The organism is Streptomyces sp. NPDC091271 (genome assembly GCF_044757505.1).
In the GTDB taxonomy this organism is placed as follows: domain Bacteria; phylum Actinomycetota; class Actinomycetes; order Streptomycetales; family Streptomycetaceae; genus Streptomyces.
Map to the genome: position 1 here is coordinate 654451 of NZ_JBIVVD010000003.1, position 56684 is coordinate 711134.

53 protein-coding genes (1 of these 53 running past the window's edge) are annotated in these 56684 nt (G+C 71.3%); 32 read left to right on the plus strand and 21 right to left on the minus strand.

Annotation, left to right across the window (positions count from 1 at the left end):
• Positions 1-232: 232 nt before the first annotated feature.
• Both ACIQM3_RS14710 and hemW read left to right on the plus strand, forming a co-directional pair.
• Entirely contained in the window at positions 233-2188 is a 1956-nt protein-coding gene (locus ACIQM3_RS14710) for a SpoIIE family protein phosphatase (RefSeq protein ID WP_401623707.1), read from the plus strand.
• Between the two features lie 11 nt (positions 2189-2199).
• Positions 2200-3432, plus strand: coding sequence for a radical SAM family heme chaperone HemW (hemW, locus tag ACIQM3_RS14715; protein ID WP_401623709.1), 1233 nt, complete (start codon positions 2200-2202; stop codon positions 3430-3432).
• Positions 3433-3472: 40 nt separating this feature from the next.
• On the opposite strand, the gene ACIQM3_RS14720 is transcribed toward hemW, so the two are convergent.
• From ACIQM3_RS14720 to ACIQM3_RS14730, 3 genes are all read right to left on the minus strand, one after another.
• Positions 3473-6358, minus strand: a complete 2886-nt coding sequence (locus tag ACIQM3_RS14720; protein WP_401623711.1) for an ABC transporter substrate-binding protein — start codon at positions 6356-6358, stop codon at positions 3473-3475.
• 119 nt (positions 6359-6477) lie between these two features.
• Positions 6478-7296 (minus strand): DUF3097 domain-containing protein, encoded by an 819-nt coding sequence (locus ACIQM3_RS14725; RefSeq protein WP_401623713.1) that lies wholly within the window; start codon positions 7294-7296, stop codon positions 6478-6480.
• 25 nt (positions 7297-7321) lie between these two features.
• The gene (locus tag ACIQM3_RS14730) at positions 7322-8044 is read right to left on the minus strand and encodes an MBL fold metallo-hydrolase (RefSeq protein ID WP_401623715.1); all 723 of its coding nucleotides are present in this window, start codon (positions 8042-8044) and stop codon (positions 7322-7324) included.
• A 165-nt stretch (positions 8045-8209) separates the two neighbouring features.
• On the opposite strand from ACIQM3_RS14730, the gene hrcA reads away from it, so the two are divergent.
• The 7 genes from hrcA to ACIQM3_RS14765 all read left to right on the plus strand — a co-directional run bounded on the left by hrcA (position 8210) and on the right by ACIQM3_RS14765 (position 14663).
• Positions 8210-9226 carry a heat-inducible transcriptional repressor HrcA gene (gene hrcA, locus ACIQM3_RS14735; protein WP_104785565.1) on the plus strand — a complete coding sequence of 339 codons (1017 nt, stop codon included), beginning with the start codon at positions 8210-8212 and terminating at the stop codon, positions 9224-9226.
• Complete coding sequence (dnaJ, locus tag ACIQM3_RS14740; RefSeq protein ID WP_393767095.1) at positions 9227-10366, plus strand: molecular chaperone DnaJ; 1140 nt, start codon at positions 9227-9229, stop codon at positions 10364-10366.
• Between the two features lie 121 nt (positions 10367-10487).
• A complete protein-coding gene (locus ACIQM3_RS14745) occupies positions 10488-11561 on the plus strand; it encodes a nitronate monooxygenase (RefSeq protein WP_401623717.1) in 1074 nt (357 codons plus the stop codon).
• On the plus strand, positions 11558-12304 hold the full coding sequence (locus ACIQM3_RS14750; RefSeq protein WP_401623719.1) for a 16S rRNA (uracil(1498)-N(3))-methyltransferase: 747 nt from the start codon (positions 11558-11560) through the stop codon (positions 12302-12304). Before ACIQM3_RS14745 ends, ACIQM3_RS14750 begins: the two co-directional genes overlap by 4 nt.
• A gap of 72 nt (positions 12305-12376) precedes the next feature.
• Positions 12377-12736, plus strand: a complete 360-nt coding sequence (locus ACIQM3_RS14755) for a histidine triad nucleotide-binding protein (RefSeq protein ID WP_401623721.1) — start codon at positions 12377-12379, stop codon at positions 12734-12736.
• A gap of 15 nt (positions 12737-12751) precedes the next feature.
• Positions 12752-13660: a ribonuclease Z gene (locus ACIQM3_RS14760; RefSeq protein ID WP_401623723.1), complete on the plus strand. Its 909-nt coding sequence runs from the start codon at positions 12752-12754 to the stop codon at positions 13658-13660.
• Between the two features lie 10 nt (positions 13661-13670).
• A complete protein-coding gene (locus tag ACIQM3_RS14765; RefSeq protein ID WP_401623725.1) occupies positions 13671-14663 on the plus strand; it encodes an adenosine deaminase in 993 nt (330 codons plus the stop codon).
• Here ACIQM3_RS14765 and ACIQM3_RS14770 read toward each other — a convergent pair.
• Positions 14648-15985 (minus strand): MFS transporter, encoded by a 1338-nt coding sequence (locus tag ACIQM3_RS14770; RefSeq protein ID WP_401623727.1) that lies wholly within the window; start codon positions 15983-15985, stop codon positions 14648-14650. The two genes, ACIQM3_RS14765 and ACIQM3_RS14770, sit on opposite strands and share 16 nt — an antisense overlap.
• Before the next feature lie 405 nt (positions 15986-16390).
• Between ACIQM3_RS14770 and ACIQM3_RS14775 the strand changes: the two genes are divergently transcribed.
• From ACIQM3_RS14775 to ACIQM3_RS14795, 5 genes are all read left to right on the plus strand, one after another.
• Complete coding sequence (locus ACIQM3_RS14775) at positions 16391-17494, plus strand: carbohydrate kinase family protein (RefSeq protein ID WP_401623729.1); 1104 nt, start codon at positions 16391-16393, stop codon at positions 17492-17494.
• 127 nt (positions 17495-17621) lie between these two features.
• Positions 17622-18644: a PhoH family protein gene (locus ACIQM3_RS14780; protein ID WP_401623731.1), complete on the plus strand. Its 1023-nt coding sequence runs from the start codon at positions 17622-17624 to the stop codon at positions 18642-18644.
• Positions 18645-18656: 12 nt separating this feature from the next.
• The gene (gene ybeY, locus ACIQM3_RS14785) at positions 18657-19154 is read left to right on the plus strand and encodes an rRNA maturation RNase YbeY (RefSeq protein WP_277334053.1); all 498 of its coding nucleotides are present in this window, start codon (positions 18657-18659) and stop codon (positions 19152-19154) included.
• Positions 19151-20434 carry a hemolysin family protein gene (locus ACIQM3_RS14790; protein WP_401623733.1) on the plus strand — a complete coding sequence of 428 codons (1284 nt, stop codon included), beginning with the start codon at positions 19151-19153 and terminating at the stop codon, positions 20432-20434. Before ybeY ends, ACIQM3_RS14790 begins: the two co-directional genes overlap by 4 nt.
• Positions 20431-20784, plus strand: coding sequence for an MmcQ/YjbR family DNA-binding protein (locus ACIQM3_RS14795; RefSeq protein ID WP_393761872.1), 354 nt, complete (start codon positions 20431-20433; stop codon positions 20782-20784). Before ACIQM3_RS14790 ends, ACIQM3_RS14795 begins: the two co-directional genes overlap by 4 nt.
• A 22-nt stretch (positions 20785-20806) precedes the next feature.
• On the opposite strand, the gene ACIQM3_RS14800 is transcribed toward ACIQM3_RS14795, so the two are convergent.
• Entirely contained in the window at positions 20807-22219 is a 1413-nt protein-coding gene (locus ACIQM3_RS14800; RefSeq protein ID WP_401623736.1) for an MFS transporter, read from the minus strand.
• 101 nt (positions 22220-22320) lie between these two features.
• Between ACIQM3_RS14800 and ACIQM3_RS14805 the strand changes: the two genes are divergently transcribed.
• From ACIQM3_RS14805 to era, 3 genes are read left to right on the plus strand one after another with little or no spacing between them, the layout of a single operon-like run.
• Positions 22321-23241 carry a helix-turn-helix transcriptional regulator gene (locus ACIQM3_RS14805; protein ID WP_401623738.1) on the plus strand — a complete coding sequence of 307 codons (921 nt, stop codon included), beginning with the start codon at positions 22321-22323 and terminating at the stop codon, positions 23239-23241.
• Positions 23242-23290: 49 nt separating this feature from the next.
• On the plus strand, positions 23291-23644 hold the full coding sequence (locus tag ACIQM3_RS14810; RefSeq protein ID WP_401623740.1) for a cytidine deaminase: 354 nt from the start codon (positions 23291-23293) through the stop codon (positions 23642-23644).
• A 52-nt stretch (positions 23645-23696) separates the two neighbouring features.
• Positions 23697-24671, plus strand: coding sequence for a GTPase Era (gene era, locus ACIQM3_RS14815; RefSeq protein ID WP_401623742.1), 975 nt, complete (start codon positions 23697-23699; stop codon positions 24669-24671).
• Between the two features lie 60 nt (positions 24672-24731).
• Here the strand turns inward: era and ACIQM3_RS14820 are convergent, their stop codons facing one another.
• Both ACIQM3_RS14820 and ACIQM3_RS14825 read right to left on the minus strand, forming a co-directional pair.
• Positions 24732-24998 carry a protealysin inhibitor emfourin gene (locus ACIQM3_RS14820; RefSeq protein ID WP_401623744.1) on the minus strand — a complete coding sequence of 89 codons (267 nt, stop codon included), beginning with the start codon at positions 24996-24998 and terminating at the stop codon, positions 24732-24734.
• Positions 24999-25060: 62 nt separating this feature from the next.
• Entirely contained in the window at positions 25061-26137 is a 1077-nt protein-coding gene (locus ACIQM3_RS14825; protein WP_401623746.1) for a M4 family metallopeptidase, read from the minus strand.
• Between the two features lie 293 nt (positions 26138-26430).
• Here ACIQM3_RS14825 and leuA point away from each other — a divergent pair, with 293 nt between their 5' ends.
• The 4 genes from leuA (at position 26431) to ACIQM3_RS14845 (ending at position 30827) form a co-directional block, all read left to right on the plus strand.
• Positions 26431-28224 carry a 2-isopropylmalate synthase gene (gene leuA / locus ACIQM3_RS14830; protein ID WP_401623748.1) on the plus strand — a complete coding sequence of 598 codons (1794 nt, stop codon included), beginning with the start codon at positions 26431-26433 and terminating at the stop codon, positions 28222-28224.
• A 202-nt stretch (positions 28225-28426) separates the two neighbouring features.
• The gene (locus tag ACIQM3_RS14835) at positions 28427-29128 is read left to right on the plus strand and encodes a TerB family tellurite resistance protein (protein ID WP_401623749.1); all 702 of its coding nucleotides are present in this window, start codon (positions 28427-28429) and stop codon (positions 29126-29128) included.
• A gap of 117 nt (positions 29129-29245) precedes the next feature.
• Entirely contained in the window at positions 29246-29992 is a 747-nt protein-coding gene (recO, locus tag ACIQM3_RS14840; RefSeq protein WP_104785535.1) for a DNA repair protein RecO, read from the plus strand.
• Positions 29993-30014: 22 nt separating this feature from the next.
• Positions 30015-30827 carry an isoprenyl transferase gene (locus ACIQM3_RS14845; RefSeq protein ID WP_401623751.1) on the plus strand — a complete coding sequence of 271 codons (813 nt, stop codon included), beginning with the start codon at positions 30015-30017 and terminating at the stop codon, positions 30825-30827.
• Positions 30828-30891: 64 nt separating this feature from the next.
• On the opposite strand, the gene ACIQM3_RS14850 is transcribed toward ACIQM3_RS14845, so the two are convergent.
• The 4 genes from ACIQM3_RS14850 to ACIQM3_RS14865 form a co-directional block, all read right to left on the minus strand.
• Positions 30892-31326, minus strand: coding sequence for a Fur family transcriptional regulator (locus ACIQM3_RS14850; RefSeq protein WP_104785532.1), 435 nt, complete (start codon positions 31324-31326; stop codon positions 30892-30894).
• A 65-nt stretch (positions 31327-31391) separates the two neighbouring features.
• A complete protein-coding gene (locus ACIQM3_RS14855; RefSeq protein WP_401624357.1) occupies positions 31392-32291 on the minus strand; it encodes a metal ABC transporter permease in 900 nt (299 codons plus the stop codon).
• Positions 32291-33067, minus strand: a complete 777-nt coding sequence (locus ACIQM3_RS14860) for a metal ABC transporter ATP-binding protein (protein WP_401623753.1) — start codon at positions 33065-33067, stop codon at positions 32291-32293. The genes ACIQM3_RS14855 and ACIQM3_RS14860 overlap by 1 nt, the downstream gene beginning before the upstream one ends.
• A gap of 42 nt (positions 33068-33109) precedes the next feature.
• Positions 33110-34087: a metal ABC transporter substrate-binding protein gene (locus tag ACIQM3_RS14865; RefSeq protein ID WP_401623755.1), complete on the minus strand. Its 978-nt coding sequence runs from the start codon at positions 34085-34087 to the stop codon at positions 33110-33112.
• Positions 34088-34346: 259 nt separating this feature from the next.
• On the opposite strand from ACIQM3_RS14865, the gene ACIQM3_RS14870 reads away from it, so the two are divergent.
• The 3 genes from ACIQM3_RS14870 to ACIQM3_RS14880 all read left to right on the plus strand — a co-directional run bounded on the left by ACIQM3_RS14870 (position 34347) and on the right by ACIQM3_RS14880 (position 36413).
• On the plus strand, positions 34347-35729 hold the full coding sequence (locus tag ACIQM3_RS14870) for a glycine--tRNA ligase (RefSeq protein WP_356707657.1): 1383 nt from the start codon (positions 34347-34349) through the stop codon (positions 35727-35729).
• Between the two features lie 94 nt (positions 35730-35823).
• Positions 35824-36027, plus strand: a complete 204-nt coding sequence (locus ACIQM3_RS14875) for a hypothetical protein (protein ID WP_362933032.1) — start codon at positions 35824-35826, stop codon at positions 36025-36027.
• Between the two features lie 185 nt (positions 36028-36212).
• Positions 36213-36413 carry a DUF6243 family protein gene (locus ACIQM3_RS14880; protein WP_401623758.1) on the plus strand — a complete coding sequence of 67 codons (201 nt, stop codon included), beginning with the start codon at positions 36213-36215 and terminating at the stop codon, positions 36411-36413.
• Between the two features lie 67 nt (positions 36414-36480).
• On the opposite strand, the gene ACIQM3_RS14885 is transcribed toward ACIQM3_RS14880, so the two are convergent.
• Positions 36481-37950 (minus strand): MFS transporter, encoded by a 1470-nt coding sequence (locus tag ACIQM3_RS14885; RefSeq protein ID WP_401623760.1) that lies wholly within the window; start codon positions 37948-37950, stop codon positions 36481-36483.
• 101 nt (positions 37951-38051) lie between these two features.
• On the opposite strand from ACIQM3_RS14885, the gene ACIQM3_RS14890 reads away from it, so the two are divergent.
• From ACIQM3_RS14890 to ACIQM3_RS14905, 4 genes are all read left to right on the plus strand, one after another.
• Positions 38052-39011, plus strand: a complete 960-nt coding sequence (locus ACIQM3_RS14890) for a helix-turn-helix transcriptional regulator (RefSeq protein WP_401623764.1) — start codon at positions 38052-38054, stop codon at positions 39009-39011.
• A gap of 46 nt (positions 39012-39057) precedes the next feature.
• Positions 39058-40206, plus strand: coding sequence for a tRNA dihydrouridine synthase DusB (gene dusB, locus ACIQM3_RS14895; protein WP_401623766.1), 1149 nt, complete (start codon positions 39058-39060; stop codon positions 40204-40206).
• A gap of 575 nt (positions 40207-40781) precedes the next feature.
• The gene (gene ppdK, locus ACIQM3_RS14900) at positions 40782-43493 is read left to right on the plus strand and encodes a pyruvate, phosphate dikinase (protein WP_401623768.1); all 2712 of its coding nucleotides are present in this window, start codon (positions 40782-40784) and stop codon (positions 43491-43493) included.
• Between the two features lie 539 nt (positions 43494-44032).
• A complete protein-coding gene (locus ACIQM3_RS14905; RefSeq protein ID WP_401623770.1) occupies positions 44033-45034 on the plus strand; it encodes an ArsR/SmtB family transcription factor in 1002 nt (333 codons plus the stop codon).
• 3 nt (positions 45035-45037) lie between these two features.
• Here the strand turns inward: ACIQM3_RS14905 and ACIQM3_RS14910 are convergent, their stop codons facing one another.
• Entirely contained in the window at positions 45038-45622 is a 585-nt protein-coding gene (locus ACIQM3_RS14910) for a DUF4287 domain-containing protein (RefSeq protein ID WP_401623772.1), read from the minus strand.
• 167 nt (positions 45623-45789) lie between these two features.
• On the opposite strand from ACIQM3_RS14910, the gene ACIQM3_RS14915 reads away from it, so the two are divergent.
• Complete coding sequence (locus tag ACIQM3_RS14915; RefSeq protein ID WP_401623774.1) at positions 45790-46212, plus strand: VOC family protein; 423 nt, start codon at positions 45790-45792, stop codon at positions 46210-46212.
• Between the two features lie 48 nt (positions 46213-46260).
• On the opposite strand, the gene ACIQM3_RS14920 is transcribed toward ACIQM3_RS14915, so the two are convergent.
• From ACIQM3_RS14920 to ACIQM3_RS14935, 4 genes are all read right to left on the minus strand, one after another.
• The gene (locus ACIQM3_RS14920; protein WP_401623776.1) at positions 46261-47427 is read right to left on the minus strand and encodes an alkaline phosphatase PhoX; all 1167 of its coding nucleotides are present in this window, start codon (positions 47425-47427) and stop codon (positions 46261-46263) included.
• Between the two features lie 116 nt (positions 47428-47543).
• Positions 47544-47903: a nitrite reductase small subunit NirD gene (gene nirD, locus ACIQM3_RS14925; protein ID WP_401623777.1), complete on the minus strand. Its 360-nt coding sequence runs from the start codon at positions 47901-47903 to the stop codon at positions 47544-47546.
• Positions 47903-50488, minus strand: a complete 2586-nt coding sequence (gene nirB / locus ACIQM3_RS14930) for a nitrite reductase large subunit NirB (RefSeq protein ID WP_401623779.1) — start codon at positions 50486-50488, stop codon at positions 47903-47905. Before nirB ends, nirD begins: the two co-directional genes overlap by 1 nt.
• The gene (locus ACIQM3_RS14935; protein WP_401623781.1) at positions 50488-51753 is read right to left on the minus strand and encodes an NAD(P)/FAD-dependent oxidoreductase; all 1266 of its coding nucleotides are present in this window, start codon (positions 51751-51753) and stop codon (positions 50488-50490) included. Before ACIQM3_RS14935 ends, nirB begins: the two co-directional genes overlap by 1 nt.
• Before the next feature lie 147 nt (positions 51754-51900).
• Here ACIQM3_RS14935 and ACIQM3_RS14940 point away from each other — a divergent pair, with 147 nt between their 5' ends.
• Entirely contained in the window at positions 51901-52689 is a 789-nt protein-coding gene (locus tag ACIQM3_RS14940) for a sulfite exporter TauE/SafE family protein (protein WP_401623783.1), read from the plus strand.
• 55 nt (positions 52690-52744) lie between these two features.
• Here the strand turns inward: ACIQM3_RS14940 and ACIQM3_RS14945 are convergent, their stop codons facing one another.
• The 4 genes from ACIQM3_RS14945 to ACIQM3_RS14960 form a co-directional block, all read right to left on the minus strand.
• Positions 52745-53377 (minus strand): class F sortase, encoded by a 633-nt coding sequence (locus ACIQM3_RS14945; protein WP_401623785.1) that lies wholly within the window; start codon positions 53375-53377, stop codon positions 52745-52747.
• Between the two features lie 42 nt (positions 53378-53419).
• The gene (locus ACIQM3_RS14950; protein WP_401623787.1) at positions 53420-54103 is read right to left on the minus strand and encodes a hypothetical protein; all 684 of its coding nucleotides are present in this window, start codon (positions 54101-54103) and stop codon (positions 53420-53422) included.
• A 356-nt stretch (positions 54104-54459) separates the two neighbouring features.
• On the minus strand, positions 54460-54936 hold the full coding sequence (locus ACIQM3_RS14955; protein ID WP_401623789.1) for a DUF5990 family protein: 477 nt from the start codon (positions 54934-54936) through the stop codon (positions 54460-54462).
• 28 nt (positions 54937-54964) lie between these two features.
• On the minus strand, positions 54965-55759 hold the full coding sequence (locus ACIQM3_RS14960; RefSeq protein WP_401623791.1) for an aminotransferase class IV: 795 nt from the start codon (positions 55757-55759) through the stop codon (positions 54965-54967).
• 69 nt (positions 55760-55828) lie between these two features.
• On the opposite strand from ACIQM3_RS14960, the gene ACIQM3_RS14965 reads away from it, so the two are divergent.
• Together ACIQM3_RS14965 and cutA are read left to right on the plus strand one after the other, a co-directional pair.
• On the plus strand, positions 55829-56422 hold the full coding sequence (locus tag ACIQM3_RS14965) for an NADPH-dependent FMN reductase (protein ID WP_401623793.1): 594 nt from the start codon (positions 55829-55831) through the stop codon (positions 56420-56422).
• A 54-nt stretch (positions 56423-56476) separates the two neighbouring features.
• Positions 56477-56684 carry the 5' portion of a divalent-cation tolerance protein CutA gene (gene cutA / locus ACIQM3_RS14970; protein WP_401623795.1) on the plus strand. The gene runs 131 nt beyond the window's last position, so only the first 208 of its 339 coding nucleotides appear in the window; its start codon is at positions 56477-56479; its stop codon lies beyond the right edge, outside the window.

A 56684-nucleotide genomic window follows, 5' to 3' on the forward strand; every position in this document is an offset into this window, starting at 1 on the left:
GCCCCCGCCGGGGGCGGGGGCCCGGGGGGCGCCGCGGGGCCCCCCGGGGGGGGGGGCCCCCCGGGGGGGGGGGGGGGGGGGGGGGGGGGGGGGGGGGGCCCCCCCCCCCGGCCCCGGCCCGTTCCTTCCCGGCTCGGGCCACTTCCGTCACTCGGCGCTTATGGGCACGCCCGGTCTGTCACCCTGTCGGGATACGTCAGCGGCGTTTCGCGAGACTGTCAGGAGCCGCACCGTGGGGCCCATTCCCTTGCAGCGGGACATCGTTCAGCGTCCCGGCACCGTCATCGCCGGTCAGAGCGGTGATCCGCGTCCGGTCGCGCGCACGAGCCTGCCCGGAATCCCGCAGGCCTCGGCCGCGGCCCGCAGATTCGTCCGGGCGGCGCTCGCCGAGTGGACGGGTCTCGGCCTGCCCTCCGCCGCCGAGTTCGGCGAACGGCTCACCGACGACGCGCTGACCGTGGCGAGCGAACTGGTCACCAACGCGGTCGTGCACGCCGGTACGACGGTCGAGCTGCTCCTCAGGCTGGAGGACTCCGCGGGGCACGAGCCGGCCGCGCTGGTGCTGGAGGTCACCGACCACCATCCCGCCAGGTCGGTGCGGGACGACCGTGCCGAGCGGCCCGACCCCGCCGAGTACGGCCGGGGACTGCAGCTCGTCGCCACCCTCGCCGAGTCCTGGGGCATCACCTACCGCACCGGCCTCAAGACCGTCTGGGCCCGCCTCCCCGGCGACGACCGCTACGGACTGCCCGACGCCCCGGCCGACGACGCCACCCGCGGGCGGGGCCCGCGCACCGGCCGGATCCTCGCCCCCGCCACCGGGCACGCGGCACGCGACGACGAGGGCTGGGCCGGGCGCGGCGGGCTCTCCTTCCTCGCCGAGGCGTCCGGCCTCCTCGCGGGCCAGCTCGACGAGGACCTGGTGGCATCGACAGCGGGCCGGCTCCTGGTGCCCCGGATCGCCGACTGGTGCGCGATATGGCTGGAGAGCGAGGGCGGAGGACCGGCGGCCGCCCCCAGGCTCGCCGGGGTCTGGCACAGCGACGAGGCGCGGACCGCGCTGCTGCGCCCCGTACTGGAGAAGGACCCGCTGCGCCTGCCCGGCAGCGTCGGTACGGGCCCCGTGCCCATCCCGTGGCCCGGAGGCGCCACGGTGGAGCGCGGGGACGGCACAGGGGGCGCCGCGCTCGCCCACCGCATCATCTCGGGCGGGCGCACGCTCGGCGCCGTCCTGGTGGGCCGCGAGGGCACCGACAGCATCCCCGACGAGGCCGCCGCCCTCCTCGCGGACTTCGTGCGCCGGGTCGGCCTCGCCGTCGGAGCCGCCCGTGCCTACACCCGCCAGGCCACCATCAGCCGCATCCTGCAGCGCGGCCTGCTGCCGAGCAAGGTCGCCGAGATACCCGGGGTCACCAGCGCGCTGGTGTACGAGCCCGGTGACGACGGCGTGGTCGGCGGCGACTTCTACGACCTCTTCCCGTGCCCCGGAGGCCGCTGGTGCTTCGTGCTCGGGGACGTCCAGGGCAGCGGCCCCGAAGCCGCCGTCGTCACCGGTCTCGCACGCCCCTGGCTGCGCCTGCTGTCCCGGGAGGGCTTCCGCGTCGGCGAGGTCCTCGACAGGCTCAACCGGCTCCTCCTGGACGATGCCATGGAGGCGGCCGAGGCCGCCGCCCTCATGGTCGCGGCGGCGGGCGGCCAGCAGATCCAGGGCGGCGAGCAGATCCAGGACGGCTCACAGTCCCGTTTCCTCTCGCTGCTGTACGGCGATCTCGTGCCGCTCCCGGACGGCGGTGTGCGCTGCACCGTGGGGAGCGCCGGTCATCCGCTCCCGCTGCTGCTGCGCCCCGACGGCTCCGTACGCCCGGCCGCCGAGCCCCAGGTGCTGCTCGGCGTCGTCGAGGACGTGGCGTACGAGAGCCAGAGCTTCGTGCTGATGCCCGGCGACAGCCTCCTCTGTGTCACCGACGGAGTCACGGAGCGGCGCTCGGGGCGGCTGATGTTCGACGACGGCGACGGCCTCGCACGGGTCCTGGCCGGCTGCGCGGGGCTTCCGGCCGCCGGGATAGCCGACCGGATCAAGCGGGCCGTCCACACCTTCGCCGAGCGCCCGCCCGACGACGACCTGGCCCTGCTCGTGCTCCAGGTCGACGGATCCGCGGATGTGCGGGGCAGCTCCGCCGGCGAGTGACAATGGACGGTATGCCTTCCGTACTGCCCGATGGTGAGCCCGTGCCCGACGACGGGGCGCTGCCCCGCCATGCCCTGGAAGGCGCCGCCGACCGGCCGCTCGGCTTCTACCTGCACGTGCCCTACTGCGCCACCCGCTGCGGCTACTGCGACTTCAACACGTACACCGCGACCGAGCTGCGCGGCTCCGGCGGCGCCCTGGCCTCCCGGGACAACTACGCGGCCCACCTCGTCGAGGAGGTCCGCCAGGCCCGCAAGGTGCTCGGGGACGACCCCCGTCCGGTCCGCACGGTGTTCGTCGGCGGCGGTACGCCGACGCTGCTGCCGGCCGCCGACCTCGTCCGGATGCTGGCCGCGATCCGTGAGGAGTTCGGGCTGGCGGAGGACGCCGAGATCACGACGGAGGCCAACCCGGAGTCCGTCGACCCGGCGTACCTCGCGGCGCTCCGGGAAGGCGGCTTCAACCGCGTCTCCTTCGGCATGCAGAGCGCCCGGCAGCACGTCCTGAAGGTCCTGGACCGCACCCACACGCCCGGCCGGCCCGAGGCGTGTGTCGCCGAGGCCCGTGCGGCCGGCTTCGAGCACGTCAATCTCGACCTGATCTACGGGACCCCCGGCGAGTCCGACGACGACTGGCGGGCCTCGCTCGACGCGGCGATCGGCGCCGGGCCCGACCACGTGTCGGCGTACGCGCTGATCGTCGAGGAGGGGACCCAGCTCGCCCGGCGTATCCGCCGCGGCGAGGTCCCGATGACGGACGACGACGTCCACGCCGACCGCTATCTGATCGCCGACGAGGCGATGGCGGCCGCGGGCTTCTCCTGGTACGAGGTGTCGAACTGGTCCCGTACGCCCGAGGGCCGCTGCCTGCACAACGAGCTGTACTGGCGCGGGGCCGACTGGTGGGGCGCCGGACCCGGAGCCCACAGCCACGTCGGCGGGGTGCGCTGGTGGAACGTCAAGCACCCCGGGGCCTACGCGCAGGCCCTGGCCGAGGGCCGCTCGCCCGGGGCCGGCCGTGAGGTGCTCGGCGACGAGGACCGCCGGGTCGAGCGCATCCTGCTGGAGCTGCGGCTCGTCGAGGGCTGCCCGCTGTCGCTGCTCGCCCCCGCGGGCCTCGCCGCCGCGGGCCGCGCGGTGAAGGACGGGCTGCTGGAGCCCGGGCCGTACGGCGAGGGCCGCGCGGTCCTCACGCTGCGGGGGCGGCTGCTGGCCGACGCCGTGGTGCGGGACCTGGTCGACTGAGCATCCGCCCGGCCCGTACGAGGCGCTTGACGCGCCGGGCCTAGCCCACCGGACAGTCCGCCCGGGTGAGCGGTGTCCGGTCGCCGGCGGCCCGGCCGCACACGACGCGGCTCTGCGCGTCCGGCCCCAGGCGTGTGACCTCGACGAGGTTCAGGCCGTGCACCTTCTGGTCGGCGTACGGGATCGTCCCGCGGAAGGTGATGGTCCCGGTCGGCATGTCGTGCAGGGCCACCGAGTAGAGCGTCGCCCAGGTCTCCGCCGCGCTCTGCGGGTTGTCGCTGCGGGTCGCGGCGGCGTAGAGGGCGGCCGTGGCCTGGTAGGAGATGACGGTCTGCCCGCTGGCGAACATCATGTCCTCGTACGGGCGCACCTTCGGCAGCGACGGGAGCTGCTGTCCTTCGGGGAGCAGCGATTCCAGGGCCTTGCGGGAGTCCTCGTAGAACGCCCGGCCGCCGCCCTGGCTCATGGGCGCGAGCGCGCCGTAGTAGAGCGTGACCTTGTCCGCGAGCTTCGTCGAGTCGTCGAAGCGTGCCTTTGTCAGGTCGTCGCCGGTGAAGACCGTCATCTTCTTGTCCGAGCAGCCGGCGGTCTGTCCGAGGCCGGACATCAGCGTGTTGACGTCCTCGACCCGGCCGGCGAAGTACAGGGCGTCGGGCACGCGTTCCGCCCCGCAGATCGCGTGCAGGGGCGCGTCGAGATTCGCGGAGCCGCCGTCCTTGGACAAGGAGTACTGGGTATCGGCGGCCACGGTGAAGCCGGATTCCTTCAGCATCTCCAGACCGACCCTGCGCTGCTCGGTGGTGTAGCGGTCCTTGTCCTCGTTGCCCACCTTCCTGGACAGGACGACGGCCTGCGGATCGTCCAGCCGGTCCGCCAGCCGGCCGGCGATCAGCCCGACCGCGTCCGCCTGCTCCTCGTCGGTCGCGGCGAGGCCGAAGTAGTTCGGGTACAGGCGGGCCAGGTCGCTGCCGGAGTTCGTGGTGTCCACCACGGGCAGCCCGGCGCGCTGGAGGAGCCCGGTGGCCGCCGCGCTGTCCGTGGTGTTGCGGCCGAGGCCCACCACGCCGACGACGGACGGGTCCCGCTCGGCGACCTGGATGATCTTCCTGACCGCTGTCGTCTGCCGCAGCATGTCCTGGCCGCCGTTGGCCGTCAGGACCCGGAGCTTGACGGAACGATTCGCCGTGTCGTTGACGAACCGCTGGTGGAGATACACGCCGGTCAGCTCCTCCAGGCCCTTGCGGGTGTCCTCCCGATTCTTGTCGGTGCCGGTGAGCGGGCCCGCGTAGACGACGGTGACACGCGGTTCGCCCGGCCCGATGGAGGCGTTCTGCTCCCGTATCGCCTGCTCGATCCGTTCGAAGGTGACGCCCTTGCCCACCCCGTTCAGCTGGAGGCCGTTGCCCCCGGCGAAGCGCACCTCGGGGACCGTCGCCACCCCGACGCACTCCCTGACCCCTCCGGGACCCTCCAGCCGGACCGCGTCCGTGCTGCGGCCGACGAGCGGGCCGTAGCAGTACGTCTCCTTCCAGTGCTCACTCCACAGGAAGGTCCCCAGCAGCGCGCAGACCAGCACGAGGGCGACGGTCCTCCCCGACATCACCCACCAGGCCCAGGTCCGGCGGACCCGGTGGGTGACGAGCTGGACGTGGGCGTGCTCGTGGGTCAGCTGCTCGATGGGCAGGGGCAGCCGCAGCACCCAGGCCAGCGTGACGGCCGCCGCCGGGGCCTGGCCGATGCTCAGGTCCTCGACCCAGGTCTCGTACCGTGCGCGCGCCCCCGAGCTGGCACCGGCGTTCGCCGGCGGCTCCGGCGGCAGCGGCGGGGTGTGCCGCATGATCCGGTCGGCCGGCAGGGAGGCCAGGAGCAGCAGCGGATCCACCTCGCTGCGCCGCGAGCGCACGTTGTTGATGGCGTTGATCAGCAGAACGCCGCCGTTGTCCTGGGTGGCCGTGGGCAGGAACACCACCGGCGGGACGGTGCGCTTGCCGCGCCGCCAGTCCGGGGCGTGCGCCCGGTAGCTGTCCAGCAGGTCCTCCAGCAGCGCCTGGACCCGCAGCTCCAGGTGGAACTGGCGCGCGTGCTCGTCGCCCGCCCCCGCGTCCGCCACCCGCTCCGCGACGGCGGCGGCGCGCGCCCGGATCACCCGCCACGAACCGCTGGGGGAGAAGCGCGACCAGCCGTCCGACGGATACGCGGTGCTCGACGCGGCGAGCGAGGACGTGGTCGCGAGCCAACGGCTGGCCGGGCGCAGCCAGAGGAGCGGCGGCGCCGCCCTCGTCATCAGCCGCACGACCGTCAGGCCGAGCAGGGCCGCGGCGGCGACCAGGGTGGTCAGCACCCAGCCGATCTCGCCCAGCAGCACGCTGAGTACGGCGATGAACACGGCCCCCAGAAAGGTCTCCGGGCGGACGGAGGCCCGCAGCGAGTCCCACCAGGTGTTGCGCCCCGAGCGGCTCGCCCGCCAGCGCAGGCTGCCCAGCTGCTCCAGTATCCGCTCGTCGCGCTCACGGGCGGAGCGCCAGTCCGGCTGGGCGACGACTGTCGCGGTGGCCTGCTCGATGGCGGCGAGCAGCCGGGAGCGGGGAAAGGCGAAGGGCTTGTACTGCGAGGTGCCCCGGGTCTCCCAGGGCCGCTCGGTGAGGGTGCGGACCATGGAGAGGGCGGCCTCGTACGGTGTGGCGCCGCCGCCTTCGAGCAGCTTCACCGGGACCCGCCGCAGCTGGTTCGCCCGGTGGACCTGATGGACGATCTGCTCGACCCTGCTGTCGATCTCGGGCCCGGCCGAGGCGTCCTCCGCCTGCGCCACCACCAGAGGCATCACCGGACGGTTGACGCGGTACTGGTCGATCAACTGCTGCATGAGGTGGAAGACAGCGGAGGCCGCCTCGTTCTCCGCACTGTCCCGCCACACTTCGCGCGTCATCCGACCCCGTGCCTTCCGCTGTGCCGGCCCTGCCGTCATCTCTCAATAACGGATGGTGCGTGTGCGGCGCAGGTGTTCACGGGGATCGGTACCGGATCCTCTTCAACCGTCCCGGGACATCAGGAAGGAAGGGTGACGAAGTCGATCAATTCCTCGACGCGGCCCAGCAGTTGCGGTTCCAGGTCCTTGTACGAGCCGACCTTGGAGAGAATGTGCTGCCAGGCCGCGCCCGTGTTCTCCGGCCAGCCAAGCGCGCGGCACACGCCCGTCTTCCAGTCCTGGCCGCGCGGAACGGCCGGCCACCCGGGGATGCCCACCGACGACGGCTTCACCGCCTCCCAGACGTCGATGTACGGGTGCCCCACCACCAGCACGTTCGCGTCGGTGACCTGAGCGGCGATCCGGGACTCCTTGGAACCGGGCACCAGATGGTCGACCAGGACACCGAGCCGGGCGTCCGGGCCGGGCGCGAACTCCCGCACGATCGACGGGAGGTCGTCGACGCCCTCCAGGTACTCCACGACCACGCCCTCGATGCGCAGGTCGTCGCCCCAGACCCGCTCGACGAGCTCGGCGTCGTGCCGCCCCTCCACATAGATCCGGCCGGCCCGGGCCACCCGCGCCCGCGCCCCGGGCACCGCCACCGAGCCGGAGGCCGTACGGGACGGCCGGGCAGGGCCGGCGGCCGACGGGCGCACCAGGGTGACCACCCTGCCCTCCAGCAGGAAGCCGCGCGGCTCCATCGGGAAGACCCGGTGCTTGCCGAAGCGGTCCTCCAGCGTCACAGTCGGCCCCTGGGCCGTCTTCTCGCACCGGATCACCGCCCCGCAGAAACCGGTGACGGTCTCCTCGACCACCAGATCGGGCTCGGCGGGGACCTCGGGGGCGGGGGCTGACTTCTTCCACGGCGGAGTCAGATCCGGCTGGTAGCTGCGCATGGCAGCACGATAATCGGGGCCGCGTTCACGACACGCCGAACCGGACCGCCAGTTGCTCCCGCTGCGCCCGGACGAACGCCGCGTCCACCACCGCCCCGTGCCCCGGCACGTACAGCGCGTCCTCGCCGCCCAGCTCCAGCAGCCGGTCCAGCGCGGCCGGCCAGTGGGAGGGGACCGCGTCCCGGCCGGCCTGCGGTTCGCCGGACTCCTCGACCAGATCGCCGCAGAGCACCACGACGGGGGAGCCCGGCACCAGCACCGCGAGGTCGTGGCCGCTGTGACCGGGCCCCACATTGGCCAGCAGCACCTGGAACCCGCCGCCGAGATCGAGCGTCCACTCGCCGCTCACCTGGTGCCGCGGGGCCACCAGGACGTCCGTGGCCGCCGTGGCGTCCGCCTCGCCCATCCCGTGCCGCAGCGCGTCGGCGCGCAGCTCCTCGGCGCCCCGCCCCAGCAGCTCCGCCGTGCCGACCGCCCCGTAGACCTCCGCCCCGGAGAAGGCGGCGGTGCCCATCACGTGGTCGAAGTGCGGATGACTCAGTGCGATATGTGTCACCCTCCGGCCCAGCAGGGCCTCCGCCTGTGTCCGGAGCTCGACGCCCTCCCGGAGCGTCGAACCCGTGTCGTAAAGCAGCACACTGTCCGCCCCAGCCACCAGTGCGGCGGTCGCGTCCCAGACGGGGAGGCGCCGCCGCCCCGTAACGTTGCCCAACCGCTCCCAGCCGAACTCTTCCCAAGAGACGTCCATACGGCGACGCTATCGGCAACGACCTGCGCGATCCCGTGACGGCGTGGCCGGTCGCCCTTGCCTCGGGCCCACCCCGCCCCCGTACACTGACCGGGGGGATTGCTGGCACTCGAACGCACAGAGTGCCAGGCAGACGCCGAAGAACCACAGCTGGAGGTGTGCGCGGTGCTCAGCGAACGCAGACTCGAAGTGCTGCGCGCCATCGTCCAGGACTATGTCGGCACCGAGGAGCCCGTCGGCTCCAAGGCGCTCACGGAGCGGCACAGCCTCGGGGTCTCCCCGGCGACTGTCCGCAACGACATGGCGGTGCTGGAGGACGAGGGCTTCATCGCCCAGCCGCACACGAGTGCGGGGCGCATTCCGACGGACAAGGGCTACCGGCTCTTCGTCGACAAGCTCGCGGGCGTCAAGCCCCTGTCGTCGCCGGAGCGCAGGGCCATTCAGAATTTCCTCGACGGCGCGGTCGACCTCGACGACGTCGTGGGCCGCACGGTCCGGCTGCTCGCGCAGCTGACCAGGCAGGTCGCCGTCGTGCAGTACCCCTCGCTGACCCGGTCGACGGTCCGGCACGTGGAGCTGCTGTCGCTGGCTCCGGCCCGGCTGATGCTCGTCCTGATCACGGACACGGGCCGGGTCGAACAGCGTATGATCGACTGTCCTGCGCCGTTCGGTGACACATCACTGGCGGATCTGCGGGCCCGGCTCAACAGCCGGGTCGTCGGACGACGCTTCGCGGATGTCCCGCGGCTGGTGCAGGACCTGCCGGAGTCCTTCGAGACCGAGGACCGGGGAACCGTATCGACGGTCCTCTCCGTCCTCCTCGAGACTCTGGTCGAAGAAACGGAGGAGCGGCTGATCATCGGCGGCACCTCCAACCTCACCCGTTTCGGGCACGACTTCCCTGTGATGATCCGGCCGGTGCTGGAGGCATTGGAGGAGCAGGTCGTGCTGCTGAAGCTGCTCGGTGAGGCAACGGACTCAGGCATGACCGTACGGATCGGGCACGAGAACGCCCACGAGGGCCTCAACTCCACGTCCGTCGTCGCGGTCGGCTACGGTTCGGGCGACGAGGCAGTCGCCAAACTCGGCGTGGTCGGACCGACCCGCATGGACTACCCCGGAACGATGGGAGCGGTACGCGCAGTGGCACGTTACGTCGGACAGATCCTGGCGGATTCGTAAGTGGCCACGGACTACTACGCCGTACTAGGCGTGCGCCGCGACGCATCTCAGGACGAGATCAAGAAGGCATTCCGTCGGCTCGCACGCGAGCTGCACCCGGATGTCAACCCGGATCCGAAGACCCAGGAGCGGTTCAAGGAGATCAACGCCGCTTACGAGGTGCTGTCGGACCCGCAGAAGAAGCAGGTCTACGACCTCGGTGGCGACCCGCTGTCCTCCTCGGGCGGCGGCGGTGGCGCGGGAGGGTTCGGAGCCGGCGGCTTCGGCAACTTCAGCGACATCATGGACGCGTTCTTCGGCAACGCCGCGCAGCGTGGGCCGCGTTCGCGGACCCGTCGCGGCCAGGACGCCATGATCCGCCTGGAGATCGACCTCAACGAGGCGGCCTTCGGCACGACCAAGGACATCCAGGTCGACACGGCGGTCGTCTGTACGACCTGCAGTGGCGAGGGCGCCGCACCAGGCACCTCCGCGCAGACCTGTGACATGTGCCGCGGCCGCGGCGAGGTCTCCCAGGTCACGAGGTCCTTCCTCGGCCAGGTCATGACCTCGCGGCCCTGCCCGCAGTGCCAGGGCTTCGGCACGGTCGTGCCGACGCCGTGCCCCGAGTGCGCCGGCGACGGCCGTATCCGCTCGCGGCGCACCCTCACCGTGAAGATCCCCGCCGGTGTCGACAACGGCACCCGGATCCAGCTCGCGGGCGAGGGCGAGGTCGGCCCCGGTGGCGGTCCCGCCGGTGACCTGTACGTCGAGATCCACGAGGTCTCGCACGCCGTCTTCCAGCGGCGCGGCGACGACCTGCACTGCACGGTCACCATCCCGATGACGGCCGCGGCGCTCGGCACCCAGGTGCCGCTGGAGACGCTCGACGGGTTGGAGGAGATCGACATCAGGCCGGGCACCCAGTCCGGCCAGTCGGTCCCGCTGCACGGGCGCGGCATCACGCACCTGCGTGGCGGCGGGCGCGGCGACCTGATCGTGCACGTCGAGGTCATGACCCCGACGAAGATGGACCCCGAGCAGGAGCGCCTCCTGCGGGAGCTGTCCAAGCTGCGCGGCGAGGAGCGGCCCACCGGCCAGTTCCAGCCCGGGCAGCAAGGGCTCTTCTCCCGCCTGAAGGACGCCTTCAACGGCCGCTGAACACTGTCACCGCACCGCCCGCCGGTCCCGTACCGGCGGGCGGTGCGGTGCGTGCGGCGGGCGTCCGCCGTGCGAAAGGGGCTGATTCGGCACGATCCGCGGGACGTGGCACGATGCGGGCATGTCCTTGGCGCTGACCGATCTCTACCGGTACCCGATCGTGCAGGCCCCGATGGCGGGAGGCGTCTCCCGTCCGGAGCTGGCCGCCGCCGTCTCCGAGGCCGGAGGGCTCGGTTTTCTCGCCGCCGGCTACAAGACGGCCGACGGGATGTACAACGAGGTGAAGCAGCTCCGGCGGATGACCGGCGGGGCCTTCGGCGTCAACCTCTTCATGCCGCAGCCGCTGGTCGCCGACCCCAGCGCCGTCGAGGTCTACCGCGAGCAGCTCGCCGGCGAGGCCTCCTGGTACGAGACCCCGCTCGGCGATCCGGACTCCAGCGGCGACGACGGTTACGAGGCCAAGGTCGCGATCCTGCTGGAGGATCCGGTCCCCGTGGTCTCCTTCACCTTCGGCTGCCCCGCCCGTGACGTCCTCGACGCGTTCGCCGCGGCCGGCACGTCCACCGTCGTCACGGTCACCTCGGCCCAGGAGGCGCGGAACGCCGATCGGGCGGGCGCCGGTGCGGTCTGCGTGCAGGGCACCGAGGCGGGCGGCCACCAGTCGACGCACCGTGACGACCCGCAGGGCGGCCTCGCCGGCACCGGGCTCCTCGCCCTGATCGCCGAGGTCCGCGAGGCCGTGCGGCTGCCGGTCGTCGCGGCCGGCGGGCTGATGCGCGGCTCCCAGATCACGGCCGTCCTGGCGGCCGGGGCCGACGCCGCCCAGCTCGGTACGGCGTTCCTGCCGTGCCCGGAGTCCGGAGCGCACCCGCTGCACAAGGAGGCCCTGACCAACCCGCTGTTCGTGACGACGGCCCTGACCCGGGCCTTCTCCGGCCGCCCCGCGCGTGGACTGGTCAACCGGTTCGTGCGGGAGCACGGGCCGTACGCCCCCGCCGCCTACCCTCAGGTGCACCAGATGACCAGCGGGCTGCGCAAGGCCGCGGCGAAGACCGGGGACGCCCAGGGCATGGCCCTGTGGGCGGGCCAGGGTCACCGGATGGCACGCGAGCTGCCCGCCGGGGAGCTCGTGGCCCTGCTCGCCGCCGAGACGGAAGCCGCGCGTGCGGCAGTGAGTGTGAGGAGTGCCCGGTGACGGCACCTGTCTTCGTCGTCGAACAGCTGCCCGGCGGGCCGGAGTTCGTCCTGGACGGCCCCGAGGGACGGCACGCCGTGTCCGTGAAGCGGCTGAACCCGGGGGAGGACGTCGTCCTGACCGACGGGCGGGGCCGCTGGGCGGAAGGCGTCGTACGCGCCGCCGAGGGCAAGGACCGGCTCGTGGTCACCGGCCTCGGAAGCGTGCACGAGGAGGACGCGCCCGCGCCCCGCATCACCGTCGTCCAGGCGCTGCCCAAGGGCGACCGCGGTGAGCTGGCCGTGGAGACGATGACCGAGACCGGCGTCGACGTGATCGTGCCCTGGCAGGCCGCGCGCTGCATCACGCAGTGGAAGGGCGACCGGGGCCTCAAGTCCCTCGCCAAGTGGCGCAACACCGCGCGCGAGGCGGGGAAGCAGTCGCGCAGGGTGCGTTTCCCCGAGGTGGCGGAGGCCATGACGACCAAGCAGGTGGCCGCCCTGCTGGCCGGGGCGGACTTCGCGGGCGTCCTGCACGAGGACCGGGACAGCGGCAGCGAGCCGCTCGCCACCGCCGAACTCCCCGCCGACGGCACGATCGTGCTGGTCGTCGGCCCGGAGGGCGGGGTGTCACCCCAGGAGCTGGCCGCCTTCGCCGAGGCGGGAGCGCCTCCGTACCGGCTCGGCCCCAGTGTGCTGCGCACCTCGACCGCGGGGACGGCCGCGGCGGCCCTCCTGATGGGACGCACCGGACGCTGGAGCTGAGAGCCGCTCGCCCGGCCGGATAGCATGCCGGTGTACTGATCACGAGGACCGAACGACCTAGGAGGCCGGGCCATGGCGGGAGAGCCGCAGACCGACTGCCTGTTCTGCAAGATCGTTACAGGGGACATCCCGGCGACCGTCGTGCGCGAGAGCGGGACGACCATCGCCTTCCGCGACATAAACCCCCAAGCCCCGACCCACGTCCTGGTCATCCCCAAGGCGCACTACCCGGACGCCGCCGCACTCGCCGGCGCCGACCCGCAGGCCGCCGCCGACGTGCTGCGCGAGGCGGGCCTGGTCGCCGCCGACGAGAAGCTCACCGAGACCGGATACCGCATCGTGCTCAACACCGGTGCGGGCGCCGGCCAGACCGTCTTCCACGCGCACGCCCACGTCCTGGGCGGCCGCGGGATGCAGTGGCCCCCCGGTTAGGGAGCACCACCACCCGTGTCCGTACGAGAACTCGTGATCCTCGGCACCGCCAGCCAGGTACCGACCCGTCACCGCAACCACAACGGCTATCTGCTGCGCTGGGACGGTGAGGGCATCCTCTTCGATCCGGGCGAGGGGACCCAGCGTCAGATGCTGAGGGCGGGCGTCGCCGCTCATGACATCGACCGGATCTGTGTCACGCACTTCCACGGCGACCACTCGCTGGGTCTGGCGGGCGTGATCCAGCGGATCAACCTCGACCAGGTGCCGCATCCCGTCACCGCCCACTTCCCGGCGAGCGGACAGCGCTTCTTCGACCGGCTGCGGTACGCGACCGCCTACCGCGAGTCCGTCGAGCTGACCGAGGTCCCGGTCGCCGCGGACGGCGTCCTCGCCACCACCGACGCGTACACCCTCGACAGCCACCGGCTCTCGCACCCCGTCGAGTCCTACGGCTACCGCCTCACCGAGCCCGACCGCCTGCGCATGCTGCCCGGGAAGCTGGCCGAGCACGGCATCGGCGGGCCCGACGTCGGACGGATCCAGCGGGACGGCGTGCTGCGCGGCATCCCGCTGGAGGAGGTCTCCGAACCCCGCCGCGGACAGCGGTTCGCGTTCGTCATGGACACCCGGCTCTGCGACGGCGCGTTCGCCCTCGCCGAGGGATGCGACATGCTGGTCATCGAGTCGACGTTCCTCGACGAGGACAGCCGGCTCGCCGCCGACCACGGTCACCTCACCGCCGGCCAGGCGGCCCGGGTGGCGAAGGATTCGGGCGTACGGCACCTCGTGCTGACGCACTTCTCCCAGCGCTACACCGACCCCGACGTCTTCGAGCGCCAGGCCAGGGCAGCCGGCTTCGAAGGTGAACTGACCATCGCCCAGGACCTGATCAGGGTCCCGGTACCCACCCGCCACACGTAACGAGAACCCCGTGCACCTCCCCAAGGCCGAACTCCACCTCCACATCGAAGGCACCCTCGAACCCGAGCTGGCCTTCGCGCTCGCCGCACGCAACGGCGTGGACCTGCCCTACGCGGACACCGAAGAGCTGCGAACCGCCTACCTCTTCGACGACCTGCAGAGCTTCCTCGACCTCTACTACGCCCTCATGGCGGTCCTGCGCACCGAGGAGGACTTCGCCGAACTGGCCGACGCCTACCTGGCCCGCGCCGCCGCCCAGGGCGTCCGGCACGCGGAGATCTTCTTCGACCCGCAGGCCCACACCGACCGAGGTGTCCCGATCGGCACCGTGATCGAAGGGCTCGGCAGGGCGCTGGACCGCAGCGAGGAGACGCACGGCATCTCCACCCAGCTGATCATGTGCTTCCTGCGCGACAAGTCCGCCGAGTCCGCGCTGGAGACCCTGGAAGCCGCGAAGCCGTACCTGCGCCGCATCAGCGCCGTGGGCCTCGACTCGGCGGAGGTCGGACACCCGCCCGCGAAGTTCCGCGAGGTGTACGCGGCCGCGACGGCCCTCGGCCTGCGCAAGGTCGCCCACGCCGGCGAGGAGGGCCCGCCGGAGTACATCCGGGAGGCCCTGGACGTCCTGGGCGTCGAACGGATCGACCACGGCCTGCGCTGCATGGAGGACTCCGAGCTGGTGGACCGGCTGGTCTCGGAGCGGATCCCGCTGACGCTCTGCCCGCTATCGAACGTACGGCTGCGCGCCATCGACGTCCTGGAGGAGCACCCGCTGCGGTCCATGATGGACGCGGGCCTGCTCTGCACGGTGAACTCCGACGACCCGGCCTACTTCGGCGGATACGTCGGAGACACCTTCCACGCCGTGCACGAGGCGCTCGGCCTGGACCGCGAACAGCTGCGCACCCTGGCCCGTAACTCCTTCGAGGCGGCCTTCCTCGACCACGACGAGGAGCGCAGGGCGCTCTACCTCTCCGAGGTCGAGGCCTACGCGTTCGACTGACCGGAACCTCCGTCCGGTCCCGCCGTCCGGATCGCGCTCCGCACCAGTCGCCTGCGCCGCAGCGCGGGCACGCTGATCTCCGCGACCGCCTGCTCCGGCGCGCCCAGCTTGGGCACCGCGCCGGACAGGCTGTTGGTCGTGGCGGCCAGCAGCGCCGCCGGGGCACCGCCCCTGCGCCGGACGGAACCGGGCACCAGCGGCCGGCCGCCGGTGTGCAGCGCCACCGCGGTGACGGGGGCCGCGACCAGGAGGGTGGCGGCCCCCAGGATCAGGCCCATCACCGCGTAGCCCGCCTGCTCGGACAGCACGCTGCCGAGGAGGGGGCCGCAGGCCGTGCCGACGGATGAGGCCGAACCCGCGAGGACCGCCCAGCGACCGCGCACGTCCAGCGAGGCCGCCAGTCCGATCAGATACGACAGGACCACGGGGTAGAAGGTGTTCCACGCGATCTCGCCGGTCGCGAACGACCCCAGGTCGTCGGCCGAGGAGCTGAGCACGATGCTCCCCGCGATGATCATCGTCCCGAGGTCGATCGGCACCGCCCGCCCGAGCCGGGCTCCCAGGACGCCCGCGCCCATCACGCCGAGCAGTCCCGCTCCCAGCGCGGCGGCGAACACGGCGCCGATGGTCACCTCGGAGAGGCCGACCTGGACGGCGCCGATGCGGCTGCTCACGCCCCACAGGGCGTTCTGCGCCATGGACCAGACGAGCATCCCGCCCGCCAGCACGAGCCCCGACCGCCGGTGCGGCAGCCGTCCCTGCGCCGGCGACGTCCCGGCGGCCTGGGTGGGGCCGCCCAGTCGGGAGGTCGCGGGCCAGACGAGCAGCGCGACCAGCGCGATGGAGGCGAACGGCAGCCGGTGGCCGCCGCCCAGGTGAGGGATCGTCAGGTAGAGGGCCCCCGCCGTCGCCGAGACGCTGAGCAGCCCGAGAGACGAGGTCCGGTGCGGATCGCTCTGCGCCGCGATGCCGGACGCCGCGACCGCGGTCGCCGTACCCGATCCGAAGCCGCCGACCACGACACCCACGATCACCAGGGGCATCGAGGTGGTCAGCGCCGCGCAGCCGTAGCCGAGCATCGCCAGCAGCAGACCGGCGCGCGCCGGCCCGCACGACCCGAATCTCTCGACGCGTCCCGCCAGCGCGAAGCCGGCCGACGCCGAGCTGAGCAGGAGGGCACTGCCGACGAGGCCGGCCTGGGCGGAGCTCAGGCCCAGATAGGTGCTGAGGCGGCCGACGATGGTGGGGAGCAGATAGGCGGCGAGGTAACCGGCGGTGAACACGGCGACCAGGGGCCACGCGGCGCGAGGGCGCGAGGACATGGGCGTTCCTGAAGACATGCCTGAGGAGGCGGAAGAAGGGGGGAGGGTGGAGCGGGGCAAGGCAGGGGAGGGCAAGGCAGAGGTGGAGCAGGGGAGGGGGGAGCGAGGCAGGGCAGGGGAGGGCGAAGCGAGAAAAATGCGGGAGGAGCGGCACTCTCGTCAACTGTCCCGAACGGTGCTCGCGGGGCAATTTGTATCAAGCGCGCCCTGGCGACGGAAAGTCGGCTCGATGTGATCTGGGTCACACTCAGGTTTATGCATGAACGAGCCGGGTAGCTGCGCATGTTTATGCAGGTGGGAGTCAGTTTGCGCGGTACGGCGCGGACCCTCCGGATGCGACGGCGAATCCGGCACACTGGCCGCATCCCGCACTGTTCAAGATCTGCCGAGGCCGGGGAGCGCACGGTGAGTACAGCTGATCCAGGCATCGACCCGCTGCTCGGGCTGCGCGCCCCGCAGGATCCGGCCTGTGACGTCTTCCTGACCGGCACGGTCTTCCTCGACATCATCTTCACCGGGCTGGACAGCGCACCTGTGCGCGGGACGGAGTCCTGGGCCCGGGGGATGGGCTCCAGCCCCGGAGGCGTCGCCAACATGGCCACCGCCCTCGCCCGGCTCGGCCTCCACACCTCGCTGGCCGCCGCGTTCGGCGACGACCACTACGGCGAGTACTGCTGGGACGCCCTCGAACAGGGCGAGGGCATCGACCTGGCCATGTCGCGCACGGTCCCGGGCTGGCACTCGCCCGTCACCGTCTCCATGGCGTACGAGGGTGAGCGGACGATGGTCTCGCACGGTCACGAGGCGCCGGCCCCCGCCACCGCCGCGCCCCCCGGCCGTACGTTCCCGCACTGCCCGCCCCGTGCTCGCGCCGCCGTCGCCTCGCTGACCCCCGGTCGCAGCGAGCCCTGGGTGGCCGGGGCCGCCCGGAACGGCGCGATGGTCTTCGCCGACGTCGGCTGGGACGAGACCGGCCGCTGGGATCTGGACGCCCTGCCCGACCTCGGGCACTGCCTGGCCTTCCTCCCGAACGCCGAGGAGGCCATGCGCTACACCCGTACGGACTGCCCGCGCGCCGCCGCACACGCCCTGGCCGAGCGGGTCCCCCTGGCCGTGGTCACCCTGGGCGCGGAGGGCGCCTACGCGGTGGACCGGGAGAGCGGTACGGCCGCCGAGGTGCCCGCCATCGCGGTGGAGGCCCTGGACCCCACCGGGGCGGGCGACGTCTTCGTGGCCGGATTCGTCACCGGGACGCTGGCCGGCTGGCCGCTCGCCGACCGCCTCGCCTTCGCGGGGCTGACGGCCGCGCTGTCCGTACAGGAGTTCGGTGGATCACTGTCCGCACCCGGATGGGCGGAGATCGCCGGCTGGTGGCAGCAGGTACGCACCTGCGCCGACCAGGACCCGGCGGCACTGGAGCGCTACGCCTTCCTGGACGAGCTGCTGCCCGCATCGAGCAGGGCGTGGCCCCTGCGCCGCGCCGTCCCGACCATCGGCTTCCGCCAGTGAAGGGCTGATGATCACCGGGTAAAACCTCTCGGCGTTGTCGGCGGGGAGTCGTACGCTGGTACTCCAGAGGCGGTCGAGCAGCGACTGCCCTGCAACGGGAGGTATGCGCAGGCCCGAGGGCCGGCCCATGACTCAGTCACCGACACAGCCGCAGGCGCGCGCCCAGATCAGCATTCCGGCCGCACACCCCATGGTGATGCTCCTGGGGTCGGGCGACTCGCTGTTGCGCGTCATCGAAACGGCGTTCCCGGCCGTCGACATCCATGTCCGGGGCAATGAGATAAGCGCGACTGGAAGCGCGGCGGACGTCGCGCTCATCCAGCGCCTGTTCGACGAGATGGTGCTGGTGCTCCGCACCGGGCTGCCGATGACGGAGGACGCTGTGGAACGCTCGATCGCCATGCTCAGGGCGAGCGGGAACGGCAACGCGGAAGGGGCCGAGACCCCCGCCGAGGTGCTCACCCAGAACATCCTCTCCAGCCGTGGCCGCACGATCCGCCCCAAGACGCTCAACCAGAAGCGTTACGTCGACGCGATCGACAAGCACACCATCGTCTTCGGCATCGGCCCCGCGGGCACCGGCAAGACCTATCTCGCCATGGCGAAGGCGGTCCAGGCGCTGCAGTCCAAGCAGGTCAGCCGCATCATCCTCACCAGGCCCGCCGTCGAGGCGGGGGAGCGGCTCGGCTTCCTGCCCGGCACGCTCTTCGACAAGATCGACCCGTATCTGCGCCCGCTCTACGACGCCCTGCACGACATGCTCGACCCCGACTCGATCCCCCGGCTGATGGCCGCGGGCACGATCGAGGTCGCGCCGCTCGCCTACATGCGGGGCCGCACCCTGAACGACGCGTTCATCATCCTCGACGAGGCGCAGAACACCAGCGCCGAGCAGATGAAGATGTTCCTCACCCGCCTCGGCTTCGACTCGAAGATCGTCGTCACCGGTGACGTCACCCAGGTGGACCTGCCGACCGGTACCAAGAGCGGTCTGCGCCAGGTCCAGGAGATCCTGGAGGACGTCCAGGACGTGCACTTCTCCCGGCTCACCTCGCAGGATGTCGTCCGGCACAAGCTCGTCGGCCGTATCGTCGACGCGTACGAGAAGTACGACAACGCAGAGGGCCGAGACGGCCGCAACGGGAAGTAGTCGCACCGCACCATGTCGATCGACGTCAACAACGAGTCCGGAACCGAGGTCGACGAGCAGGCGATCCTCGACATCGCCCGCTACGCCCTCGCCCGGATGCGGATCCACCCGCTGTCCGAACTCTCGGTGATCGTGGTGGACACCGCCGCCATGGAGCAGCTCCACATCCAGTGGATGGACCTCCCCGGCCCGACGGACGTCATGTCCTTCCCGATGGACGAGCTCCGTCCCCCGGCCAAGGACGACGAGGAGCCCCCGCAGGGGCTCCTCGGTGACATCGTGCTCTGCCCGGAGGTCGCGAAGAAGCAGGGCGAGGACGCCGAGACGCAGCACTCGATGGACGAGGAGCTCCAGCTCCTCACCGTCCACGGGGTGCTGCACCTCCTCGGGTACGACCACGAGGAGCCGGACGAGAAGGCCGAGATGTTCGGCCTCCAGGCGGCGATCGTCGACGGCTGGCGCGGCGAGCGCGGGCTGACCGGGCCGTCCCCCGCCCCCACCGTCTCGTGAGCGTCCCCCTCATCTCCGGCGCGGTCCTGCTGATCGTCGTCGGCTGGCTCGCGGCCTGCGCCGAGGCCGGCATCGCGCGCACGTCCAGCTTCCGCGCGGCGGAGGCCGTCCGGGCCGGGCGGCGCGGCAGCGTCAAGCTGGAGCAGGTCGCCGCGGACCCCACCCGCTATCTCAACGTGGCCCTGCTCGTGCGGGTCGCCTGCGAGATGTCGGCCGGGGTGCTCGTCACGTACGCCTGCCTCAAGGAGTTCCCGGAGACCTGGGAGGCGCTCGCCGTCGCCATGGGCGTGATGGTCCTCGTCAGCTACGTCGCCATCGGGGTCTCGCCGCGCACCATCGGCCGCCAGCACCCGCTGAACACGGCCACGGCGGCGGCGTACGCCCTGCTGCCGCTGGCCAGGATCATGGGCCCGATCCCGCAGCTGCTGATCCTCCTCGGCAACGCGCTGACCCCGGGCAAGGGCTTCCGCAAGGGCCCCTTCGCCAGTGAGGCCGAACTGCGGGCCATGGTCGACCTCGCCGAACAGGAGTCGCTCATCGAGGACGAGGAGCGCCGCATGGTGCACTCGGTCTTCGAGCTCGGCGACACCCTCGTGCGCGAGGTCATGGTGCCCCGTACGGACCTGGTCTGCATCGAGCGGTACAAGACGGTCCGTCAGGCGCTGACCCTCGCGCTGCGCTCCGGCTTCTCGCGGATCCCGGTCACCGGGGAGAACGAGGACGACATCGTCGGGATCGTCTACCTCAAGGACCTGGTCCGCAAGACGCACATCAACCGGGACGCGGAGGCGGACCTGGTCTCCACGGCGATGCGCCCCGCCGCGTTCGTCCCCGACACGAAGAACGCGGGTGACCTGCTGCGCGAGATGCAGCAGGACCGCAGCCATGTCGCCGTCGTCATCGACGAGTACGGCGGCACGGCCGGCATCGTCACCATCGAGGACATCCTCGAGGAGATCGTCGGAGAGATCACCGACGAGTACGACCGCGAACTCCCGCCGGTCCAGGAGCTGGAGAACGGCTGCTTCCGGGTGACCGCCCGGCTCGACATCGGCGACCTCGGGGAGCTGTTCGGCCTCGACGCGTACGACGACGAGGACGTGGAGACCGTCGGCGGACTGCTGGCGAAGGCGCTCGGGCGGGTCCCGATCTCCGGAGCCTCCTCGATCGTCGATCTCCCCGACGGGCGCAAACTCCGCCTCACCGCGGAGTCCCCGGCGGGCCGCAGGAACAAGATCGTCACGGTGCTGGTGGAACCGGAGGGAACGGAATCGGTATGACTCCCCAGGAGCTGCGCACGTTCTGCCTGGAGTTCAACGCGAGCGCGGAGGAGTTCCCCTTCGGGCCCGAGGCCTCGGTCTTCAAGGTCCTGGGAAAGATGTTCGCCCTGAGCGCGCTCGACGGGCGGCCTTTGCAGGTCAGCCTCAAGTGCGACCCGGACGAGGCGCTGCGGCTCCGCAAGGAGCACGCCGCCATCGTCCCCGGCTGGCACCTGAACAAGCGGCACTGGAACACCGTGACGGTCTCCGAGCTCCCGGACAGGATGGTCCGGGAGCTGGTGGAGGACAGTTACGACCTGGTGGTGGCCGGGCTCCCCAAGGCGGAACGGCTGCGCCTGGACCGGCCGTAGGGGCTCGCCGGGGCGCGCGCGGTCAGGCCCGCCGCAGACCGGCCCCCACCACCAGGCCCGTCGCGACCAGGATCACCGCCGCGGCCGCGACCACCAGGCGTACGCCCTCGAACAGCGAGCCCTGCGTGGTCGACAGCACTCCCAGCAGCGGAATGCCGATCGTGATGCCCACCTGCTGGGTGGTGGTGACCAGGCCGGTCGCCAGGCCCTGCTCCTCGTTCGGCACACCGGAGGTCACCGTCAGTCCGTAGGCGATGATGGCGCCCAGGTGGAAGGCGCTCGCCAGAGACACGGCCACCGTGGCCAGCCAGACACCGGAGTCCTCGCCCAGGCCCAGCAGCGCCCCGATGAACACGCCCTGGCCGATCAGGGACAGGACCAGGGTCCGGCGTGCGCCGATCCGGCCGACGATCCTCGGGGCGTACACCCCGGCGGCCACCGACGCCAGGCCCTGGACCCCGAAGACGAGCCCCGTCCCGAGGGCCGACAGTTCCAGCAGCTCCTGGAGGTACAGGGTCAGGACGAACACGATGGTGCTCATCATCGAGAACGTGGCCAGACCGCCCAGGTTGCCGAACGCGACCGTACGGCGCCGCAGCATCGGCAGGGAGACCAGCGGGGCCGCCGAGCGGGACTCGACGATCACGAACGCGGTCAGCAGGGCCACTCCCAGCACCAGGGTGATCTGCACGTCCGCACCACCGAAGCCGCGCTCGGCGGCCGTCGACAGCGAGTAGATCAGCGCGAGGAGACCGCCGGTCACGGTGACGGCACCCGGCACGTCGAGCTTCGGCCGCTCCGGCGTACGCGACTCGGCCAGCACCTTCGGAGCCAGGACGAACACGATGACCGCGGCGCCGGTCAGCAGCCCCATCGTGGAGCGCCAGCCCAGGGTGTCGGTGAGCACACCGCCCGCCACCATCCCGACGGTGAAGCCCAGCGAGAGCAGCGTCCCGCTGATGCCCAGCGCCCGGTCCCGCAGCGGGCCTTCGGGGAACGTCGTGGTCAGCAGGGACATCCCGGTCGGCACGATCACGGCGGCCCCGAGCCCCTGGAGCGCCCGCCCGGCCAGGAAGGACGCCGGGTCCCAGGCCAGCGTCGCCAGCAGCGAGGACACCCCGAAGACGGCGAGCCCGGTGAGGAACAGCCTGCGTCTGCCGTAGAGATCGGCGATCCGGCCGAAGAGCAGCAGGAAGCCGCCGGACGGCAGGGCGAACGCGGTGACGGCCCACTGGAGCCCGGACCGGCTCAGCCCCAGGTCCTCGCCGAGGACGGGCAGAGCCACATTCAGTACGGAGAAGTCGAGCGCCACCATGAACTGGGCGGCGCACAGCACGAAGAGCACCAGCCGGTCCCGCCCGGAGAGTGCGGGCGGAGCGGGGGCGACGGGAGCGGTGGCGGTCACAGGAGTATGAGTCGGAGTTTCGGTCGGCATGTCCCACAGCCTGGATCCGCCGGAATAACCGTGGGGAGCGGGCACTTATCCTGTTGGCCGCACCACCAGGCAGGCACGCGCACGGACACCAGGGGGAGTACGTGGCTTCACCGGCCCAGAACAGCGAGGTCCGGACCACCACGGTCCGGACCGGCACCGACGGCAAGTCCCACCGGCTCGGCGAGCTGCGCGAGTTCCTGATGAGCCGCAGGGCCCGGGTCACCCCGGCCGAGGCCGGCCTGCCGGACGGTGGGGCGCGCCGGCGCACGCCGGGCCTGCGCCGCGAGGAGGTCGCCGTCCTCGCGGGCGTGGGCGTCTCCTGGTACCAGTGGCTGGAGCAGGGTCGCGACATCACCGTGTCACCGCAGGTCCTGGACGCCGTGGCCCGGGTCCTGCGCCTCAGCAGCGCGGAGCGCCGCCATCTCTACGCGCTGGCCGGACTCAATCCGCCGGCCCTGGAGGTCGACCCGGCCCACCAGGACATGTGCGCGGGACTGAACCGGCTCATCGACGCCTGGATGCCCTTCCCGGCCCACATCATGGACCGCTACTGGAACACCGTGGCCTACAACGACGCGGCGTCGGCGGTGCTCGGCATGCGTCCCGGGATCGTGCAGAACTGCATGATCGCGTTCTTCACCGACCCCGTGTACCGGGCCAGGTCGAAGCACTGGGAGACCATCGCCTCCCAGGTCGTCGCCCAGTTCCGGGCCGCGTGCTCCGAGCAACCCGGGGACGAGGGGTTCCGGGCCGTGGTCGCCGAGGTGCGGGAGCTCAGCCCCGAGTTCGCGGCGCTCTGGGACCGGCGCGACGTCGCCCCGGGCGGCCAGGTCCGCAAAGAACTCCAGCATCCGCTCGTCGGCACGCTGCACGTGGAGTCCACCCAGCTGCGGGTGCCCGCGCGCCCCGACCTGGTGATCGTGCTCCACACGCCGCTCCCGGACACCGGCACGGAGGCCAAGCTCCAGTGGCTCGACTCGCCCGAGGGCCGGCGCGGCTCGATGTACCCGGTCCCGGGATGAACGGACCCCGTCGACAGCCGGGCGCACGCCCCCTTCGTATGCTCAACACATGACCGATAGCACCGACCTCGGCGCCGAGGACCGCAAGATCATCACCCTGGCGCGCAGCGTCCGCGCCCGCAACGGGGTGCCGGAGGGCGCCGCCGTACGGGACGAGACGGGACGTACGTACGCCGCCGGCACCGTGACCCTGGACTCGCTGAAGCTCAGCGCGCTGCAGACCGCCGTCGCGATGGCGGTGGCCAGCGGCGCCACGTCCCTGGAGGCCGCGGCCGTCGTCTCCGAGGCCGCGACCTCCTCGGACGCCGACCGGGCAGCCGTCCGTGACCTGGGCGGGCCCGGCACTCCCGTGCTGCTCGCGGGGCCCGACGGGACGCTCCGGTCCACGACCGCCGCGGGCTGATTCGGGCCCGGCGGCGCCCTGCTGTGCAACGCCGCCGCCGGGATCGGGGAGAATGGGCGCCATGAGCGCTCGACCGAACACAGAAGCTGCTGCGCAGCAGGCTGAGAACACCGCCCCCCACCGGGCCGGCTTCGCCTGCTTCGTGGGCCGCCCCAACGCGGGCAAGTCCACCCTCACGAACGCTCTGGTCGGTCAGAAGGTGGCGATCACCTCCAACCGCCCCCAGACCACCCGGCACACGGTGCGCGGCATCGTGCACCGTGACGACGCCCAGCTGATCCTGGTCGACACGCCCGGCCTCCACAAGCCGCGCACGCTGCTCGGGGAACGGCTGAACGACGTCGTGCGGACCACCTGGGCCGAGGTCGACGTCATCGGCTTCTGCCTGCCCGCGGACCAGAAGCTCGGCCCCGGCGACAAGTTCATCGTCAAGGAGCTCGCCGGGATCAAGAAGACCCCGAAGATCGCGATCATCACCAAGACCGACCTGGTGGAGTCCAAGGCGCTCGCCGAGCAGCTCCTCGCCGTCTCCGCGCTGGCCGACGAGCTCGGCTTCGAGTGGGCCGAGATCATCCCGGTCTCGGCGGTCAAGGACCAGCAGGTGAGCCTGCTGGCCGACCTGATCGCCCCGCTGTTGCCGGAGAGCCCCCCGCTCTACCCGGAGGGCGACCTCACCGACGAGCCCGAGATGGTCATGGTCGCGGAACTCATCCGCGAGGCCGCGCTGGAGGGCGTGCGGGACGAGCTGCCGCACTCCATCGCCGTCGTCGTCGAGGAGATGCTGCCCCGCGAGGACCGGCCGGCCGACAAGCCGCTGCTGGACATCCACGCGAACGTCTACATCGAGCGGCCCAGCCAGAAGGGCATCATCATCGGCCCGAAGGGGCAGCGGCTCAAGGACGTCGGCACCAAGTCACGCAAGCACATCGAGGCGCTGCTGGGTACGCCGGTCTTCCTCGACCTGCACGTGAAGGTCGCCAAGGACTGGCAGCGCGACCCGAAGCAGTTGCGGAAGCTGGGGTTCTGAGGCCGGTCCAGGGCTGTACGGCGGCCGGGCGCCCGGCGCCGGGGCGCGGTGGGACCGGGCCTACGCGCCTTCCTTGAGGACCCGGGAGATCAGCGTCCGCTGCGCGTCGGTCAGCCGTGGGTCCGCGCAGTCGACCGTCCGGTCGCCGACCGTGATCCGGTAGCGGAAACCGTCCGGCACACCCGCGGGCGGGCCGCCCCGGCCGGCGGCGAGCGCCGACTCGGCCAGGGCCTCCCAGTCGCCGGCGTCGGGCCGGCCCGAGGTCTCGATCTCGCCGTGGCGTGCGATGCCGGCGAACCCGCCGGTCCGGCTCACCTGGATGCGCATGCGTACCGGCTCCTGCCTGACACCTTGACCCCGTTCGGACGGTCCCGCGTGTATCTACCCGGTCAACGGGTCGGCACGCCCACCTCCGACCATGCCTTGAGCACCGCCTCGGCCTCGTCGCCCTCCCCGAACCTGTGCTGCGCCGCCGCGACGGTCAGCTTGGCGAAGTCCGTGAAGGACGCTTCCTGGGCCAGCTCACCGCCGGTCAGCACGTCGAACCAGATCCGCCCCGCCCGCTCCCAGGCGTTACCGCCCAGAGCCGTGGCCAGCAGGTAGAACGCCCGGTTGGGGATGCCGGAGTTGATGTGGACCCCGCCGTTGTCCTCGTCCGTGTCGACGTAGTCGTCCATCGACCCGGGCTGCGGATCCTTGCCGAGCACATCGTCGTCGTACGCCGTGCCCGGAGCCTTCATCGACCGCAGCGCGACGCCGCTGACCCGGGGGGCGAGCAGCCCCGCGCCGATCAGCCAGTCGCCCTGGTCCGCGCTCTGGCCCAGCGAGTACTGCTTGACCAGGGAGCCGAAGACGTCCGAGACGGACTCGTTGAGGGCGCCCGACTGGCCCTGGTACGCAAGGTTGGCCGTGTACTGGGTGAGGCCGTGCGCCAACTCGTGGGCGATCACGTCGATCGCGACGGTGAAGTCGAGGAAGATCTCTCCGTCGCCGTCCCCGAAGACCATCTGCTCGCCGTCGAAGAACGCGTTGTTGTACTTCTCGTCGTAGTGCACGGAGCCGATGAGCGGCAGCCCCTTGCCGTCGATCGAGCTGCGGCCGTACTCCGTGAGCAGCAGATCGAAGGTGGCGCCGAGTCCCGCGTACGCACGGTTGACGCTGGCGTCCTGGGTTGCTTCCTCGCCCTCGTCACGGACCTTGACGCCCGGCAGGTCCGTGCCGTGCCGGCAGTCGTAAAGGGTGCGGTGGGGCTTGCTCGGTACCGCGTCGGAGGTGAGGACTGCCTGGGGCGTCCAGGCAAGAGCGGTCACCCGCCGGTGATGGCGCCGGGCCGCGTCGGCGTCCAGGGTGCGCCGTGCGGGATCGGCCAGGAGCGGGTCGTCGGCCTGGGACAGCTTGTCGAGGAGGTGGGGCGGCACGATGGTGCAGAAGACGGGCCGGAGCCCGTTGTTCGGTCGAGGCTGCATGCAAATGACTGTGGCACTCCGTCACCGCGCTGTCACTGGTTGCGATCGTGATTGACGAAATAGAGTGATGTATCACTGTTCCGCCTCCATGAAGAGGCGATCCCGCATACTGATACGGACCGACGCACCAGGCGCCCCTCGGTTAGTGTTGCCGCATCATGCGTTTCGGGCTGCTCCTTCTTAGCTGCCGCGGCGAGGGCCTGTAGTCGTAGGCCGGCTCCCTCCCCGCGGAGTTCGCTGTTGCCAGCGACACAGTCGGCCGCCCCTGCTGGACCTCAGAGGAGCCGTACGCCATGACCGCAGTGAATCCCCCCGCGCACACCGATGCCGTCCCCGCCCCCGTCGGTGGCCCCACTCCGGTGACCAACGCGAAGCAGCTGCAGAAGCCTTCCGGGATGCCGGTCCACAAGTACCGCGGGTACGAGGCGGTGGACATCTCCGACCGCACCTGGCCGGACAACCGCATCACCGTGGCGCCCCGGTGGCTGTCCACCGACCTGCGTGACGGCAACCAGGCCCTGATCGACCCCATGTCGCCGGCCCGTAAGCGCGAGATGTTCGACCTGCTCGTACGCATGGGCTACAAGGAGATCGAGGTCGGCTTCCCGTCCTCCGGCGAGACGGACTTCGCGTTCGTACGCTCCATCATCGAAGAGGGCGCGATCCCCGAGGACGTGACGATCTCCGTCCTGACGCAGGCCCGCGAGGAACTGATCGAGCGCACCGTCGAGTCGCTGGTCGGCGCGCGGCGCGCCACCGTCCACCTGTACAACGCCACCGCACCCACCTTCCGCCGCGTGGTCTTCCGCGGCTCGAAGGAAGAGGTCAAGCAGATCGCCGTGGACGGCACCCGCCTGGTCATGGAGTACGCGGACAAGATCCTGGGCGACGAGACGATCTTCGGCTACCAGTACAGCCCGGAGATCTTCACCGACACCGAGCTGGACTTCGCCCTGGAGGTCTGCGAGGCCGTCTGTGACGTCTGGCAGCCGGAGGAGGGCCGCGAGATCATCCTCAACCTGCCCGCCACCGTGGAGCGTTCGACGCCCTCCACCCACGCGGACCGCTTCGAGTGGATGTCCCGCAACCTGTCCCGCCGTGAGCACGTCTGCCTGTCCGTGCACCCGCACAACGACCGGGGCACCGCCGTCGCCGCCGCCGAACTGGCGATCATGGCGGGTGCCGACCGTATCGAGGGCTGCCTGTTCGGCCAGGGCGAGCGCACCGGCAACGTCGACCTGGTCACCCTGGGCATGAACCTCTTCTCCCAGGGCGTGGACCCGCAGATCGACTTCTCGCAGATCGACGAGATCCGCCGCACCAGTGAGTACTGCAACCAGATGGAGGTCCACCCGCGCCACCCCTACGCGGGCGACCTGGTCTACACCGCCTTCTCCGGCTCCCACCAGGACGCCATCAAGAAGGGGTTCGACGCCATGGAGGCCGACGCCGCCTCCCAGGGGAAGACCGTCGACGACATCGAGTGGGCGGTGCCCTACCTGCCGATCGACCCGAAGGACGTCGGCCGCTCCTACGAGGCGGTCATCCGGGTCAACTCGCAGTCCGGCAAGGGCGGAATCGCCTACGTCCTGAAGAACGACCACAAGCTGGACCTGCCGCGCCGGATGCAGATCGAGTTCTCCCGGATCATTCAGGCCAAGACCGACGCCGAGGGCGGCGAGGTCACGCCGACGCAGATCTGGTCGACCTTCCGGGACGAGTACCTGCCGAGCCCCGAGAACGCCTGGGGGCGCGTGCAGATCCGCTCGGGTCAGACGACGACCGGTTCCGACGGCCAGGACACGATCACCGTCGAGGCCACCGTCGACGGCTCGGACACGGTGCTGACGGGCACGGGCAACGGCCCGATCTCCGCGTTCTTCGAAGCGCTGCAGGCCATCGGCATCGACGCCCGTCTGCTCGACTACACCGAGCACACGATGAGCGAGGGCGCGAGCGCGCAGGCCGCCTCCTACATCGAGTGCGCGATCGACGGCAAGGTGCTGTGGGGCATCGGTATCGACGCCAACACCACGCGCGCCTCGCTCAAGGCGGTCGTCTCCGCGGTCAACCGCGCGACCCGCTGACTCCGTCACGCGGCATTCCGGACATACGTCTGATACGCCGCTGAACTGCCCGGCCCGAGAGCCCCGTTCACCCGCCGAGGGTGGGCGGGGTTCGGCCATATACCGGGGTTTTGACCTCCGGGATACTGACGCCACATCACGCATGTGGCTAACATCACGTCCAGCGCGGCAATGTTGCCGTGGGGTTACGGAGGTGTGCGACGTGCGGACAGCCAAAGGACAACGCGCCGTAAGACTACGCATCTACGGCATCCGTACCGTCTGGGACACCGTCGGCGACGGAGAGTTCTTCTGCCCGTGCTGCGGGGGCGACCGCAACTACCGGCGTCTCACGGGACGCCACCGCCTCACCGTCCTCGGGCTGCCGCTGCTCGCCCGGGGAAGCGCCGGGCCCGTCGTCGAATGCGCCGCCTGCGGGACGCACTTCGCGCCCGACGCCCTCGACCACCCCACCACCACCCGCTTCTCGGCCATGCTGCGGGAGGCCGTGCACACCGTCACGCTCGCCGTGCTCGCCGCGGGCGGCACCACCTCCCGTACGGTCCTGGAGACCGCCGCGGCCACCGTCCGCGACGCGGGACTCGACGACTGCTCCCAGGAACAGCTCTTCACCATCGTCGAGGTGCTCGCCGCGGACACCGGGCCCGGTGACGGGACCGACCCCGCGGCCGAGGCCTGCGGCGCCGCCCTCGCCATAGAGCTCCACGAGGTCCTGAAGCCGCTCGCGCCGCACCTGGCCGTGCCCGGCCGCGAGGCGGTCCTGCTGCGGGGCGCCAGGATCGCGCTCGCCGACGGGCCGTACAGCCAGGCGGAGCGCGAGGTGCTGACCACGGTGGGGGGCGCGCTCCAGCTCTGTCCCGCGGACACGGCGAAGCTGCTGGAGGCGGCGCGTACGCCTTCGTAGGCCCGCGTACGCCCCAGGGCCTCTCGTTCGGACCGGCCCCCGCTCCCTGATACAGCCTGATCTGGACGAAAGACCCTGAGAGGGCCTGCCGGTGCCCCGGTGGGCGACAATGGGTGCATGAGCTTGTTCCGGGACGACGGCGTCGTGCTGCGTACGCAGAAGCTGGGCGAGGCCGACCGGATCATCACGATCCTGACCCGCGGCCACGGGCGGGTGCGCGCGGTCGCGCGCGGGGTGCGCCGCACCAAATCCAAATTCGGGGCGCGGCTCGAACCCTTCTCCCACGTGGACGTGCAGTTCTTCGCGCGCGGCAGTGAGCTGATCGGCCGGGGGCTTCCGCTCTGCACCCAGAGCGAGACGATCGCTCCGTACGGCGGCGGGATCGTCTCCGACTACGCCCGCTACACCGCCGGCACCGCCATGCTGGAGACCGCGGAGCGGTTCACCGACCACGAGGGCGAGCCCGCGGTCCAGCAGTACCTGCTGCTCGTCGGCGGGCTGCGTACCCTCGCGCGCGCCGAACACGCGCCGAACCTCATCCTGGACGCGTTCCTGCTGCGCTCCCTGGCCGTCAACGGTTACGCCCCCAGCTTCGTCGACTGCGCCAAGTGCGGAATGCCCGGCCCGAACCGGTTCTTCTCCGTCGCCGCGGGCGGCGTCATATGCGGCGACTGCCGGGTGCCCGGCAGCGTCGTACCCTCGGCGGAGGCCGTCGAACTGCTGAGCGCGTTGCTCAGCGGCGACTGGGAGACGGCGGACGCGTCCGAGGCGCGTCATGTCAGGGAGGGGAGCGGGCTCGTGTCCGCCTATCTGCACTGGCATCTGGAGCGCGGCCTGCGCTCGCTGAGGTACGTAGAGAAGTGACACAGGGAGACGAGAGAAGCCCATGGCAGTACGCGGGATGCTCGGTGGCCGTAACCGGCGTGAGTACAAGACCCCCGAGCCGCACCCCTCCGGCGCCACCCCGCCGAAGATCCCCGGCGAGCTCGTGCCCAAGCACGTCGCCGTCGTGATGGACGGGAACGGCCGCTGGGCCAAGGAGCGGGGTCTTCCGCGCACCGAGGGCCACAAGGTCGGTGAGGGCGTCGTCATGGACGTCCTCAAGGGCTGCATCGAGATGGGCGTCAAGAACCTCTCGCTGTACGCCTTCTCCACGGAGAACTGGAAGCGCTCGCCGGACGAGGTGAAGTTCCTCATGAACTTCAACCGGGACGTCATCCGCCGCCGCCGCGACGAGATGGACGAGCTCGGCATCCGTATCCGCTGGGTCGGCCGCATGCCGAAGCTGTGGAAGTCCGTAGTCCAGGAGCTCCAGGTCGCCCAGGAGCAGACCAAGGACAACGACAAGATGACGCTGTACTTCTGCGTCAACTACGGCGGCCGGGCCGAGATCGCCGACGCGGCGCAGCGCATCGCCGAGGACGTCGCGGCGGGGAAGCTCGACCCGTCGAAGGTCAACGAGAAGACGTTCGCGAAGTACATCTACTACCCGGACATGCCGGACGTGGACCTCTTCGTGCGCCCCAGCGGGGAGCAGCGCACGTCCAACTACCTGATCTGGCAGAGCGCGTACGCCGAGATGGTCTTCCAGGACGTCCTGTGGCCGGACTTCGACCGGCGTGACCTGTGGAACGCGTGTCTGGAATTCGCCCGGCGCGACCGGCGCTTCGGCGGTGCCGAGGAGATCACCAAGACCTGAGACGGAGCGGAGGGGGCCCCGTCGCCGGGGCCCCCTCCGGGGTCGGTCGTCCTGGAGCCGGGACTCAGCCCTTGGCGCCCGCGCAGTCCGAGCAGGTCCCGAAGATCTCCACCGTGTGGGCCACGTTCACATAGCCGTGCTGCGAGGCGATGGTCTCGGCCCACTGCTCCACGGCGGGACCCTCCACCTCGACGGCCTTGCCGCAGACGCGGCAGACCAGATGGTGATGATGGTCACCGGTCGAGCACCGCCGGTAGACCGCCTCGCCGTCGGTCGTGCGCAGCACGTCTACCTCGCCGGCGTCGGCGAGGGACTGGAGCGTGCGGTAGACCGTGGTCAGCCCGACCGAGTCACCCCGGTGCTTGAGGACATCGTGCAGGTCCTGGGCACTGCGGAACTCGTCGACCTCGTCGAGCGCCGCCGCGACCGCCGCCCGCTGCCGGGTGGACCGGCCGCGCACAGGAGCCGCGTTCGTGCCACTGATCGGCGCCGTCGCCACAGCTGCCTCCTCATGTCGCCCGTACGTATGTCGGGCCATTGTGCCAGCCCGCCCCGGCGGCACGGTCACACCCGAACGTCGTCCGAGGCCGGGCGGGCCGCCGGTACCTCAAGGGTGCACCGGTCCTCCTCGCTCTCGCGGTCCTTGGCGCGCCTGCGGGCCAGCGGCGTGGCGAGCGCCGTCAGCAGGACGAACGCGGCGATGGCCAGCAGGACGATCGTCGCGCCGGGCGGCACGTCCTGGTAGTACGAGGTCACGGTGCCGGCCAGGGTGACGGCCGTACCGATGACGACGGCCAGGACGAACGTCACCTTGAAGGACTTCGAGATCTGCTGGGCGGCCGCGACCGGCACCACCATCAGCGCGCTGACCAGCAGCAGGCCGACGACCCGCATCGCCACGGTGACGGTGACGGCGGCCGTCACGGCGACCAGCAGGTTGAGCGCGCGCACCGGCAGCCCGGTGACCCGGGCGAACTCCTCGTCCTGGCTGACCGCGAACAGCTGCCGCCGCAGCCCCACGGTGACCAGCACCACGAGGGCGGCCAGCACGACGATCGCGGTGACGTCCTCCTCGGAGACCGTGGACAGGGAGCCGAAGAGGAACGAGGTCAGGTTGGCGTTGGAGCCGGTGTCCGAGAGGTTGATCAGCATCACTCCGCCCGCCATGCCGCCGTAGAACAGCATGGCCAGGGCGATGTCGCCGCGCGTGCGTCCGTACCAGCGGATCAGCTCCATCACGACCGAACCCGCCACGGCGACGAGCGTCGCCATCCAGACGGGGTTGGTGGAGAGCAGGAAGCCGAGGCCGACGCCGGTCATCGCGACGTGTCCGATGCCGTCGCCCATCAGGGCCTGGCGGCGCTGGACCAGATAGATGCCGATGGCGGGGGCGGTGATCCCGACCAGGACGGCCGCGAGCAGCGCCCGCTGCATGAAGGGGGGGTTCAGGAATTCCAGCATGATCAGCTCAGCAGTCCCGTCCGGACGGGCTCGGAGGCCGCGTGGGGGTGTACGTGGTCGTGGCCGGGCAGCGCGTGCTGTCCCACGGCCTCGGGGGGCGGGCCGTCGTGCGTGACACAGCCGTCGCGCAGGACGATCGCCCGGTCGATCAGCGGCTCCAGGGCACCGAGCTCGTGCAGGACGAGCAGCACGGTCGCCCCGCCGGCGACCTGCTCGCGCAGTGTCGTGGCGAGGATCTCCTGGCTGGCCAGGTCGACGCCGGCCATCGGCTCGTCCATGATCAGCACCTCGGGCTCGGCGGCGAGCGCGCGGGCGATCAGGACCCGCTGGTGCTGGCCGCCGGAGAGGGCGTTCACGGAGTCCCTGGCGCGGTCGGTGAGGCCGACGAGCTCGATGGCCCGGTCCACGGCCGCACGGTCGGCCTTGCCGAGCGGTCCGAACCTCGTACGCGACAGCCGCCCGGAGGCGACGACCTCGCGGATCGTGGCGGGGACGCCGCCCGCCGCCGTGGTGCGCTGCGGTACGTATCCGACGCGGCCCCACCGGCGGAAGCGGCGCAGCGGCGTGCCGAACAGCTCGACGGTCCCGCCGGTGAGCGGCACCTGGCCGATGACGGAGCGTACGGCCGTGGACTTGCCGGAGCCGTTGGCCCCGAGCAGGGCGACCACTTCGCCGCGGTGGACGGTGAGGTCGACACCGCGCAGCACCGGGCGGGCGCCGAGCGTCGCCGTGGCCCCGCGCATGCTGATCACGGGTTCTGGCGTACTGGGCTCAGGCATGATCGCCTCCGGTGCTGCGGCTGGTTCGGGATGCTGCTCGGGTCACTTCGCGCCGAGTGCCTTCTGCAGCGCGGCCAGGTTGGACTGCATGACCTCGAGATAGTCAGCGCCCGCGGACTTGTCGGTAATTCCCTCGAGCGGGTCCAGGACGCCGGTCTTCAGGCCGAGGTCCTTCGCCAGGGTCCTGGCGGTCTTGTCACTGGCGAGCGTCTCGAAGAACACGGTGGTCGCCTTGTTCTCCTCGGCGACGTGATGGATCTCGTCGATCCGGGCCGGGCTGGGCTCCGTCTCGGGGTCGAGGCCGGCGATGCCCTCCTGGGTGAGGCCGTAACGCTCGGCGAGGTACCCGAAGGCGGAGTGCGTGGTGATGAACGTCTTCGTCGCGGTGTTCCTCAGCCCGGTCTCGTAGGCCTTGTCCAGCTTGTTCAGCTCGGCGACCAGGGTCTCGGTGTTCTTGCGGTAGTCGGCGGCGTTGTCCGGGTCGGCCTTCTCGAAGGACTTCCCGACGCCCTCGGCGACCTCGGCGTACTTCACCGGGTCCAGCCAGATGTGCGGGTCGAGGCCCGCCTCCTCGGAGTGCTCCTCGCCCTCGTGCTCCCCGCCCTCCTCGGCGCCGTGGTCGTGTCCGTCGACCTCGGAGCCGTGGCTCTCGAGCGTGGTGAGTCCGGCCGCGTCCACGGTGTTCTTCACACCGGCCTGTGCGACGGCGTCGTCGACGGCGGGCTGGACGTTCTTGAGGTACAGGATGTAGTCGGCGTCGCCCAGACCGCCGATCTGCCGGGGGGAGAGCTCCAGATCGTGCGGCTCCACGCCCGGCTTCGTCAGTGAGGTGACGGAGACGTGCGACCCGCCGATCTCCTCGGCCAGGAACTGCATCGGGTAGAAGGACGCCACCACGTCCAGCTTGCCGTCGCTCCCGCCCTCGGCCGCGTCGGAGGAGGAGCAGGCGGAGAGTGCGGTGAGGCCGAGGGCGACTGCTCCGGCGACGGCGGCTGTGGGTATGAGGCGGCGTACGTTCATGACAGTCATTTTCAACAAAAGTGGAAACGATTGTCAACAAGGCTGATGAGATGCCCGGATCAGGACCCGGTGACCGCGATGCGCCCCACCGATTTGATATGGGGGGTGCGCCCGCCGGTAATCTGGGGTATTCGCCCGCCCGTCACCCGACCACCACCCCCCACCGAGGCGCTCCGCGCCCCTGTCTGTACGTCATTCCTCACCGAGGCGTTCGCGCCGCCCACCTGTCCAGTTCCGCCGTCGTAATGAAGAGAGCACCGTGGCCGCCGACAAGATCGACACCATCGTCAGCCTGAGCAAGCGCCGTGGCTTCGTCTACCCCTGCAGTGAGATCTACGGTGGCCAGAAGGCCGCCTGGGACTACGGGCCCCTGGGCGTCGAGCTGAAGGAGAACCTCAAGCGCCAGTGGTGGCGCTACATGGTCACCTCGCGCGAGGACGTGGTCGGTCTCGACTCGTCGGTCATCCTGGCCCCCGAGGTCTGGGTCGCGTCCGGTCACGTCGCCACGTTCTCCGACCCGCTCACCGAGTGCACCTCCTGTCACAAGCGTTACCGCGCGGACCACCTGGAGGAGGCGTACGAGGAGAAGCACGGCAAGCCTCCCGTGAACGGCCTGGCCGACCTGAACTGCCCCAACTGCGGTAACAAGGGCACCTTCACCGAGCCCAAGCAGTTCTCCGGCCTGCTCTCCACGCACCTCGGCCCGACCCAGGACTCCGGTTCGGTCGCCTACCTGCGCCCCGAGACCGCCCAGGGCATCTTCACCAACTTCGGCCAGGTGCAGCAGACCTCGCGCAAGAAGCCGCCGTTCGGTATCGCGCAGATGGGCAAGTCCTTCCGGAACGAGATCACTCCGGGCAACTTCATCTTCCGCACGCGCGAGTTCGAGCAGATGGAGATGGAGTTCTTCGTCAAGCCGGGCGAGGACGAGCAGTGGCAGGAGTACTGGATGGAGCAGCGCTGGAACTGGTACACCGGTCTCGGCCTGCGCGAGGAGAACATGCGGTGGTTCGAGCACCCCGCGGAGAAGCTCTCCCACTACTCCAAGCGCACCGCTGACATCGAGTACCGCTTCCGCTTCGGCGGCAGCGAGTGGGGCGAGCTCGAGGGCGTCGCCAACCGCACCGACTACGACCTCACGGCGCACTCCAAGGCGTCCGGCACGGACCTCTCCTACTTCGACCAGGAGAAGGGCGAGCGCTACACGCCGTACGTCATCGAGCCCGCGGCCGGTGTCGGCCGCTCGCTGCTGGCGTTCCTCCTCGACGCCTACAACGAGGACGAGGCCCCCAACGCCAAGGGCGTCATGGAGAAGCGCGCCGTGATGCGCCTCGACCCGCGCCTCGCACCGGTCAAGGTCGCCGTCCTGCCGCTGTCCCGCAACCCGCAGCTGTCGCCGAAGGCCAAGGGCCTCGCCGCCGACCTGCGGCAGAACTGGAACATCGAGTTCGACGACGCGGGCGCCATCGGCCGCCGCTACCGCCGCCAGGACGAGATCGGCACGCCGTTCTGCGTCACCGTCGACTTCGACACCCTCGACGACAACGCGGTGACCGTGCGCGAGCGCGACACGATGAAGCAGGAGCGCGTCTCCCTGGACCAGATCCAGAGCTACCTCGGCTCCCGACTCCTGGGCTGCTGAACGCACTCGACCTCATAACGAAGCCCCCGGTTCCGGCGTACGGAACCGGGGGCTTCGTGCACACTGGGCGCACTCGTCCACAGGGAGGCCCCACATGCCGTCCATGACCACGAGCAAGGTCACCAGATGGGACCAGCACGGCCGTGAACACGTCGTCCACGTAAGGAAGTCGGGGATGCAGCGGCAGCTGACCTGCGACACCTGCGGGTGGCGCAAGGGGGCGCAGTTCCTGCCCTGGCTCAAGGCCGAGGAGCACCTGACCGAGGCCCATCAGGCCACGGTCGACCCGACCGCCTGAGCCGGCCCGGGAGCGTGGCCGAAAAAAACCGGATGAGGCACCCCTCCGGCCGGGGTACCTTTTCGGCATGTCTTCGTTCTTCCAGATCTACGAGTGAGCGCGCGACGGGCCGACCGCCCGTCGCCCATCGGATCGATTCACGACACGTCATCCTCACTTCCGCAACTCAAGAATGGGAGAACGCCGTGGCCAAGAGCCGCAACAACCTCCTCGGCGTGGGCGGACAGCGCAAGAAGCTGTCCCGCGCCGAACAGCAGGGCGCGGGCCCCGCGCGCGACAACGACCGCAAGGCCGCCGAGGACAAGAAGCAGGAGCTGGTGCGCAAGATGCGTGAGCGCGCCGCCGCCGAGGCCGCACCGGCGCAGGACGCTCCGGCCGAGAGCTGACCTCGCGCCACCCGTACGACCACGGGCCCGGATCACCTCGGTGATCCGGGCCCGTGTCCGTCCGCCCTCACCTCACCGTGCGGGGCAGCCGCAGGCTCAGCAGGGTCGTCAGGACGACGGCCGCCAGCTGCACCAGCAGCGTCACGACCAGGGCGTCGCGCATCCCCGAGCCGGGTGCCAGCGCGAGGAACAGCGTCCCGAGCGTGGCGACCCCGAGCGCCAGGGCGGCCTGCTGGGTGGTGGTCATCACGCCGCCGCCCACCCCCGCCCGGTCGGACGGCACGTCGGACAGCACGATCCGGATCAGGACGGGGAGTTGCAGCCCCTGCCCCAGTCCCGAGATCGCCATGCCCGGCAGCAGGCCGAGCAGCCCGAGGCCGGGCCAGGAGCTCCACACGGTCAGCGCCAGCACCGCGACGCCCGTCCCCTGGATCAGCCCGCCGGCCGTCACCACCCGGCTGCCGAAGCGCCGTACGAGCCGGGGGCCGGCCAGCGAGGCCGCGAAGAAGGCGGCGGCCATCGGCGCGAGGGACAGTCCGGCCGCGGCCGGGCCCATCTCCAGTCCCTGCTGGAGGGCGACCGCGATCACGAACATGAAGCCGCCGAAGCCGATCGAGAACGGCACGACCAGGATCAGGCCGCGCCGCAGCGACTCCAGCCGCAGCAGGCTCGGCGGCACGAGCGGTGTCCGCCCCTGCGCGTCGGCCCGCCGCTCCACCCGGTAGAAGGCCACCGCCGCGAACGGGAACAGGCCGAGTGACACCCAGGTCCAGAGCGGCCAGCCCGCCGCCCGCCCCTCCGTGAGCGGGGCCAGCAGCGTCACCAGGGAGACGGCCAGCAGGAGCGTGCCCGGTACGTCGACGGGCGCCGGCCGGTCCGAGCGGCTCTCCGGCACCGAGCGGACGGCCAGGAACAGCCCCACCACCGCCACGGGCACGTTCACCAGGAACACCGACCGCCAGCCCGCGCTCTCCCCGAAGACGGAGGACAGCGGGGCGGCGGAGACCAGGACACCGCCGAGGATCTGGCCGGCGACCATGGAGAGCCCGGCGGTCGCCCCGTACAGGCTCATGGCCCGCGCCCTGTGGTGGCCGGTCGTGCCCGACTGGATGGTGGCGAGCACCTGCGGCAGCATCAGGGCCGCGGCGGCGCCCTGGGCCACCCGCGCCCCCACCAGGGTCCAGGCGTCCGGGGCCAGTCCGCAGGCGAGGGAGGTGAGACCGAAGGCGGCCATCCCGATGAGGAAGAGCCTGCGCCGTCCGGCCATGTCGCCGAGCCGGCCGCCGAGGACGAGCAGCACCGCGTAGGAGAGGCCGTAGCCCGCGACGACCAGCTCCAGCAGAGCGGGGCCCGCGGCCAGGTCGTGGTCGATGGTGGGCAGGGCGACGTTGACGATGAAGAAGTCGATGAGCGGGAGCGCCGCGCCGAGCAGCACGGTGAACAGCCCGAGCCCGCCGAGCACCGGTGCGGGGTGGTCGTACCGCGCGCCGGGGGCGCGGGTGGCGGATGCGTTGGTCAGTACAGATGATTCACTCACGCCATCGACGATGGACCCGTACTCAGCCTGGTACCAGAGTCTCCTTATCCTGGTACACGGAGCACCTGGCAATACGCCCGGGCATTCGGCACCCTGGGAGCATGACGACCGCGGCGGCCCAGGTACCCGAGACAGACATCCGGCGGCACGAGCTCGCCGGATTCCTCCGCAGCCGTCGTGAGCGGATCACCCCCGAGCAGGTGGGCCTGCCCCGCGGCCGCCGCAGGCGGACCCCCGGGCTGCGCCGCGAGGAGGTCGCGCAGCTCTCGGCCGTCGGCGTCACCTGGTACACGTGGCTGGAGCAGGCCCGCGACATCCAGGTCTCCCCGCAGGTCCTCGACTCCCTGGCCCGCGCCCTCCTGCTCGACCGCAGCGAACGCACCCACCTCTTCTCCCTCGCCGGGGCCGTCGACCCCGCGCCGGGCTCGGACTGCACGGGCGTCACCCCGGCCTTCCACGAGATGCTCAGGCGTCTGGAGCCCTTCCCGGCCTGCGTCCAGAACAGCCGGTACGACATCCTCGCGTACAACCGCACCTACGGCCGGCTGCTGTGCGACCTGGACGCCGTCGCGCCCGAGGACCGCAACTGCCTGCTGCTCGCCTACAACAACGAGGACTGGCGCGCCTCCGTCGTCGATCTGCCCGCCATGCACCGGGTGATGGCCGCCAAATTCCGCGCCTCGATGGCGGAGCACCTGGCCGAGCCCGCCTGGAAGGCGCTGCTGCGGCGGCTGGAGGCCACCTCACCCGAGTTCGCCGAGATCTGGGCCCGGCACGAGGTGGTCGGAGCCTCGAACCGCACCAAGATCTTCCGTAACGCCCGGGTGGGACTGCTCAGGCTCGACCACACCGACCTGTGGCTCGGCCCCTCGGCGGGCCCGCGCATGGTGACGTACGTCCCCTCGGACGAGGAGTCACGGCTCGGGCTGGAGCGGCTGATGGAGTCGGTCCTCGCGGAGCCGCAGGCCGAGCCGCATCAGGAGCCCCAGGCCGGCCCGCACACGGAGCCCCTCGCCGAGCCGCGCACGGCGGCCCTCACCGGGTCCGTCGCCGAGGCCTGAGCGGGCGGGCATCCGCGCCGCGGTCCGCGTACGGGACAATGGGGCCATGACCACGCTCGCCCCCTCCCTCCCGCTGCTCCGGATCGGCCCGCACACCGTGCAGCCGCCGGTCGTGCTCGCCCCCATGGCCGGCATCACCAACGCCCCCTTCCGCACCCTGTGCCGTGAGTTCTCGGGCGGCAAGGGGCTGTTCGTCAGCGAGATGATCACCACGCGGGCGCTGGTCGAGCGCAACGAGAAGACCATGCAGCTCATCCACTTCGACGCGAGCGAGACCCCCCGCTCGATCCAGCTGTACGGGGTGGACCCGGCCACCGTCGGCAAGGCGGTCCGCATGATCGTCGACGAGGACCTCGCAGACCACATCGACCTGAACTTCGGCTGCCCCGTCCCCAAGGTCACCCGCAAGGGCGGTGGCTCCGCGCTCCCGTACAAGCGGCCCCTGCTGCGCGCGATTCTTCGCGAGGCCGTGGCCCAGGCGGGCGACCTCCCGGTCACCATCAAGATGCGCAAGGGCATCGACGACGACCACACCACGTACCTCGACGCCGGCCGCATCGCCGTCGAGGAGGGCATCACCGCCGTCGCCCTGCACGGCAGGACCACCGCCCAGCACTACGGCGGCACGGCCGACTGGGACGCCATCGCGCGCCTCAAGGAGCACGTCCCCGAGATCCCCGTCCTCGGCAACGGCGACATCTGGAGCGCCGACGACGCCCTGCGGATGATGCGCGAGACGGGCTGCGACGGCGTCGTCGTAGGCCGTGGCTGCCTGGGGCGCCCCTGGCTCTTCGGTGATCTGGTCAGCGCCTTCGAGGGCACGGGGACGAGGCAGGCGCCCGCCCTGCGCCAGGTCGCGGACGTCATGCTGCGCCACGCGACGCTGCTGGGGGAGTGGATCGGCGACGAGAGCCGGGGCGTGATCGACTTCCGCAAGCACGTGGCCTGGTACCTCAAGGGCTTCGCGGTCGGCTCGGACATGCGCAGGAGGCTCGCGGTCACCTCGTCGCTGGAGGAGCTGGGCGGGCAGCTCCAGGAGCTCGACCTGGACCAGCCCTGGCCGGACGGCGCGGACGGCCCCCGCGGCCGTACGTCCGGCAACAACCGGGTGGCGCTCCCGGACGGCTGGCTCAAGGACCCGTACGACTGCGCGGGCGTGGGCGCCGAGGCGGAGCTGGACACTTCGGGCGGCTGAGCGCCGCCCTCGCACCGGGGGCACCGAGTGCCCCATCGAAAGGCCCGCTCACATGAGCGGGCTTTTCTGCTTGGATGCGGTGCGTTCCCACGCGATTTCGCGGCACGGGTGTGTGCCCGCTCTCTTCAGGGACTCGCAGGATCACGCTCTGTTTGTCATCGGTAGCTCCAGGGTGACCATCCGTTGGCGGAGAGGCGTCCGGATGATGACATCTGAGCGCGGGTGGGGGCGTGATTCTCGCCACCCCTGAGGGTGGCTTGGCTCAGATGAGCGCTCTTCTGGTTGCTGTATTTCTCAAATGACGGCACTGGGTGCCAGGTGGATTTACTTTGATCGATCAAAGCATCCCTTACCCTGTGTCATCGTATTGGATCAAATCGCATACTCATCGTGTTGATGACTTCGAGAGATGAACGGACGCCGCCTTCGCCGTATACCGGCGCGTTACTTTCGATTGGCTGGCGGACGGGTGGTTGAGCCCTCACGACGCGCAAGTGGCCGTACCCAGACACCTTCGATCTGGGTATGTTCCTCGCCGTCAGGGCAGCCACCGCGTCCTCGAGGAGTCGAGACCCGTGTCGGAACACAAAGATCCCCAGAAGTTCGTCTACGACTTCACCGAGGGCAACAAGGATCTGAAAGATCTTCTTGGCGGCAAGGGTGCCAACCTCGCCGAGATGACCAACCTCGGGCTGCCCGTCCCTCCGGGCTTCACCATCACCACCGAGGCCTGCAAGGTCTACCTCGACAGCGGTGACGAGCCGGCCGAGCTGCGCGACGAGGTCAGTGCGCACCTCGACGCGCTCGAGAAGCGGATGGGCAAGAACCTCGGCCAGGCCGACGACCCGCTGCTGGTCTCCGTCCGGTCCGGCGCGAAGTTCTCGATGCCCGGCATGATGGACACGGTCCTCAACATCGGCCTCTCCGACGCCTCGGTCGTGGGCCTCGCCGCCCAGGCCGGCGACGAGCGCTTCGCCTGGGACTCGTACCGCCGCCTCATCCAGATGTTCGGCAAGACCGTGCTCGGGGTCGACGGCGATCTCTTCGAGGAGGCGCTGGAGGCCGCGAAGGAGGCCAAGGGCGTCACCGTCGACGTGGACCTGGACGCGGCCGACCTCAAGAAGCTGGTCAAGGAGTTCAAGAAGATCGTCACCCGGGACGCGGGACGCGACTTCCCGCAGGACCCGCGCGATCAGATGGACCTGGCCATAAAGGCGGTCTTCGACTCGTGGAACACCGACCGGGCCAAGCTCTACCGCCGCCAGGAGCGCATCCCCGGCGACCTCGGCACGGCCGTCAACATCTGTTCGATGGTCTTCGGCAACCTCGGTCCCGACTCCGGTACGGGCGTCGCCTTCACCCGTGACCCGGCCAGCGGCCACCAGGGCGTCTACGGCGACTACCTCCAGAACGCGCAGGGCGAGGACGTCGTCGCGGGTATCCGCAACACGGTGGCGCTCGCCGAGCTGGAGTCCATCGACAAGACGTCGTACGACCAGCTGATGAAGATCATGGAGACGCTGGAGACCCACTACAAGGATCTCTGCGACATCGAGTTCACCATCGAGCGCGGTCAGCTCTGGATGCTCCAGACGCGGGTCGGCAAGCGCACCGCCGGTGCCGCTTTCCGCATCGCCACGCAGCTCGTCGACCAGGGCCTCATCGACGAGGCCGAGGCGCTCCAGCGGGTCAACGGCGCCCAGCTCGCGCAGCTGATGTTCCCGCGCTTCGACGACGCCGCCACCACCGTCCTGCTGGGGCGTGGGATCGCCGCGTCGCCGGGCGCGGCCGTCGGCAAGGCCGTCTTCGACTCCTACACCGCGGTCAAGTGGTCGCGGTCGGGCGAGAAGGTCATCCTGATCCGCCGGGAGACCAACCCGGACGACCTCGACGGCATGATCGCCGCCGAGGGCATCCTGACCTCGCGCGGCGGCAAGACCTCGCACGCCGCCGTCGTCGCCCGCGGCATGGGCAAGACCTGTGTCTGCGGTGCCGAGGAGATCGAGGTCGACACCAAGCGCCGCCGGCTCACGGTCGGGGACACCGTCGTGGAGGAGGGCGACCTCGTCTCCGTCGACGGCTCCACCGGCAAGGTGTACCTCGGCGAGGTACCGGTCGTGCCCTCCCCGGTCGTCGAGTACTTCGAGGGCCGTATGCACGCGGGCGCCGACGACGCCGACGAGCTCGTCGCCGCCGTGCACCGGATCATGGCGTACGCCGACCGGGTACGCCGGCTGCGTGTACGGGCGAACGCGGACAACGCCGAGGACGCCTCGCGGGCCCGCCGCTTCGGCGCCCAGGGCATCGGCCTGTGCCGCACGGAGCACATGTTCCTCGGTGAGCGCCGCGAGATGGTCGAGAAGCTGATCCTCGCGGACACCGACGACGAGCGGGAGGCCGCGCTGGCCGCGCTGCTGCCGCTCCAGAAGGCAGACTTCATCGAGCTGTTCGAGTCGATGGACGGGCTGCCCGTCACCGTACGGCTGCTCGACCCACCGCTGCACGAGTTCCTGCCCGACATCACCGAGCTCTCCGTGCGGGTCGCGCTCGCCGAGTCCCGCAAGGACGCCAACGAGAACGACCTGCGCCTCCTCCAGGCCGTGCACAAGCTGCACGAGCAGAACCCGATGCTCGGCCTGCGCGGGGTGCGTCTCGGTCTGGTCATCCCCGGTCTGTTCGCGATGCAGGTCCGTGCGATCGCCGAGGCGGCGGCGGAGCGCAAGAACGCCAAGGGCGACCCGCGCGCCGAGATCATGATTCCCCTCGTCGGCACGGTCCAGGAGCTGGAGATCGTCCGCGACGAGGCCGACGGTGTCATCGCGGAGGTCGAGGCGGCCACCGGTACGGAGCTGAAGCTGAGCATCGGCACGATGATCGAGCTGCCCCGCGCCGCGCTGACCGCCGGTCAGATCGCCGAGGCCGCCGAGTTCTTCTCCTTCGGCACGAACGACCTCACCCAGACGGTGTGGGGCTTCTCCCGCGACGACGTGGAGGCCTCGTTCTTCACCGCGTACCTGGAGAAGGGGATCTTCGGGGTGTCACCGTTCGAGACGATCGACAAGGACGGCGTCGGCGCCCTCGTGCGCAGCGCCGTGGAAGCGGGCCGGGCCACCCGCCCGGACCTCAAGCTCGGCATCTGTGGTGAGCACGGCGGGGACCCGGAGTCGGTGCACTTCTTCCACGAGGTGGGCCTGGACTACGTCTCCTGCTCGCCCTTCCGCATTCCGGTCGCCCGGCTGGAAGCGGGCCGGGCCGCCGCCGAATCGCGGGGCAGCGACAGCCGCTGAGGAGCCGCTGAGGCCCGGCGGCCGGCGACCGCCACGACTCCGGATACCGCCGGCGGACCACGCAGACCCTCATCGGTCCCACGGCGGAAACCGGATTTCCAGGAAGCGGCGGCACCCTGTGCGGGGGTGCCGCCGCTTCGTCAATTGAACGGCGAACCGATGAACACCGAACCAATTGGCGACGAACCAATTGAACGGCGAACCATTAAAAGTGGTTGGCTTTTCACCATTCGGTGCGCAAATCGGGGCCGTACGGCCTGGGTGCGGCCCGGGGATCCCCACCCCCGGGCCGCACCCGCTTACCCCTGCCGGGTACGGAGCCGCACCGTCGCTCACCGCCGCCGAACAGGCAAGGCCCCCCACGGCCCTCACCCGCTCATTCGGTGACGCCGGATGCGTACCCGACGTCGTACAGCTTTTCGTCTGGCGGGAATACGGGCGAGACGTTTCAACTGTGGCCGAAACCCCGTGGTGACCTCCTGTGACGCCGTGCATACGCTTCGGTGGGGGCAATTGCGGGTGCAACAGGTGGGGGATCGGTGCTGCGTATCCATGTGTCCGGGGTGGACCTTTCGCGTGTGCGGATGGCCACGAGGCCGGACGCGATGTGGGAAACCGTTCTCAGTTTTCACCGGCTGAGAGACCGGCGGGGTTCCACGGTGTTCGGGAAATGGCGGAAGGAATCCCGTACCCGGTTGAATGGTGAAGCACGTCTGCTGTCCGCGGTCGTCCCGCCGCGTGGATATTTTCCCGACTTCCTGACGCCTTGCGGGCCGGGCGCCGAGCCATTCGGGCTCGACGCCGGAATGGAGGCCCTGCGCGACACACCCGCGGACCGCATCCGGGAGGAACTCGGACTGCTGGCGGGGAACGCCCCCCACGCGCGACGGCCGTCCGGCGGCGCCCTCCCGGAGGTGCTGGCCGAAGGGCGTACGGAGCCGCTGGGGCGGCTCATCTCCACCCTGCGCGCCTACCACCGCGCCGCGGTCGAGCCGTACTGGCCGCACATCCGGGCGAGCGTCGAGGCCGACCGCGCGGTCCGGGGCCGGGCCCTGCTGGACGGTGGCGCGGACGAGCTCCTGGCCACCCTGCCGCCGATGATCCGCTGGCGGGCCCCCGTGCTGGAGTCGGACTACCCGGTCGACCGTGAGCTGCGCCTCGACGGGCGGGGCCTGCTTCTCCAGCCGTCGTACTTCTGCCGGGGCACCCCCGTCGTCTACCGCGACCCGCGCCTCCCGCCGGTCCTCGTCTACCCGGTCACCCACCCCGGCGCCCCGGCCACCGCCGAACCCGGCCCCTGGCTCGGCCGGCTCGTGGGCCACACCCGCTCGGCGGTCCTGCGGTCCATAGGCAACGGCTGCACGACGAGCGAACTGGCCCGCAGGACGGGGGTGTCCCTGGCCTCGGCGAGCCAGCACGCCTGCGTGCTGCGCGAGGCCGGCCTGGTCCGCACCCTGCGCCACGGCAGCTCGGTCCTGCACACCCTCACCCCGCTGGGCTCCGAACTGCTCAGGGGCGGAGCCCCGCTCGCCGTGCCCTGACCGTCAGCGGGGCCCGTCCTCCAAGAGGGCCTTGAGCGCGGCCAGGCGTTCCTTCCAGAACGCCTTGTACCGGGCGACCGCCTCCGCGTTCGCCAGCCTCTCGTGGCCCACACCGAGGCGCGTCCGGCCGTCCGGCAGCTCCTGGAGCCACAGCGTGAGCCGCCCGGCGTCCCCGGACGCGTCACGGAAGCCGGCGCTCAGCGACTTCCCCGGGCGCCGGCTGCGCACGGAGAGCTCCACGCCGGGCAGCCAGCGTTCACGGGTCTCCGGGTCGGTGAAGGCGCCCAGCACGCGCTCCGGAGCGGCCGCGAGCGTCCGGCTGCCCGAGGTGTTCCAGTCGCCGGTGGAGGACTGCCCGACCTGGCGCAGACCGCGTGACTGCTCGTACCCGACCGCTACCGACTGGGCGTACCAGCCGCCCATCCTGTGTTCGGTGCCGAGGAACGCGGCGATCTCCGCGTGGCTGCGCCGGGTGGCGTCCCAGGCGTCGAGTACGGCGAACCAGTCCGCCCAGTCCCGGCCGGTGGCCCCGCGCAGGGCGTCGTCCGACAGCTTCTCGGTGATTCTTCTGCCCGTCGATCCGCTCATGGTCCGAGACGCTAGATGCGTCCCCGGGGCGCGGGTCCACGGCGCGCGGAGAACTGCCCTCGCCGGGAGCGATGAGTTCTGGGCGCCGCCGTCGTCTACCTCTCGTAAGCGCTCGTACGGAGAGCGTGGGAGCACCCAGAGTGCCGGACGGAAGAGTGGGACACGTCATGACCCAGCCTCAGATGATCTTCGTGAACCTGCCGGTCAAGGACCTCGAGACGTCGAAGAACTTCTTCTCGAAGCTCGGCTTCGGTTTCAATCCGCAGTTCAGTGACGAGACGACGGCGTGCCTGGTCATCAGCGACACGATCTTCTCGATGCTCATCAGCGAGCCGCGTTTCAAGGAGTTCACCAAGAAGGAGATCGCCGACGCGTCGAGAACGACCGAGGTCCTCCTCGCCCTGAGCGCGGAGAGCCGCGAGAAGGTCGACGAGATGGCCGACGCCGCGCTCGCCGCGGGTGGCTCGCCCGCCAACGAGACCCAGGACATGGGCTTCATGTACGGCCGCTCGTTCCAGGACCCGGACGGCCACATCTGGGAGGTCGTCTGGATGTCCCCCGAGGCCGTGGCCAACGGTGGCCAGGCCTGAAGGCGGTGCGGGGCAGCGGCGCCATCGCCGCCGCCCCGGGGAGCCCGCTCAGCTGCGGAACGGCCCCGTGACCTCGTAAGTGATACCGCCGGACGAGCTCCCGCTGGTGCCGCGCTGCGAGGAGAAGTAGAGCCGCCGGCCGTCCGGGGAGAAGGCCGGACCGGTGATCTCCGAACCCGACTGGCCGCTGATCCTCAGGAACGGGGCGACGGTGTCGTCCGGGGTGATCAGGCAGATCTCCATGTTCCCGCCGTCCTCCGCGACGTACAGGTCACCGGAGGCTGCGCGGGTGACGTTGTCGACGCCGGTCAGCGGGGCCCCGCCGCCCGTGACGAGCGAGTCGTCGTAGGCGAGCGAGAGGGACGAGGCGTTCGCGTCGTACGCCCACACCCGGTTGTCGCCCTTGGTGGTGAACCAGCAGGTGCCCGCCGCGTAGAAGCAGCCCTCGCCGCCGTTGAACACCTTGGCGCCGGAGACCTGGTAGCGGGTCTGGGTGGGTGAGCCGTCCGGGTCGGGGACGGTCGTCCAGGTCACCGGGCCGGAGGTGCCGGTGCCCGCCACCAGCACCTGGAGCGTGCCTGAGGACAGATTGCCCCAGGTGGTGGGGCGGAAGCGGTAGAAGCGGCCGTCCGTCTCGTCCTCGGTCAGGTAGACGTAGCCGTGGTCGGGGTCCGCGGCCGCCGCCTCGTGCTTGAACCGGCCCATCGCGGGGCGCTGCACGGCCGCGTCGACCCCCCACGGGTCGGTCTCGTACACGAAGCCGCGGGTGACCTCCTCGCAGGAGAGCCAGGTGTTCCAAGGAGTCCGGCCGCCCGCGCAGTTGGTGTTCGTGCCGGACAGGATCCGGTACGCCGAGGTGACGGTCCCGGAGGAGTTGAAGCGCACCGCGCTCGCTCCTCCGCCGCTGCTCGCGGACACCTCCGCGTTGGAGACGTAGATCCAGCCGCTGCCGTCGGTGAAGGTGGCACCGCCGTCAGGGGCGCTGTGCCAGGTGTACGAGGTGCCAGGGACGGTCTGCCCGGAACGGGCGATGATCCTGCTGGTGAAGCCGCTCGGCAGCAGGATGCCGTTGCCGTTCGCCGCCTGCAGCGCACCGTAGGGGCCCGCGGCCGGCTGGGCCGGATCCGCGAATGCGGCACCCCGCCACAGGGTGCCGCCGAAGGCCGCCGCCGAGCTGCCGATCACCGCTGTGCGCAAGAAGGTCCGACGTTCCACGATCACTCCACGGGTGACGTGCGGGCCCGCCGGACCGGTCGGCCCGGCGGGTCGAACGTCAGGACAGTAGAGGCGAGTGGTTGACGGAGCGTCAACGGCCGGTGAACGGACCGGAGTCAGTCCCCGCGGACCGGGAAGACCGGCACGGTGACGTCGTCGTCGTCCAGGCAGGCGCCCGTCTCCAGGTCGAAGCGCTGCTTCAGCAGCGGCGACGCGACGAACGGCCGCCCGCCGGCGGAGCCGACCAGGCCGCGGGAGAGGACGTACGCACCGGTGAACGGGTCGCGGTTGTCGATCGCGTACGCCCGTCCCGCGCGGTCCACGAACAGCGCGACCTGCCGGCCGTCCGGGAGGAGCGCCGCCACGCCCCGCCCCGGGGTCAGCAGCGCGCGGTCGCAGACCGTCAGCCAGCCGTCCCCGTCCGCGAGCTGGATCGTCCGGGTGTCCTGCGCCGTTTCCATCGTCTGGGTCGTCATCAGGAGGAAGTCCCTTCAAGAGTGCGGATGGCAAGCACCGGGCCCGCGAGGATGTCCAGGTCAGGCTTGACCTGGTCGCGCTCCGGGACGAACTTGACCGAGGGGTCGGGTGAGTCGGGGGCGTTGACGAAGGTGACGAACCGCCGCAGCCGCTCCGGGTCGTTGATGGTCTCGGCCCACTCGTCGCGGTACCCGCGGACGTGGTCGGCCATCAGCCGCTCCAGCTCGTCGCAGAGGCCGAGCGAGTCGTGGACGACGACGTCACGGACGTGGTCCAGGCCGCCCTCGATCCGGTCCAGCCAGGTCGAGGTGCGCTCCAGGCGGTCCGCCGTGCGGATGTAGAACATCAGGAACCGGTCGATGAGGCGGACCAGTTCGGCGTCGGAGAGGTCCTGGGCGAGCAGGTCCGCGTGGCGCGGGGTGGCGCCGCCGTTGCCGCCCACGTAGAGGTTCCAGCCCTGCGCCGTGGCGATGATCCCGAAGTCCTTGCCGCGGGCCTCCGCGCACTCCCGGGCGCAGCCCGAGACCGCCGACTTCAGCTTGTGCGGCGAGCGCAGGCCCCGGTAGCGCAGCTCCAGGTCGATGGCCATCTTCACCGAGTCCTGCACGCCGTAGCGGCACCAGGTCTGCCCCACACAGGACTTCACCGTGCGCAGCGACTTCCCGTACGCGTGTCCGGACTCGAAGCCCGCGTCCACGAGGCGGGTCCAGATCAGCGGCAGCTGGTCGACGCGTGCGCCGAACAGGTCGATCCGCTGGCCGCCGGTGATCTTCGTGTAGAGACCGAAGTCCCGGGCCACCTCGCCGATCACGATCAGCTTCTCGGGGGTGATCTCACCGCCGGGGATGCGCGGCACGATGGAGTACGAGCCGTTGCGCTGGAGGTTGGCCAGGAAGTGGTCGTTGGTGTCCTGCAGCGCCGCCTGCTCGCCGTCCAGGACGTAGCCGCTCGCGCCGACCGTCGGGGCCAGCGAGGCGATGATCGAGCCGACCGTCGGCTTGCAGACCTCGCAGCCGTCCCCGCCGCGGGCCGCCTCTCGGCCGTGCGAGTCGAGGAGATCGGCGTACGTCGTGACGCCCAGGGTGCGGACGATCTCGTACAGCTCACTGCGGGTGTACGCGAAGCAGCCGCACAGCCCCTGGTCCTCGGGCTGCGGCAGCAGCTGCCCGATGACCTTGACGCAACTCCCGCATCCGGTACCTGCCTTGGTGCACTTCTTCACCTCGGGCAGCGTGGTGTGCTCGCAGATCGCGCCCTTGGTGACGTTGTGGCAGGAGCAGATCACGGCCTCGTCGGGCAGCGAGGACGGGCCGAGGGTGACAGGGCCGCCCGCGCCGGCCGGCAGCACCAGCTGCTCCGGGGCGACGGGCAGGACCGTGCCGGTCATCGGCCGCAGCGTGCCGTACTGGTCGGCGTCGCCCACCAGGACACCGCCGAGCAGCGTGCCGTCATGGCCGATCACCAGCTTCTTGTAGACACCCGAGCGGGAGTCCGCGTACACCACGTCGAGGCAGCCCTCGGCCGCACCGTGCGCGTCGCCGAAGGAGGCGACGTCCACACCGAGCAGCTTCAGCTTCGTCGAGAGGTCGGCGCCGGTGAAGGAGGCCGTGTTGCCGGCGATCACCTCGGCCACCGCCAGCGCCATCTCGTAACCCGGCGCCACCAGTCCGTAGACCCGGCCGTCCGACGCCAGCGCGCACTCGCCGATCGCGAACACGGAGCTGTCCGAGGTGCGGCACTCCTCGTCGACGACGATGCCGCCGCGCGGGCCGACCGCCAGACCGCAGTCGCGGGCCAGCTGGTCCCGGGGGCGTACACCGGCGGAGAAGACGACGAGGTCGGTCTCGAGCGAGGAACCGTCCGACAGGGACATGCCGTCGACCCGGCCGTCCTCGCCCGCGGTGACCTCCTGGGTGCCGACACCCGTGTGGACGGAGAGGCCCATGTTCTCGATGGTGCGCAGCAGAGCGGCGCCGCCGCCGTCGTCGACCTGGACCGGCATCAGCCGGGGGGCGAACTCCACGACGTGCGTGTCGAGTCCGAGCCCCTTCAGCGCGCCCGCGGCCTCCAGACCGAGGAGCCCGCCGCCGACGACCGCGCCGGTCTTCGCGGTCTTCGCGTACGCCTCGATCGCGAGGAGGTCCTCGATGGTGCGGTAGACGAAGCAGCCCTCGGCGTCCTTGCCCGGGACGGGCGGGACGAAGGGGTACGAGCCGGTGGCCAGCACCAGCGTGTCGTAGGAGAAGGTCTCCCCGGAGCGCGCGGTGACGGTGCGCGCCTCACGGTCGACGCTCTCCGCCGGGTCACCGACGCGCAGCTCGATGCCGTGGCGTTCCATGAAGCCCGGCTCGACGAGCGAGAGGTCCTCCGGCGTCTTCCCGGAGAAGTACGAGGTCAGCTGCACCCGGTCGTACGCGGGGCGGGGCTCCTCGCAGAGCACGACGACCCGGGCGGTGCCCGCGGCGGCGGTCAGGCCGCGGTCGGCGAGCGCTTCCAGGAACCGCTGACCGACCATGCCGTGCCCGACGACCACGATCGTCGGCACGCCTGCGGTGGGGGCGGTCGGGGGAGTGGACACCGGCATCAGAAGCCTCCGTCGTTGGTGAGCAGGTGGAGCAGGGACATGTCGGCGGGGAGGGCGTCGTCGTCCTGCCAGGTCCGGGCGAGGGTGCCGACCGCGGCGAGATCGCCGAACAGCACCCCGCCCGCCAGCCGGTCGCCCCGGACGACGACCGTGCGGTACGCGCCCCGGGTGGCGTCGGCCAGCCGGATCACGTCGTCGCCGGGCATCGGGCGGGAGTCGCCGAAGGCGGCCAGGTCGAGCCCGCCGGCGGCCCCGGAGACGACGGCGGCTCCGGCGGCTCCGGCGGTGACGGGGGTCGCGGCGGGGGAGCGCAGGGTGAGCCTGGTCAGGGCCCTGGTGCCCCCGTAGCGGGCGGGGCGGCCCGCCAGCACCTCGGCCAGGACGTCGGCCTGTTCGAGCGCTGCGCCCGCCAGCCCGTAGACCGTCCCGGCGTGTTCGGCGCAGTCGCCCACGGCGTGGATGTACGGGTCCGAGGTGCGCAGCTCGTCGTCCACGACGATGCCCTTGCGGACCTCCAGGCCGGCCGCCTGCGCCAGACCCGTCCTGGGGCGGACCCCGCAGGCCAGCACCGTGATCTCGGCCTCCAGCTCGTAGCCGTCGGCCATCTCCACGGCCCGCACCGCCGGGGTGTCCCCGTCGGTGCAGCGCAGTCCGCGCACCCGGCACTCGGTGTGCACCTCGACGCCGAGGCCCTCCAGGTGGCGGCGAAGCATCCCGGCCGCCTCGGCGTCCAGCTGCCGCTCCATGAGGTGCTCGCCCTGCTGGGCCAGCACCACCTGGGCGCCGCACTCGGCGAGAGCGCGGGCGGCCGACACCCCGAGGAGCCCGCCGCCGATGACGACGGCGCGCACGCCGGGGCGTACCGCGGCGCGCAGGGCCAGGCAGTCGTCGAGGGTGCGGAACGGGTGCACTCCGTCCGGCAGCGTGTGGCCGAGGCCCCGCAGCGGCGGCAGCACCGGGTTGGAGCCGGTGGCCAGCACCAGGCGCTCGTACCCGACGACACTGCCGTCGTCGCAGTGCACCAGCCGGTCCGCCCGGTCGATCCGCACGACCCGCACCCCGCGCCGCACCTCGGCGGGCGGCAGTGCGATGACGTCCGGCTCGTACCGGCCGGCCAGCACCTCGGCCAGCAGCACCCTGTTGTACGGTGCGTGCGCCTCCTCGCCGATGACGGTGACACCGGGGACCCGGGCGGCGAGCCGCGCGCCCGCCATCCCGGCGCCGATCACCACCACCCGTGCCGCGTTCTCCGTCTGTGTCCTCATGCCATCGAGAGTGCGCGGCGGGTGTTACCCGACCGCATCCCTCCTGTTTCCCGGGAGGAACCTTGCGCTCAGCACGCGCGGAGGCCCTCTGTGAGGGCCGGGCAACTGGTTGGACTGGGCACCTATCGCTTGCCTAAGGTCGCGGACATGCCCGAGATAACGCTGACCACCCTCGTTCTGCTCTGCCTGGCCGCCGCCGTGGCCGGCTGGATCGACGCGGTGGTCGGCGGCGGCGGGCTGCTCCTCCTGCCCGCACTGCTGCTGGGCCTCCCGCACGTCCCCGCCGCACACGTACTCGGCACCAACAAGGCCGTCGCCATCGTCGGCACCTCGGGCGCCGCCGTGACCTATGTACGCAGGGCGCCGGTGCGGGTGGGCACCGCCGTGCGGATCGGGCTCATGGCGCTCGTGGGATCGATGACGGGTGCGTTCTTCGCCGCGGGCATCAGCAGCGACGTCCTGCGTCCGGTGATCATGGTGGTGCTGCTCGCGGTCGCGGCCTTCGTGATGCTGCGCCCGTCCTTCGGCACGGCGGCGGCCGGCGACACGGGGAAGAAGGTCACCCGGGCCCGTACGGTCACCGCGATCGTGCTGGTGGGCGGAGGCATCGGCTTCTACGACGGGCTCTTCGGGCCGGGCACGGGCACCTTCCTGGTGCTGGCGCTGACCGCGGTGCTCCACCTCGACCTCGTCACCGCCTCCGCGACCGCGAAGATCGTGAACGTCTGCACCAACGGCGGGGCGCTGGCGATGTTCGCCTACCAGGGCACGGTCCTGTGGCAGCTGGCCGCGCTGATGGCCGTATTCAATCTGGCGGGCGGGATGCTCGGGGCGCGGATGGCGCTCAGGAAGGGCAGCGACTTCGTCCGCGGGGTACTGCTGGTCGTGGTGTTCTCGCTGGTCGCCAAGCTCGGCTTCGACCAGTGGACGGCCTGACCTGAGCGTTCGGCCAAGGCCGTCAGGGTGCCTCGGACTCGGCTGGTGTGAGCTGTCAGCGCACCTCGGTGAGGTGGGCGTACGCCACCACGTTGCCCTGGTAGCCCGTCTCGCGGGTGAAGCCGCCGCCGCAGGTGATCAGCCGCAGCGAGGCGTGCGGAGTGGCGCCGTAGACGCGCTTGTCCGGGAACTCGTCGTTCTCGTACACCTCGACCGCGTCGACCGAGAAGACGGCGGTGCTGCCGTCCCCGCGGTCGATCTCGACCCCGGCCCCCTTCTTCAGGGACCCCAGGCCGTAGAACACGGACGGCCCCTCGGCGTTGTCGACATGCCCGGCCACTATCGCGGTGCCCTTGGCGCCGGGTGGTGTGCCGCCCTCGAACCAGCCCGCGAGGTTGCGGTTCCCGGCGGGCGGTGCGTCGAGGCTGCCGTCGGCGGTCAGCCCGAGGCCCGTCATGGGCGCGTCCACGCCGATGCCGGGGATGCGGATCCTGACCGGTTCGGAGGGGCGCAGTGGGTCGGCGACCCTGGTGCCCGGGCGCGGCTCGGGGCCCGCCGCGAAGGCCTCGGCGGTGGACGGCTGGGGGGCGACGGTCCGGACGACCGCGCCGTTGTGGACCAGCCATATGCCGCACAGTGCGGCGACGCCCGCCAGCCAGGCCCTCGCTCTCAGTGCCGTCCTGTCCACGTCTCGTCCTTCGCGGGTCGTCCTCGGTGACGCGTGCCGTCCTCAGTGACGTGGGCCGTCGGCGCGGCGGCGGCGCATCAGCAAGAGGCCGCTGAGGGCCGCCGCTCCGACGAGGCCGGCGCCCGCGGCGAGCTGGGCGGTGTCGGGGGCGGCGCTGCCGCCGACACCCGTCCCGACATGGCCGGAAGGCCGGCTGGGGCTGGGTGCGGTCGTGGGCCTGTGCCCCGGCGGCACGGGCGGTTTCGCGGATCCGGGGTCGGTCGCGTGCGGGGGCACGGGTTCGGGGCGGTTTCCCGTACCGGGGGCTGTCCCTGCCCCGGTCCCGGGTCGCTGGAGCGTTCCGGCCTCGTCCCCGGTCCCTGTGCCGCCCTCCTCCTCGGTCTCCGTCTCCGTCCAGGAGGACCCCGGAACCGCTGCCGGGTCCTCGGTCGTCTCCAGGCCCGCGAGCGGATCCGGACCGTCAGCGGGTCCGGGGTCCCCGGGCTCCAGGTCTTCGAGCGCCCCCAGGTCATCTGCCGCCCCGCCGCTCTCGCAGAAGGCGGCCGCGTCCACGTCCGCCGAGCCCTCCCCGGCGGCGCAGTCCGCCGCGCCGGGCGCGGCCGTCGCCGCGGTGAGCTCGGGTCTGCCGAGGCTGTCCGCGTGCGCGGACGGGATGGCGAGGCCGAGCGCGGCGGCGGTGAGGGCCGCGGCGGCGGTACCGGTCACGAGGCGGGCAGGGCTGCGCATGCGAATCCTCCGGGCAGACGGATGTGTCCTGCCTCCGAGGTAAGTGGCCCCGCCCCCCGGCCGCATGCTGACGTGTGGTCAGCTTTCACCCGTACGGACGCGGGGAGCGCGGCCGTGAGACCGGTCCTGCGCAGGTCGCGGCGGTGACGGAGGCCGGTCACGCCGCCCGGTGCCGATCGGGTGAGCCCGCCCCCGGTAAGTGTGACGCAGGTCACACGAATGAGTCTGTGTCGGCCGGGCAAACGGTCTCTACCCCCCACGGGACGGCACCCCCCCCGCCGACCCCACGGCGACCGCCCTCACCGGCCCACCCCCCCTGGGACCGGTGAGGGCGGTGTCCTTCTCCCCTTCGCGGTTCAGCTCCCCCGAGGGTCGCTCCCATCCGTCGCGGACCACTCGATGTCCGGCGGGCGTACGCGGGCGCACCGCGGCTGCCCTCTGCCGTCGGTCAGGCGCAGCCGCGCGGTGAGGTGCCCCGTCCGGGAGGCCGCCTCCAGGACCTCAGGGCTGATGTCGCTCATCATCAGCTTGGCGCGGCGGAACATCGTGAAGAGGCCGGAGTCGTCCACGGTGCCCCAGGACAGATAGACGAAGCGCCCTCCGAGCCGGTTCTGGACGTACGGTCCCGACACCTCGACGCCCTCCGCGGTGGATGCGGCGGTGCAGTCCAGGGTCCAGGAGGCGCGGGCCGCGTCGCCCGGGTGCAGGCCGAGCAGTTCGCCGGGCCGGTCCTTGCGCTGCACGCCGACGTGGATGTTGTCGAAACCTGCGAAGTCGGTGTCGGGGCCGCAGGTGCGACCCGGGAGTTCCGATGCTTCGATATGGATCTGCATGGCCCCATGCTCCCGCATGCCGGGGAGGTCAGACGGCGTCGCGAGGGGTGTCCTCGTACACCTGACCGAGCAGTGTCATCAGGCCCTCGTCGACGGTGAAGGGCGTGTCGTCGATCCGGTGGACCGGCGCGATGCCCTGCGAGTTCGTGACGAACGCCGCCCGGTACGCGTCCAGCCCGTCCAGCGTCACTCCGTGCCGTACCGAGGGCCGGTCCGTCCGTTCGAGTCCGCCCTCCAGCAGCGCCATGGTGATGCCGGTCAGCGCCGGGGCGTCCGGCCAGACGACCGAAGTGCCGTCCCAGAAGCCGATGTTGGTGATCGATCCCTCGGTCACCATGCCGCCCGGCGAGGTGAGCAGCGCCTCGTCGAACCCCGCCCGCCGGGCCTGCTGCCCGTAATAGATCTGGCAGAACTCGCCGGGGCGCTTGATGTGCGGCAGGGAGCGCGCGAACGGGACCGACATCAGGCTCTGCGGTGCGCCGTCCGCGCGGGCGGGCTCCCGCACCGTCACCATCCGCACCGTCGTCGCGCTGCCCGGGGGCATGAAGGCGTGGACCCGGACCGACGCGTCCCGTGCCCCGGCGCCGTCGAGCGCGTGCCCGATCAGTTCACGCACGCGCTCCCCGTCCAGGGGCAGGCCGAACAGTTCCCGGTTCGCGGAGTCCAGCCGGTCCAGATGCAGCGCGAGGCCTCGCACGGTGCGGTCCCTGACCTGCATCGCGGTGAAATGGCCGTAGCTCGCGAAGGCCGGGATGCGCAGGTCGTCCCCGGTGGCGGGGCGGCCGTCGAACTCGACGTAGAGGTCCGGAGCGAAGATCGTCATGGCCTCCAGCGTAGGTGTCGCGCCACGGCGCTTGACCTCAATCATGGTTGAGGTGTGAGTCTGCGGTGCATGGACCTCAACACAGCTGTTCCCACACCGTCCGACGTCCCGCTGAAGGACGTCCCGCTGAAGGTCGCCGTCATCCTCGGCAGCAACCGTGAGGGCCGCTTCGGCCCCGTCGTGGCCGAGTGGTTCCTCGGGCGGGCGGCCGGCCACCCGGGCATCGAGACCGAGCTGATCGATGTCGCCGAGACCGAGCCGCCTGCCACCGGGGCCGCCGAGGTGGCCCCCCGGCTGGCACACGCCGACGCGTTCGTCGTACTGACCCCCGAGTACAACCACTCCTACCCCGCCCCGCTGAAGAACCTCATCGACCGGCACTTCGCCGAATGGCAGGCCAAGCCCGTCGCGTTCGTGTCGTACGGCGGAATCTCCGGCGGCCTGCGGGCTGTCGAACACCTCCGCCAGGTCTTCGCCGAACTGCACGCCGTCTCCATCCGCGACACCGTCTCCTTCCACAACGCGGGCGCGCTCTTCGACGACCGGGGCGTGCACAAGGACCCGGTCCAGGTCGACGGGGCGGCCAAGAGGATGCTCGACCAGCTGGTCTGGTGGGGCCGCGCCCTGCGCGAGGCCAGGACCCGGCACCCGTACGCCGGCTGACCCCGCGAGCGCCGACAATCGAGGGGCACGGACACCGCGAACGAGGAGACCCGGATGACCGAGCCCGCATGGCTGACCGTACTGACCACGACAGACAGCGAGGAGAAGGCCCACACCCTGGCGCGGGGCGCGGTGGACGCGCGGCTCGCCGCCTGCGCCCAGATCTCGGCGCCCGTCACCTCCGTCTACCGGTGGCGGGACGCCGTCGAGACCGCCGAGGAATGGCAGGTGCTGTTCAAGACGGCGGCCGGGCGATACGACG

Coding starts and splice junctions, on each gene's coding strand:
- hemW (WP_401623709.1), top strand. CDS start 2,200: ATGCCTTCCGTACTGCCCGATGGTGAGCCCGTGCCCGACGACGGGGCG.
- ACIQM3_RS14720 (WP_401623711.1), bottom strand. CDS start 6,358: ATGACGCGCGAAGTGTGGCGGGACAGTGCGGAGAACGAGGCGGCCTCC.
- ACIQM3_RS14725 (WP_401623713.1), bottom strand. CDS start 7,296: ATGCGCAGCTACCAGCCGGATCTGACTCCGCCGTGGAAGAAGTCAGCC.
- ACIQM3_RS14730 (WP_401623715.1), bottom strand. CDS start 8,044: ATGGACGTCTCTTGGGAAGAGTTCGGCTGGGAGCGGTTGGGCAACGTT.
- ACIQM3_RS14745 (WP_401623717.1), top strand. CDS start 10,488: ATGTCCTTGGCGCTGACCGATCTCTACCGGTACCCGATCGTGCAGGCC.
- ACIQM3_RS14755 (WP_401623721.1), top strand. CDS start 12,377: ATGGCGGGAGAGCCGCAGACCGACTGCCTGTTCTGCAAGATCGTTACA.
- ACIQM3_RS14770 (WP_401623727.1), bottom strand. CDS start 15,985: ATGTCCTCGCGCCCTCGCGCCGCGTGGCCCCTGGTCGCCGTGTTCACC.
- ACIQM3_RS14780 (WP_401623731.1), top strand. CDS start 17,622: ATGACTCAGTCACCGACACAGCCGCAGGCGCGCGCCCAGATCAGCATT.
- ybeY (WP_277334053.1), top strand. CDS start 18,657: ATGTCGATCGACGTCAACAACGAGTCCGGAACCGAGGTCGACGAGCAG.
- ACIQM3_RS14795 (WP_393761872.1), top strand. CDS start 20,431: ATGACTCCCCAGGAGCTGCGCACGTTCTGCCTGGAGTTCAACGCGAGC.
- ACIQM3_RS14800 (WP_401623736.1), bottom strand. CDS start 22,219: ATGCCGACCGAAACTCCGACTCATACTCCTGTGACCGCCACCGCTCCC.
- ACIQM3_RS14810 (WP_401623740.1), top strand. CDS start 23,291: ATGACCGATAGCACCGACCTCGGCGCCGAGGACCGCAAGATCATCACC.
- era (WP_401623742.1), top strand. CDS start 23,697: ATGGGCGCCATGAGCGCTCGACCGAACACAGAAGCTGCTGCGCAGCAG.
- ACIQM3_RS14820 (WP_401623744.1), bottom strand. CDS start 24,998: ATGCGCATCCAGGTGAGCCGGACCGGCGGGTTCGCCGGCATCGCACGC.
- ACIQM3_RS14825 (WP_401623746.1), bottom strand. CDS start 26,137: ATGCAGCCTCGACCGAACAACGGGCTCCGGCCCGTCTTCTGCACCATC.
- leuA (WP_401623748.1), top strand. CDS start 26,431: ATGACCGCAGTGAATCCCCCCGCGCACACCGATGCCGTCCCCGCCCCC.
- recO (WP_104785535.1), top strand. CDS start 29,246: ATGAGCTTGTTCCGGGACGACGGCGTCGTGCTGCGTACGCAGAAGCTG.
- ACIQM3_RS14845 (WP_401623751.1), top strand. CDS start 30,015: ATGGCAGTACGCGGGATGCTCGGTGGCCGTAACCGGCGTGAGTACAAG.
- ACIQM3_RS14860 (WP_401623753.1), bottom strand. CDS start 33,067: ATGCCTGAGCCCAGTACGCCAGAACCCGTGATCAGCATGCGCGGGGCC.
- ACIQM3_RS14865 (WP_401623755.1), bottom strand. CDS start 34,087: ATGAACGTACGCCGCCTCATACCCACAGCCGCCGTCGCCGGAGCAGTC.
- ACIQM3_RS14875 (WP_362933032.1), top strand. CDS start 35,824: ATGCCGTCCATGACCACGAGCAAGGTCACCAGATGGGACCAGCACGGC.
- ACIQM3_RS14890 (WP_401623764.1), top strand. CDS start 38,052: ATGACGACCGCGGCGGCCCAGGTACCCGAGACAGACATCCGGCGGCAC.
- dusB (WP_401623766.1), top strand. CDS start 39,058: ATGACCACGCTCGCCCCCTCCCTCCCGCTGCTCCGGATCGGCCCGCAC.
- ACIQM3_RS14910 (WP_401623772.1), bottom strand. CDS start 45,622: ATGAGCGGATCGACGGGCAGAAGAATCACCGAGAAGCTGTCGGACGAC.
- ACIQM3_RS14915 (WP_401623774.1), top strand. CDS start 45,790: ATGACCCAGCCTCAGATGATCTTCGTGAACCTGCCGGTCAAGGACCTC.
- nirD (WP_401623777.1), bottom strand. CDS start 47,903: ATGACGACCCAGACGATGGAAACGGCGCAGGACACCCGGACGATCCAG.
- nirB (WP_401623779.1), bottom strand. CDS start 50,488: ATGCCGGTGTCCACTCCCCCGACCGCCCCCACCGCAGGCGTGCCGACG.
- ACIQM3_RS14935 (WP_401623781.1), bottom strand. CDS start 51,753: ATGAGGACACAGACGGAGAACGCGGCACGGGTGGTGGTGATCGGCGCC.
- ACIQM3_RS14940 (WP_401623783.1), top strand. CDS start 51,901: ATGCCCGAGATAACGCTGACCACCCTCGTTCTGCTCTGCCTGGCCGCC.
- ACIQM3_RS14950 (WP_401623787.1), bottom strand. CDS start 54,103: ATGCGCAGCCCTGCCCGCCTCGTGACCGGTACCGCCGCCGCGGCCCTC.
- ACIQM3_RS14955 (WP_401623789.1), bottom strand. CDS start 54,936: ATGCAGATCCATATCGAAGCATCGGAACTCCCGGGTCGCACCTGCGGC.
- ACIQM3_RS14960 (WP_401623791.1), bottom strand. CDS start 55,759: ATGACGATCTTCGCTCCGGACCTCTACGTCGAGTTCGACGGCCGCCCC.
- ACIQM3_RS14965 (WP_401623793.1), top strand. CDS start 55,829: ATGGACCTCAACACAGCTGTTCCCACACCGTCCGACGTCCCGCTGAAG.